Annotated in this window: 52 protein-coding genes and 1 pseudogene (2 of these 53 only partly in view); 25 read left to right on the top strand and 28 right to left on the bottom strand. The window is 55.9% G+C overall.

The features are described 5' to 3' along the window. The 8 genes from N909_RS0110150 to hgcB all read left to right on the top strand — a co-directional run. Positions 1-148: the 3' end of an efflux RND transporter periplasmic adaptor subunit gene (locus N909_RS0110150; RefSeq protein WP_036683074.1), read on the top strand. Its footprint begins 1,046 nt before the window's first position; 148 of the gene's 1,194 nt are visible here — the last part of the coding sequence; its start codon lies off the left edge, out of view; the stop codon is at positions 146-148. An 18-nt stretch (positions 149-166) separates the two neighbouring features. After that, a complete protein-coding gene (locus tag N909_RS0110145; RefSeq protein WP_029914621.1) occupies positions 167-3,256 on the top strand; it encodes an efflux RND transporter permease subunit in 3,090 nt (1,029 codons plus the stop codon). Continuing rightward, positions 3,253-4,845, top strand: coding sequence for a TolC family protein (locus N909_RS0110140; protein WP_036683072.1), 1,593 nt, complete (start codon positions 3,253-3,255; stop codon positions 4,843-4,845). The genes N909_RS0110145 and N909_RS0110140 overlap by 4 nt, the downstream gene beginning before the upstream one ends. A gap of 292 nt (positions 4,846-5,137) precedes the next feature. Then, positions 5,138-6,007, top strand: coding sequence for an aminotransferase class IV (locus tag N909_RS0110135; RefSeq protein ID WP_029914617.1), 870 nt, complete (start codon positions 5,138-5,140; stop codon positions 6,005-6,007). Positions 6,008-6,652: 645 nt separating this feature from the next. Continuing rightward, positions 6,653-9,001 (top strand): HAMP domain-containing methyl-accepting chemotaxis protein, encoded by a 2,349-nt coding sequence (locus N909_RS24590; protein WP_051689668.1) that lies wholly within the window; start codon positions 6,653-6,655, stop codon positions 8,999-9,001. A gap of 225 nt (positions 9,002-9,226) precedes the next feature. Beyond that, positions 9,227-12,385, top strand: a complete 3,159-nt coding sequence (locus N909_RS0110125) for a transporter substrate-binding domain-containing protein (RefSeq protein WP_029914614.1) — start codon at positions 9,227-9,229, stop codon at positions 12,383-12,385. A 212-nt stretch (positions 12,386-12,597) separates the two neighbouring features. Then, positions 12,598-13,689, top strand: a complete 1,092-nt coding sequence (gene hgcA, locus N909_RS0110120) for a mercury methylation corrinoid protein HgcA (protein ID WP_250697416.1) — start codon at positions 12,598-12,600, stop codon at positions 13,687-13,689. Beyond that, on the top strand, positions 13,616-13,993 hold the full coding sequence (gene hgcB, locus N909_RS0110115; RefSeq protein WP_084167667.1) for a mercury methylation ferredoxin HgcB: 378 nt from the start codon (positions 13,616-13,618) through the stop codon (positions 13,991-13,993). The genes hgcA and hgcB overlap by 74 nt, the downstream gene beginning before the upstream one ends. A 37-nt stretch (positions 13,994-14,030) precedes the next feature. Here hgcB and N909_RS0110110 read toward each other — a convergent pair whose 3' ends face one another. The 10 genes from N909_RS0110110 to N909_RS0110065 form a co-directional block, all read right to left on the bottom strand. Continuing rightward, entirely contained in the window at positions 14,031-14,291 is a 261-nt protein-coding gene (locus N909_RS0110110; protein WP_029914607.1) for a hypothetical protein, read from the bottom strand. A gap of 226 nt (positions 14,292-14,517) precedes the next feature. After that, the gene (locus N909_RS0110105) at positions 14,518-15,465 is read right to left on the bottom strand and encodes a ketopantoate reductase family protein (protein WP_029914605.1); all 948 of its coding nucleotides are present in this window, start codon (positions 15,463-15,465) and stop codon (positions 14,518-14,520) included. Between the two features lie 444 nt (positions 15,466-15,909). Then, on the bottom strand, positions 15,910-16,314 hold the full coding sequence (locus N909_RS0110100; protein WP_029914604.1) for a GlcG/HbpS family heme-binding protein: 405 nt from the start codon (positions 16,312-16,314) through the stop codon (positions 15,910-15,912). A 99-nt stretch (positions 16,315-16,413) separates the two neighbouring features. Then, positions 16,414-17,448: a Gfo/Idh/MocA family protein gene (locus N909_RS0110095; protein ID WP_029914602.1), complete on the bottom strand. Its 1,035-nt coding sequence runs from the start codon at positions 17,446-17,448 to the stop codon at positions 16,414-16,416. 91 nt (positions 17,449-17,539) lie between these two features. Further along, entirely contained in the window at positions 17,540-18,289 is a 750-nt protein-coding gene (locus tag N909_RS0110090) for an SDR family NAD(P)-dependent oxidoreductase (RefSeq protein WP_029914600.1), read from the bottom strand. A 27-nt stretch (positions 18,290-18,316) separates the two neighbouring features. Beyond that, positions 18,317-19,255 (bottom strand): 2-hydroxyacid dehydrogenase, encoded by a 939-nt coding sequence (locus tag N909_RS0110085; RefSeq protein WP_029914598.1) that lies wholly within the window; start codon positions 19,253-19,255, stop codon positions 18,317-18,319. A 243-nt stretch (positions 19,256-19,498) separates the two neighbouring features. Beyond that, positions 19,499-20,986, bottom strand: a complete 1,488-nt coding sequence (locus N909_RS0110080; protein WP_029914596.1) for a tripartite tricarboxylate transporter permease — start codon at positions 20,984-20,986, stop codon at positions 19,499-19,501. Between the two features lie 15 nt (positions 20,987-21,001). After that, positions 21,002-21,511: a tripartite tricarboxylate transporter TctB family protein gene (locus N909_RS0110075; protein ID WP_029914594.1), complete on the bottom strand. Its 510-nt coding sequence runs from the start codon at positions 21,509-21,511 to the stop codon at positions 21,002-21,004. A gap of 74 nt (positions 21,512-21,585) precedes the next feature. Continuing rightward, complete coding sequence (locus N909_RS0110070) at positions 21,586-22,569, bottom strand: tripartite tricarboxylate transporter substrate binding protein (RefSeq protein WP_084167666.1); 984 nt, start codon at positions 22,567-22,569, stop codon at positions 21,586-21,588. Between the two features lie 179 nt (positions 22,570-22,748). Then, positions 22,749-23,432, bottom strand: coding sequence for a GntR family transcriptional regulator (locus N909_RS0110065; RefSeq protein WP_051689667.1), 684 nt, complete (start codon positions 23,430-23,432; stop codon positions 22,749-22,751). A gap of 390 nt (positions 23,433-23,822) precedes the next feature. Between N909_RS0110065 and N909_RS0110060 the strand changes: the two genes are divergently transcribed. From N909_RS0110060 to N909_RS0110050, 3 genes are all read left to right on the top strand, one after another. After that, on the top strand, positions 23,823-24,224 hold the full coding sequence (locus N909_RS0110060) for a DUF302 domain-containing protein (RefSeq protein WP_029914588.1): 402 nt from the start codon (positions 23,823-23,825) through the stop codon (positions 24,222-24,224). 34 nt (positions 24,225-24,258) lie between these two features. Further along, positions 24,259-25,275 (top strand): arsenic resistance protein, encoded by a 1,017-nt coding sequence (locus tag N909_RS0110055; RefSeq protein WP_029914586.1) that lies wholly within the window; start codon positions 24,259-24,261, stop codon positions 25,273-25,275. A 337-nt stretch (positions 25,276-25,612) separates the two neighbouring features. Continuing rightward, positions 25,613-26,530: a DMT family transporter gene (locus N909_RS0110050; RefSeq protein ID WP_029914584.1), complete on the top strand. Its 918-nt coding sequence runs from the start codon at positions 25,613-25,615 to the stop codon at positions 26,528-26,530. Between the two features lie 83 nt (positions 26,531-26,613). Here N909_RS0110050 and N909_RS26575 read toward each other — a convergent pair. The 6 genes and pseudogenes from N909_RS26575 to N909_RS0110025 form a co-directional block, all read right to left on the bottom strand. Beyond that, positions 26,614-26,679: pseudogene (locus N909_RS26575) on the bottom strand (hypothetical protein); the annotation flags it as partial. Between the two features lie 89 nt (positions 26,680-26,768). Further along, entirely contained in the window at positions 26,769-28,214 is a 1,446-nt protein-coding gene (cysS, locus tag N909_RS0110045; protein WP_029914582.1) for a cysteine--tRNA ligase, read from the bottom strand. 112 nt (positions 28,215-28,326) lie between these two features. Beyond that, entirely contained in the window at positions 28,327-29,991 is a 1,665-nt protein-coding gene (locus tag N909_RS0110040; RefSeq protein WP_029914580.1) for a glutamine--tRNA ligase/YqeY domain fusion protein, read from the bottom strand. Positions 29,992-30,008: 17 nt separating this feature from the next. After that, positions 30,009-30,521: a 2-C-methyl-D-erythritol 2,4-cyclodiphosphate synthase gene (gene ispF / locus N909_RS0110035; RefSeq protein WP_051689880.1), complete on the bottom strand. Its 513-nt coding sequence runs from the start codon at positions 30,519-30,521 to the stop codon at positions 30,009-30,011. Continuing rightward, positions 30,521-31,234: a 2-C-methyl-D-erythritol 4-phosphate cytidylyltransferase gene (gene ispD, locus N909_RS0110030; RefSeq protein ID WP_029914577.1), complete on the bottom strand. Its 714-nt coding sequence runs from the start codon at positions 31,232-31,234 to the stop codon at positions 30,521-30,523. Before ispD ends, ispF begins: the two co-directional genes overlap by 1 nt. 97 nt (positions 31,235-31,331) lie before the next feature. After that, positions 31,332-31,811, bottom strand: a complete 480-nt coding sequence (locus N909_RS0110025; RefSeq protein ID WP_029914576.1) for a CarD family transcriptional regulator — start codon at positions 31,809-31,811, stop codon at positions 31,332-31,334. Between the two features lie 277 nt (positions 31,812-32,088). On the opposite strand from N909_RS0110025, the gene N909_RS0110020 reads away from it, so the two are divergent. Then, positions 32,089-33,015, top strand: coding sequence for a putative 2-dehydropantoate 2-reductase (locus tag N909_RS0110020; RefSeq protein WP_029914575.1), 927 nt, complete (start codon positions 32,089-32,091; stop codon positions 33,013-33,015). On the opposite strand, the gene znuB is transcribed toward N909_RS0110020, so the two are convergent. The 3 genes from znuB to N909_RS0110005 are packed head-to-tail and all read right to left on the bottom strand — an operon-like array spanning position 33,012 to position 35,070. Then, the gene (gene znuB / locus N909_RS0110015; RefSeq protein WP_029914574.1) at positions 33,012-33,818 is read right to left on the bottom strand and encodes a zinc ABC transporter permease subunit ZnuB; all 807 of its coding nucleotides are present in this window, start codon (positions 33,816-33,818) and stop codon (positions 33,012-33,014) included. The two genes, N909_RS0110020 and znuB, sit on opposite strands and share 4 nt — an antisense overlap. Continuing rightward, entirely contained in the window at positions 33,815-34,573 is a 759-nt protein-coding gene (gene znuC / locus N909_RS0110010) for a zinc ABC transporter ATP-binding protein ZnuC (RefSeq protein WP_051689666.1), read from the bottom strand. The genes znuB and znuC overlap by 4 nt, the downstream gene beginning before the upstream one ends. Beyond that, a complete protein-coding gene (locus N909_RS0110005; RefSeq protein WP_051689665.1) occupies positions 34,570-35,070 on the bottom strand; it encodes a Fur family transcriptional regulator in 501 nt (166 codons plus the stop codon). The genes znuC and N909_RS0110005 overlap by 4 nt, the downstream gene beginning before the upstream one ends. 89 nt (positions 35,071-35,159) lie before the next feature. On the opposite strand from N909_RS0110005, the gene N909_RS0110000 reads away from it, so the two are divergent. Continuing rightward, entirely contained in the window at positions 35,160-36,110 is a 951-nt protein-coding gene (locus N909_RS0110000; protein ID WP_029914567.1) for a zinc ABC transporter substrate-binding protein, read from the top strand. A 114-nt stretch (positions 36,111-36,224) separates the two neighbouring features. Here N909_RS0110000 and N909_RS0109995 read toward each other — a convergent pair whose 3' ends face one another. Continuing rightward, positions 36,225-38,312 (bottom strand): carboxy terminal-processing peptidase, encoded by a 2,088-nt coding sequence (locus tag N909_RS0109995; RefSeq protein WP_029914565.1) that lies wholly within the window; start codon positions 38,310-38,312, stop codon positions 36,225-36,227. A gap of 302 nt (positions 38,313-38,614) precedes the next feature. On the opposite strand from N909_RS0109995, the gene N909_RS0109985 reads away from it, so the two are divergent. Next, positions 38,615-38,986, top strand: a complete 372-nt coding sequence (locus tag N909_RS0109985) for a PilZ domain-containing protein (protein WP_036683065.1) — start codon at positions 38,615-38,617, stop codon at positions 38,984-38,986. A 14-nt stretch (positions 38,987-39,000) separates the two neighbouring features. Here the strand turns inward: N909_RS0109985 and N909_RS0109980 are convergent, their stop codons facing one another. Next, entirely contained in the window at positions 39,001-39,270 is a 270-nt protein-coding gene (locus tag N909_RS0109980; protein WP_029914561.1) for a hypothetical protein, read from the bottom strand. A 92-nt stretch (positions 39,271-39,362) separates the two neighbouring features. Here N909_RS0109980 and N909_RS0109975 point away from each other — a divergent pair, with 92 nt between their 5' ends. Next, positions 39,363-40,271: a DMT family transporter gene (locus N909_RS0109975; RefSeq protein WP_051689664.1), complete on the top strand. Its 909-nt coding sequence runs from the start codon at positions 39,363-39,365 to the stop codon at positions 40,269-40,271. A gap of 42 nt (positions 40,272-40,313) precedes the next feature. Here N909_RS0109975 and N909_RS0109970 read toward each other — a convergent pair whose 3' ends face one another. After that, entirely contained in the window at positions 40,314-41,078 is a 765-nt protein-coding gene (locus N909_RS0109970) for a pseudouridine synthase (RefSeq protein ID WP_245613593.1), read from the bottom strand. Positions 41,079-41,182: 104 nt separating this feature from the next. On the opposite strand from N909_RS0109970, the gene N909_RS0109965 reads away from it, so the two are divergent. From N909_RS0109965 to N909_RS0109920, 10 genes are all read left to right on the top strand, one after another. Continuing rightward, positions 41,183-42,133 carry an ABC transporter substrate-binding protein gene (locus tag N909_RS0109965; RefSeq protein ID WP_029914549.1) on the top strand — a complete coding sequence of 317 codons (951 nt, stop codon included), beginning with the start codon at positions 41,183-41,185 and terminating at the stop codon, positions 42,131-42,133. Between the two features lie 9 nt (positions 42,134-42,142). Continuing rightward, positions 42,143-43,030, top strand: coding sequence for an ABC transporter permease (locus N909_RS0109960; protein ID WP_029914548.1), 888 nt, complete (start codon positions 42,143-42,145; stop codon positions 43,028-43,030). Next, positions 43,027-43,821, top strand: a complete 795-nt coding sequence (locus tag N909_RS0109955) for an ABC transporter ATP-binding protein (RefSeq protein WP_029914547.1) — start codon at positions 43,027-43,029, stop codon at positions 43,819-43,821. The genes N909_RS0109960 and N909_RS0109955 overlap by 4 nt, the downstream gene beginning before the upstream one ends. A gap of 138 nt (positions 43,822-43,959) precedes the next feature. After that, a complete protein-coding gene (locus N909_RS0109950; RefSeq protein WP_029914546.1) occupies positions 43,960-44,820 on the top strand; it encodes a branched-chain amino acid ABC transporter permease in 861 nt (286 codons plus the stop codon). A gap of 5 nt (positions 44,821-44,825) precedes the next feature. Beyond that, positions 44,826-46,658, top strand: a complete 1,833-nt coding sequence (locus N909_RS0109945; RefSeq protein ID WP_029914545.1) for a thiamine pyrophosphate-dependent enzyme — start codon at positions 44,826-44,828, stop codon at positions 46,656-46,658. After that, a complete protein-coding gene (locus N909_RS0109940) occupies positions 46,655-47,155 on the top strand; it encodes a 2-oxoacid:acceptor oxidoreductase family protein (RefSeq protein WP_029914544.1) in 501 nt (166 codons plus the stop codon). The genes N909_RS0109945 and N909_RS0109940 overlap by 4 nt, the downstream gene beginning before the upstream one ends. Positions 47,156-47,234: 79 nt before the next feature. Then, positions 47,235-48,236 carry a branched-chain amino acid ABC transporter permease gene (locus N909_RS0109935; RefSeq protein WP_036683063.1) on the top strand — a complete coding sequence of 334 codons (1,002 nt, stop codon included), beginning with the start codon at positions 47,235-47,237 and terminating at the stop codon, positions 48,234-48,236. Continuing rightward, positions 48,220-48,984: an ABC transporter ATP-binding protein gene (locus N909_RS0109930; RefSeq protein ID WP_029914542.1), complete on the top strand. Its 765-nt coding sequence runs from the start codon at positions 48,220-48,222 to the stop codon at positions 48,982-48,984. The genes N909_RS0109935 and N909_RS0109930 overlap by 17 nt, the downstream gene beginning before the upstream one ends. Positions 48,985-49,100: 116 nt before the next feature. Further along, positions 49,101-51,188, top strand: coding sequence for an ATP-binding cassette domain-containing protein (locus tag N909_RS25295; protein ID WP_084167665.1), 2,088 nt, complete (start codon positions 49,101-49,103; stop codon positions 51,186-51,188). 310 nt (positions 51,189-51,498) lie between these two features. After that, complete coding sequence (locus N909_RS0109920; RefSeq protein ID WP_029914540.1) at positions 51,499-52,107, top strand: TetR/AcrR family transcriptional regulator; 609 nt, start codon at positions 51,499-51,501, stop codon at positions 52,105-52,107. Between the two features lie 54 nt (positions 52,108-52,161). Here N909_RS0109920 and N909_RS0109915 read toward each other — a convergent pair whose 3' ends face one another. The 6 genes from N909_RS0109915 to N909_RS0109890 all read right to left on the bottom strand — a co-directional run. Then, on the bottom strand, positions 52,162-52,887 hold the full coding sequence (locus N909_RS0109915) for a glutamine amidotransferase (protein ID WP_029914539.1): 726 nt from the start codon (positions 52,885-52,887) through the stop codon (positions 52,162-52,164). 325 nt (positions 52,888-53,212) lie between these two features. Continuing rightward, a complete protein-coding gene (locus N909_RS0109910; protein WP_029914538.1) occupies positions 53,213-54,082 on the bottom strand; it encodes an NAD(P)-dependent oxidoreductase in 870 nt (289 codons plus the stop codon). Between the two features lie 449 nt (positions 54,083-54,531). Further along, on the bottom strand, positions 54,532-55,830 hold the full coding sequence (locus N909_RS0109905) for a DEAD/DEAH box helicase (RefSeq protein ID WP_084167664.1): 1,299 nt from the start codon (positions 55,828-55,830) through the stop codon (positions 54,532-54,534). 382 nt (positions 55,831-56,212) lie between these two features. After that, the gene (locus N909_RS0109900) at positions 56,213-56,482 is read right to left on the bottom strand and encodes a hypothetical protein (RefSeq protein WP_029914536.1); all 270 of its coding nucleotides are present in this window, start codon (positions 56,480-56,482) and stop codon (positions 56,213-56,215) included. Positions 56,483-56,676: 194 nt separating this feature from the next. Beyond that, a complete protein-coding gene (locus tag N909_RS0109895) occupies positions 56,677-57,327 on the bottom strand; it encodes a 3-oxoacid CoA-transferase subunit B (protein WP_029914535.1) in 651 nt (216 codons plus the stop codon). Then, positions 57,320-57,671: the 3' portion of a CoA transferase subunit A gene (locus N909_RS0109890; protein WP_051689661.1), read on the bottom strand. The gene runs 347 nt beyond the window's last position; the window shows 352 of its 699 coding nt (coding positions 348-699); its start codon lies beyond the right edge, outside the window; the stop codon is at positions 57,320-57,322. The genes N909_RS0109895 and N909_RS0109890 overlap by 8 nt, the downstream gene beginning before the upstream one ends.

The raw sequence follows: 57,671 nt of genomic DNA, 5'->3' as shown, positions 1-57,671 counted from the left end.
CGAGGTCGGCATCCGCAACGCCGAACGGGTGGAACTGGTCGGTTCTTCTTTGCGTGGACGCGTCGTCACCCTCGGTCAGCAGTTGCTGGGCGACGGTTCGGCCATTACCATCCCGGCTGAGCAGAGCACTGCTCCGGCCAACCACTAAGATGAGCAGGGGGGATTCATGAACCTTCCCGGATTCAGCGTGTGCAGACCGGTGTTCACCACCATGGTCACCCTGATCATCGTCATTATCGGGGCCTTCTCCCTCAGCCGCCTGAAAACCGACCTGCTCCCGGATATCGAACTGCCGACGTTGACCATCCGCACCCAGTATGAAGGAGCCAGCCCCGAAGTCATGGAACGGCTGGTGACTCAGATCATCGAAGAGATCGTCGCCACCGTGCCCGGAGTCAAGGACATGACCTCCCAGTCGTCCGAAGGCAACAGCACGGTCCGGGTCAGCTTTGTCTGGGGTACGGATATCGATACCGCCGCCCTTGATGTCCAGTCGAAGCTTGAAGACGAAATCAACGAACTGCCGGACGACATTGTCCGCCCCCGGGTCAGCAAGTTCGATGTCGCCAGCTTTCCGGTGGTGATCATGGGCATTTCCAGCAATCTCGATCCGGTTGAGCTGACCCAGTTGATCGAGGATCAAATCCGCTATCGTTTTGCCCGCCTGCCCGGTGTCGCCCAGGTCGATCTGTGGGGAGAGTTTAAACGAGAAGTCCGGGTCGAGCTCGACCCCGATCGGGTCAAGGCCCTCAGCCTGCCCTTCGATCAGGTGTTGCAGGCCATTCGCGACGCCAACCTCGATCTGCCGGCCGGCAAAATCGAACAGGGCCGTTACGAAGTCTCCTTGCGGGCCGCGGCCGAGTTCACCTCCCTGGATCAGCTCCGCAATACGGTCATTTTCCGTCGCGACGGCGCTGCCGTTACTCTGGGACAGCTGGCCAGGGTCAGTGATACTTATGAAAAACTTCAGCGGATCGTCAGGGTGAATGGCCAGCGTGGCCTGCGGGTGGCCGTGCGCAAACAGGCTGACGCCAATACCGTGGAGGTCGCCAAGGCCATCCTTGGCGAGATCGATGCGGTCAACCGCGCTTTCCCGCAAATTCGCATTATCCCGGTCATCAATCAGGGTAATTTCATCGAACGCTCCATCGCCAATGTCGCCCAGTCGGTCATCTACGGCGGTGGTCTGGCAATCCTGGTCCTGCTCTTTTTCCTGCGCAACATTCGCTCGACTCTGGTCATCTCCCTGGCTATCCCGATTTCGGTTATTGCCACCTTTGCCCTGATTTATTTCGGCGGGTTCACCCTTAATCTGATGACCCTGGGCGGTCTGGCTCTCGGGGTGGGGATGATGGTCGACAGCTCGGTGGTGGTGCTGGAAAATATCTTCCGCCGCCAGCAGGAAAACCATGAAGACCCGGATTTTGCAGCGGTAGAAGGGGCGCGGGAAGTCGGCCCGGCCATCATTGCCAGCACCATCACCACCCTGGTAATTTTCCTCCCCCTGGTATTTGTGCGCGGCGTAGCCGGGGTCCTTTTTCAGGAGCTGTCCTACGTCATCATCTTTGCCTTGGTCTGTTCCCTGCTGGTTTCCCTGAGTTTGCTGCCGATGCTGGCGTCGCGCCTGCTCAAAACCGAAGCCCAGCTGGAAGCCAGACGTCCGCCCGGTATCATGCGCCTCATCGACTGGTCGGGCGAACTGCTCAAAGGACTGGATAACGGCTACCGCAACCTGCTCAAACGCATTTTACGCCAGCGCCTGGCGACCGTGCTCCTGGCCCTGTCTCTGCTCGGCGCCAGCCTGCTGCTGTTGCCCTTTATCGGCAGCGAATTTTTGCCACCAAGCGATGAGGGGGAAGTTCGGGTGACTGGGGAAATGGAAATCGGCACCACCCTGGAATTGTTGGACCGCCAGGCTCGAAAAATGGAGCAGCTGGTTTACGGCAGCGTCCCCGAGGCGATTTCCACGGTGATCAATGTCGGCTCCTCGGGCTGGCGGCCGAGCGACGCCGCCAAAACCGAAATCCGCATGTCCCTGGCCCCGGCCGGGCAAAGAACCCGTTCCAATAAGGACATCGCCGCGGATCTGCGGCAGCGCCTGAGCGGCAAAATTCCCGGCATGACCATCCGCACCAGGGCCCCCCAGGGGCAATTTCTCCTCGAACGGATCCTCGGCGGCGATTCGGGGTTGAGTGTCGAAGTGCGCGGTTTCGATCTGCAGGTGCTCGATTCCCTGGCCAACCAGGTCAGGCAGCGGCTCGCTGGCATCACTGGTATCTCTGACATCGAAAGCAGCCAGGTCGCCGGGATTCCTCAGCAGAACATCCAGATCGACCGTAACAAAATTGCCGATCTCGGCCTGAGCATTCGCGATGTCAGCGAAATCCTGGAGACCGCCATTGCCGGGAGCAAGGCTGGCGAGTTCCGAGCTGAAGGGAATTCCTACCGGATCTTTGTCCAGCTCAAGGACGCCGAAAAACGTTCTCTGGACGAAATCCTCGACCTGACCCTGACCACCCCGGACGGCAGCCAGGTGGCCCTGCGCAACATGGTCAGCAATCAGGCGGCGCGCGGTCCGGTGCAGATCGATCGCAAGGACCAGCAACGGCTGGTGACCGTCCAGGCCAACGTGACCGACCGCGATCTGGGTTCGGTGGCCGGCGACGTGCAAGCAGCCATCGATGAGATCCCCCGCCCGGTCGGTTACGATCTGCTGGTGACCGGTAATTACGAAGAACAGCAGAAAGCCTTCGACGAACTGATTCTGTCCCTGGTCCTGGCACTGCTCTTGGTCTACATGGTCCTGGCCTGCCAGTATGAGTCATTGCGCGACCCACTGGTGGTTATGGTCTCGGTGCCAGTTTCCGCCGTCGGGGTGCTGGCCATCCTGTTTGTGACCCAGACCACCCTGAACCTGCAATCCTTCATCGGCTGTATCATGTTGGGAGGAATCGTGGTCAACAACGCTATCCTGCTGGTCGACCAGGCCGGTCAGCTGGTGCGCTGGGGAATGCCGGTGGAGGACGCGGTCGCCGAGGCCGGACGACGCCGGCTGCGGCCGATCCTGATGACCACCCTGACCACCATCCTCGCCCTGATGCCGCTGGCCTTCGGGATCGGCGAAGGAGCGGATGCCCAGGCCCCACTGGCCCGGGTGGTGATCGGTGGCCTGAGCGGATCAACCCTAATCACCCTGGTGCTGATTCCCGTCGTCTATTCCCTCTTCCACCCTCAACCCAAAGAGCCGAAACCATGACAGTTAGATCATCGACAGCCCTGTTATGCGGCCTGGTCTGGTTGCTGTTCAGCTCCGGCTGCACCCCGGTTGACCGCTGGCCGCCTTTTACCAGCGAACCGGTCGCCGCACCGCCAGCAGCCCTGGACAGCCTCTCTGCCGTGTTGACTGAACCACCCTCTGCCCCAAAAACATCCCCCGAGCCGGCCAACCTGGCAACGCTGTCCGTGGAGCAGGCGGTATTGCTGGCCCTGCATAACAACACTGACCTGCAGGTACGCCGCTTTGGTCCGGTTATCAGCGGAACCTTCGCCCAGATCGAACGCGGCAGGTACGATCCGGAACTTTTTGCCAAATTCGAATACTATAAAGAAAAAGCCACTGAAACCTCCCGCTCCAGCGGCGAGCTGTACAATGTCGTGGGCGATGATACCATCTCGAGCGCCGGGCTGCGCCAGGAGTTGCCCACGGGAACGGTTGTTGAAGGAACGGTCAGCCATGAGCGGACCATTTCCAATCGCGAACCCGAACAGCAGACCGCCCGGCTGGAACTGAGCATCACCCAGTCCCTGCTGCGCGGCCGGGGACCTGCCGTCAACCTGGCGTCCATCCGCCAGGCGGAACTGGAGACCCGGATCAGCCTGGATGAACTACGCGGCTTCAGCGAAACCCTGCTGGCCGATACAGAAATCGCTTACTGGAATTATGTCCTCGCCCGGGAGGAGATCGCCATTTTCGAAGCGTCCCTGGCCGTGGCCAGACAGCAGCGGGAAGATATCGAGGCCCGTATCGAGGTCGGCACCTTGCCTAAAATTGAAGTTGCGGCCGCCCAAGCGGAAGAAGCCTTGCGCATTCAGGCGCTCCTCGATGCCCGCAGTCTGCTTGAAGAACGGCGGCTGCGCCTGCTGCGCCTGCTCACCCCTTCGCTTGAGAATGATCATGACCAGCCCATCGAAACCACCAGTAATCCACGCATCTCTGCCCAGCCGCTGACCGATCTGGACGACCGCCTGGCCCTGGCGCAACGGCTGCGCGCCGATCTCAATGAAGCGCGCCTGCGGCTGCAGCAAAATCGCCTGGAAACCCTGGTCACCCGTAACGGCCTGCTGCCGCGCCTGGATTTTTTCATCGCCCTGGGTAAAACAGGTTATGCGGAGAACTTTTCCGCCGCTTTTCGCGATCTTGACGGCAACACCTATGATTTGACCAGCGGCCTGCAGCTTAGCTATCTGCTCGGTAACCGTGCCGCCAAAGCCCGTAACCTGGCCGCCCAAAGCTCCCGGCAACAGGCTCTTGCCGCCGTGACCAATCTCAGCCAACTGGTGCAGTTGGATGTGCGTCTGGCCGCCAACGAAGTCGAACGCACCCGCCAACAAATCGCTGCCAGCCACACCACCCGGATTTTCCAGGAACAGACCCTGGCGGCCGAGCGGGAACGCTTTGAGGTCGGTATCAGCACTGCGCTGCTGGTAGCCCAGGCCCAGCGTGACCTGCTGCAGACCCAGATTGCCGAAATCGATGCGGTGGTCAGCTATCGCATTGCCCTGGTCAATCTGTATCTTGCCGAAGGGAGCCTGCTGGAGCGGCGCGGGGTTGTCGTCAGCGATTGACCGGGGAAGCAGTGACTGTCATGAATGGCGCTTATTTAAGAGTCGCTGGCAGCAAAACCGGGACTGTCCCCGCACGGGGGCTGTCCCAGGCCTTTGCGGTGTTAACCGTTACAGTTTCATGGCTCGCAAACTCTTGGGACAGCCCCCGATGACCCTGGGAACAGTCCCGAGTTTACTGCAAAGCTGCTTAAGCTCGCGCATTCCTGGCTGTCTCCAAAGTTTGCGTTCATGGTAAAATCTGGAGACAAAGAAGATGCTCTCCCTCACAACCTCCGGAAAGGATCGATAAAGCATGGGTTATGTATACCTCAACGGCGGATTTATCTGCAGCGATCAAGCCACGATTTCGGTGTTCGATCAGGGCTTTCTTTACGGTGACGGAATTTTCGAAAGCTTTCGCTCAGTTAACGGCCGCCTTTACCAGTTTGACCAGCATTACCGACGCTTGCTGCAGTCGGCTCGTGCCCTTAACTATCCTCTGACTTTCTCCCAGCAGGACCTAGAAGAGATTCTGCTCGAATTACAACGCTTGAACGAACTGACTCATGGCTACTTCCGCATCACCATCACCCGGGGCCGCGGCGAGATCGGCTTCCAGCACCATATGGACAGCAACCTGACCTGCCTGATTATGGCCCGCGAATTTTCCGGTTTCGGCGCTGAACACTATGAGCAGGGCATCCGGCTGCGGGTAGCCGCAACCCGGCGCAATGCCCCCGAGGCGATCAACCCGCAGATCAAGGCCATCAGCAACCTCAACAGCCTGCTCGGCAAGCTTGAGGCCAGGGCCGCCGGGGCTTTCGAAGTGATCATGCTCAACAATAAAAAACACATCTGTGAGGGTGCCTCGTCGAATATTTTTTGGAGCAAAGGACAGTGGGTCTTCACCCCCGACGTCTCGACCGGGCTGCTGGAAGGGGTCACCAGGGCCACTATCATGCGGCTCTGTGAACAGAAATTGAATCTGCGCGTGGTCACCGGTGAATTCAAACTGCAGGATCTCAAATTTGCCGATGAGGTTTTCATCACCTCGACCTCACTGGAAGTCATGCCGGTGGTCAAGGTCGATGATTTTACCATTAACCAGGGGACGGTCGGCCCCATTGCCAAAAGTTTGCGCAATGCCTTGCGCCAGGAGATGGCCGCGGCCAAGCAGAATTGAAAAGCAGAGCCCTGGCAAATTGAAAGCTGTCCTGGCAGGGAACCAGTTTCACACCGAATTTCAAGGACCCAGTTCACCTGATCAATGTGTTAGAAGATCGTCATTGATATTTATCCCAGTAAGGGATGCAATAATAATTGCACCTGCAAGATTTTTTTCCTTCGTGAATTTCTATTAGTATTATTAAACAATTGACTTTTCCCGTCGTCAAAAAGAAGCAACTTATCTTTCCTTTCCTCTTCCATCTCATCCCGGTTACCTATTCATTTTCCCATAAAAATCAGAGAATTACCAACAATGTTAGTTGGCATTAATTGTGCTTTATTTTGGAGAGTTGATCTCCACACGAACAGCGCCACAATCAGATAACGGCCCTGTCCGCCGAAAGCTGAAAAACTGTCTCTTCCTCTTGGCGGCAAGGCCTAAATGTGACTCGTTCCAGGTCAGGTGATGAAGCACTGATCAACTGGGCACACCCGGATTTACTCACGATTTACCGTCATAAAAAAGGACTTGTCCCCACGAATGTAGGGCGGTGGTTTGGCAACATTGGCAAAACAACGACCGCCAGGAAGCTTTTGCAACAGAAGTGATCTCTTGCGTTTGAATGAATCAAGCCTCTTAATTTGGAGAAAGGATCGACTGATGTTTAAAAATTTGAAGTTAGGAACAAAAATCGGCGGTGGCTTTGGAGTTCTGCTTATTCTCGCTATCGTCCTCGGGGCTCTGGCCGTTGTCAATATGGAGAAAGTCGAAACCAAGTCGGTCATGCTGCAGCAGGAATATGTTCCTGAGGTCGATATTGCCAATAAGATCGAGCGCAGCTCATTCAGAACCATGTATGCCATGCGCGGCTACGGATTCACCGCAGATGAAAGCCTGCTCGCCAGCGCCAAAGAAAACATGGCCATGCTGACCGAACGTCTTACCACAGCCAAGGCCCTCGGTGACCAGGCGCCTCACCTGAAGGCGTTACGTCCGGCGGTTGAAAAAGTTGAAACGGAATTTGCCTCTTACCGGCAACTGGTCGATCAAACCATCGCCGTGAACGCTAACATGGCTGAGAATCAGCAGAATCTCGATGCCGCAGCAGCTCAATACATGACCAACTGCGAAGAATATCTGACCGGGCAAACCCAAAAGATGACCGACCAAATCACGGCAGGGTCCTCTCCGGCAGACTTACTGGAACGCCTGAAAAAAATCACCATCGCCAATGACATTGTCAATGTCGGCAACGCAACCCGGCTGGCCGCATGGAAATCTCAGGCTAAACGGGACCCGCAGCTGATCAAGGACGCTAATGAAAATTTTGCCCTGATGAAGGCTAGGTTCGCAGAGCTGAGAAAGATAACCACCCATCAGGATGATATGAAGCGGATTGCCAATACCGAGCAGGCGGCCGCTGATTATCAAACAGCCATGAACAGTTACCTGGCCAACTGGATCAAAAACAATGAATTGGGCCAACAACGTAATGACCTCGGCGATGCGGTGGTCAAGGAAGCTCGCGCCGTTGCCGTCGCCGGGATGGAAGGAACCCAGAACATCGCCACTGTTGCCGTCGAGGCATTAAGCAGCGCCGGCCGTACCATGATCGGTGGACTGATCATGGCCACTTTGATCGGCCTGGCAGCTGCCACCCTGATCACCCGCAGTATCACCAAACCGTTGCATCGGGCCTTTACCGTGATCAGCCAGTACGGCAAGGGTGACACCAGGGATCAGAGCCTGCCGATGGGCGCCAAAATCAATTGCTCAAGCCTTGGCAACTGCAGCCAGCAGGACTGTCCCAGCTACGGCAAGGAAGTCCACTGCTGGGTCGACACCGGCTCCTTCGGCCCCAATCCGATCTGTGTCAAACTCACTAACGGCACCTACAACGACTGCCGCCAATGCAAAGCCTACCAGGCTCGCGACGAAATCACCGAGCTCGGCTCGGTTCTGGTCGGCATGGCCCAAAGCCTGCAGGGACGCAGCGAACTGGCTGAAGCCATTGCCCAGGGCGATCTGACTCATGAGGTCAAAATCGCCTCCTCTGCTGATCAGCTCGGCAACGCGTTGAAAGCAATGCTCGAAGGGCTGCGGGAGATGGTCGGCGGGATTCAGGTGGCTGGGGAACAGATTGCCTCCGGCTCCGGCCAAGTGTCTGATGCCAGTCAGGCCCTGTCGCAGGGGGCAACGGAGTCGGCCAGCTCCCTGGAAGAAGTAACGGCCTCGATGAATGAAATGGCCAATCAAGTCCGGACCAATGCCGAAAATGCCTCTACCGCCAACCGGCTGTCCAATGAATCCAAACAAGCTGCGGAAAAGGGTGACCGGCAGATGGCGGAAATGGTTGCGGCCATGGGGGAAATCAACCAGGCTGGGCAGAACATCAGCAAAATTATCAAAGTCATTGACGAAATCGCCTTCCAGACCAACCTGCTCGCCCTTAATGCCGCGGTCGAAGCCGCCCGGGCCGGCCAGCATGGGAAGGGGTTTGCGGTGGTAGCCGAAGAGGTGCGTAACCTTGCTGCGCGCAGTGCCAAAGCTGCCGAAGAGACCGCAGAATTGATCGAAGGGTCGGTGGTCTTGACCGACCGCGGCAACCAGATGGCTGAGCAGACCGCAGCAGCCCTGAAAGAGATCATGCAGGGGACCAACCAGGTGGCGGCCCTGCTTGAGGAAATCGCTGCGGCATCCAATGAGCAGGCCCAGGGCATCAGCCAGGTGACCACCGGGCTGACCCAGATCGACCAGGTGACCCAGCAGAATACCGCCAGCGCCGAAGAAAGCGCGGCCGCTGCTGAAGAGTTGTCCAGCCAGGCCATGCAGATGCGCGAAATGCTGAAAAGATTCATTCTGGATAAGAACAATCGGGGTGCCAACCAGGTCGAGTTTGTCAGCAAGAAGAACCGCCCGACCGGCGGCTGGGGCAACCACAACATCCAGCCGAGAATAGCAATGAAGCAGCAGATACCTCTGGAGGACAGCGAATTCGGTAAATACTGACCCCTCTCCCGCGCTGGTTTCCGCTCCCGGAAATCAGCGTGGATTATTCCGGTTATGGTAGCATCCGCTACCATAACCCGGGGTATGAATGCTTTAACGCGCGATCAGGCAGCTTTGACAGTTGAAATTTCGATTAACTTTTTTTAAAATTATTGCTACAATTCAGCCTCCCAAGACATGAACATCGCCTGAAAAAGAAGATCTGGTCTAACAACCGAGAGATTAATGAAGCCAAGACGCGCTTTTATTTTAACGGTCTTTTTCTGCTTATTCTGGGTCTCCGGCCTCTTTGCCCAAACTCAGCCAACCGACCGATCTCCTATCCTTTCCGCCGCCGAATTTGATTATCCCCCGTTCAGCCTGATCGATGAAAATAATCAACCTACCGGGTTCTCGGTCGAACTGCTCAAAGCGACGCTGCAGGCCATGGGCTATGAGGTGACCTTTACCACCGGCTCCTGGGCCAAGATCAAACAGCAGCTGATTGACAAGCAAATTCAAGTTCTCCCGCTGGTTGGGCGAACGCCGGAGCGGGAAAAATTGTTCGATTTCACCTTCCCCTACCTCCATATGCACGGCACCATCATCGCCCGGACCGACAATAAAGAGATCAACTCCCTTAGCGACCTCCGTGGCAAACAGGTCGCAGTGTTACGTGGTGACAGCGCGGAAGAATTTCTGCGCCACAGCAACCTGGGTGCGACTATCGTCCCGACCGACTCTTTTGCGACGGCATTGCTGGATTTGTCACAGGGACATTATGATGCGGTCGTCATCCAGAAACTGCTGGCTTTCCAGCTGCTTCAACAGTACAGCCTCAAAAACCTCCAGGCGGTCGGTCCCCCCCTTGAGCAATTCGTGCAATCCTTCTGCTTTGCCGTCCCCAAAGGTCAGCGGCAGCTGTTAAGCATACTCAACGAAGGCCTTTCCATTGTCATTGCCGACGGCACTTTTCAGAAGCTGCACGAAAAATGGTTCGCCCCGCTGGTCAGGCCCAAAAGCCGCATCATCGTCGGTGGCGACAAACAGTACCCGCCCTATGAGTACCTGGATGAAAACGGCCAGCCCGCCGGGTTCAACGTCGACCTGACCCGGGCGATCGCCAAACAGTTGAATCTCGATATCAGTATCGAACTTGACTCCTGGAACAACATTCGGCAGGGGCTCTCCAACGGCAACATCGATATTATTGAGGGAATGTTCTATTCTCCCGAACGGGATAAAGTGGTGGATTTTTCACCACCCCACTCCGTTGTTGGCCATGCCATCATCACCAGGAAAGGGGATCTGCCCTTTGCCAATCTCGGCCAACTGAGCGGAAAATCCATTCTGGTCATGGAGGGGGACATCCTCCACGACCTGGCCGTAAAAATGGGACTGGCCAAGGAATTGATCACCGTCTCTACCCAGGAAGAAGCCCTCCGTCGCCTTGCCGATGGGCAGGCAGACTGTGCTTTAGTCGCCCGAATCCCGGCATTTTATTGGATCAGAAAACACCACTGGGACAATCTGCTGGTCGGGCAGAAATCGATTCTTTCCCCCGAATACAGCTACGCCACCCTGCATGGCAACGGAGCTCTCCTCGCCGATTTCTCGGAAGGACTCCATATTCTCAAAGAAAACGGCCAATACCGGCAACTTTATTCCAAATGGTTTGCTCCCTACGACTCCTCCGAGAACAGTTTTAAAACGACCATCAGATACGTAATTTACGGTGTTACTCCAGTCTTTATCCTGCTGCTGGTGATCTCTCTCTGGAGCAGAACCCTGAAAAAACAGGTCAATCAAAAAACCGCTGAACTGCAGCGGGAAATCGCCGTTCGCAGACAGACCGAAGCAATCCTTCAGGCTGAAAAACAGAAATTTCATACTCTGTTTGAACATGTTGCCGACTATGCGCTGGTTCTGCAGCGGCAAGACGATGATTTGTTCATTGTCGATCTTAGCGAATCGGCCTGCCGCCACCATGGTTATGAACGCCACGAACTCATTGGCAAATCCATCAACCTGCTCGATGTCGACGGCGCGGACCTGATCTCGGAGGACGCCCCGATCCGTAATCTGAAACCCGGGGAAACACTCACTTTCGAAGTTTCCCACCGCTGTAAGGATGGCAAAATTTTCCCGGTCGAAGTCACCCTGCGTCCGCTGCAGCTCGATGAGCAGGAATTTATTCTCGCCATTGAGCGCGATATCACCCAGCGCAACAAGGCCCAGCAGGATAAAGAAAACCTGGAGAATCACCTTCGCCAGAAATACAAAATGGAAGCGGTTGGCGTTATGGCCGGCGGGATTGCCCATAATTTCAACAACAATCTGGCCATTATCCTTGGCAACCTGGAGCTGGCACAGAGAAAAAACTCAGCCGACGAAGAGGTCAAAACCTTTCTCCACAATGCCCAGATTGCGGTGCGCCGGTCCCGTGATCTGGTACGGCAGATCCTTGCCTACAGTCGCAAGGAATCGGAACAGATCGAGTCGGTCCAACCGAACATGGTTATCGAAGAAACAGTCAAATTGTTGAAAGCCACCCTTCCTTCGACCATCAACCTATGCTACCAAGTCGCTTCGAGCGCTGCCGTGGCCACCATCGAAGCCAATTCCACCAAACTTGAGGAAGCCCTGATCAATCTTTGCACCAACGCCGTTCATGCCATGGAGGAAAAAGGCGACCTGACCATCGCCCTGGCGACTGCCGACCTGCAGGAGCAAGACCTTCTGCCGCAATACTCCTGCCAGCCAGGGTCCTATATCAGCATCAAGATCACGGATACCGGCTGCGGCATAGCGCCGCAAGTCATTGACAGAATCTTTGACCCGTTCTTCACCACCAAGGACGTGGAACAGGGGACCGGTATGGGGCTGGCGACTGTCCAGGGATTTGTCAAAAAAAGCCGCGGTATGATCCGGTTACAGAGCACAGTGAACCAGGGGAGTTCTTTTGAGCTGCTGTTTCCGTTGACGACAGAACCCAACTCTTCCGTACAGCCAAAAACCGATAACCAGCAATTGCCAACCGGCTCGGGACATATCCTGCTCATCGATGATGAACAGATGCTGACAGAAATGATCAGCATGATGTTGACCGATGTGGGTTATCAGGTGACCACCGAAACCAGCAGCACAGCCGGGCTGAAGAGACTCAAGGAGACCCCGGAACAGTTTGATCTGCTGTTGACCGATCAAACCATGCCGGAATTGACCGGCACGGAACTCATTGCCAAAGCCAAGGCCATCAAACCGGATCTTCCGGTCATTCTCTGTTCCGGTTACAGCTCCAAAGTGTCGGAAGAGGACATCGAGCGCCTCGAAATTGATGCGTTCTGCCTGAAGCCGTTGGAAATGTCAGCATTACTCGCCACCATCAGCAGAGTTCTGCAATAATTCCTTTTCTCCCCGACTTCTACCAGCTGCGCTAACCAACACCTTGCCAGGCTGTTGAAAAACAACCTGCGCCAAAGATTCCAGACTGGACGGCCGCATTCGGAATCAGGCATATTGGCAATGAAAATATCTACCGTTAAGATTCTCACCAGGCAACACTGGTCATGAAGCATCATCCGGAGCCAACCGAGCTGGAACCAATGGAGTAAAAAATCTTGAAAACAACCGTTACCGACATCGACAAGCCCCCCTGCTGAGGCCCGGAGAACTCCGCCGGTGGCGGAGAAATCAATGACCAGGTCCCCGGCTTCACATCCTGGCTGACCACAACAGTCGGCAAAGTCCCCCGGATCTCATCCCAACTCAGCTGGCGGGATCGCCTCGGCTGCTGGAAAGCCCGTTGGGGGATCGGGCGGGATTCCTACATTGTCCCGCCGGGCTTATACGCCGTTGGAAACCCCGACACTTTGGCTCCCGTCGTGGTTACCGCAAACTATAAAATGAGTTACGACCTGGTGCGCAGCACCCTCAGGGGCAGGAATGTCTGGATCCTGGTTCTGGAAACTTACGGGATCAATGTCTGGTGTGCAGCGGGCAAGGGCTCCTTCGGAACCAGGGAACTGATCGGGCGCATTCAGTCCACCGCCCTCAAGGAACTGATCGATAATCGATCTATCATCCTGCCGATCCTGGGCGCGCCGGGCATCGCTGCCCACGAGGTCACCAGGGCAACCGGTTTTAGAATTCGCTATGCGGCCATTGATATTGCCGACCTTCCCGAATACCTGGATAACGGTCTGGTCACAACTCCGGAGATGAGAAAACTGATCTTCTCCCTGCGCCAGCGACTGGTGCTGATCCCGGTCGAGCTGATTCACTCGCTGCAATTCTCGCTGCCTGCAAGCGTGGTGACATTCCTGGTCGGATGGTGGTTCAGGGGGGCCAGCTTCGGCCTGGCTGCTGCTGCGGCACTTTGCGGAGCGGTCCTGACCGGAACGGTTCTGCTCCCCATCCTCCTGCCCTGGCTGCCTGGGCCAAGTTTCGCTTTTAAGGGGATGCTCCTCGGTTTGCTCGGCAGCGCCTGCTGGGCCTGGGCCATGTGGCCGGGGTTCAGCCCGGCGGCGATTGCGGCAGCGGTTCTCGTCCTGACCAGCATCAGCTCCTTTTACGCCATGAATTTCACCGGCAGCACCCCCTTTACCTCGCGCTCCGGGGTGCGCAAAGAGATGAATATCGCCCTGCCCGTCATGCTCGCCGCTCTGCTTTGCGCGGCCCTACTCTGCGGCTGGGCACTTTTTTCATAACTGGAACAGGACATCCGCCATGGATAATTTCAGATATATCAAGAATGTGGCCACCCTGAGCCTGGATGCCGAGCACTGTATTGGCTGCGGCCGCTGTGTTGAAGTCTGCCCCCATGCCGTCCTGGTCCTGGAATCCGGCCGGGCAAGAATTGTCGATCTGGATGCCTGCATGGAATGCGGTGCCTGCGCCCGCAACTGCCCGGTCGCCGTGCTCAGCGTCGATTCCGGGGTCGGCTGCGCCTCCGGGCTGTTGTCTGAGTGGCTGGAAGAAAAATTCTCCCTGCGGATCAAAGGGGGGTGCTGAACAGCGCCGGCAGGCTTTCCCGTCACTGTTATCCCCATCACTGCGCTTGTTGCTCGATCGCCTGTTCCGACCGTTGAATCCCTTTTTCCGTGAGATCCTTGCCGAAATTGATGGAATCGATCAGCCAAAAACTGATATAGAGCAGCGCAACTAGGACCAAGGCCAGCAGCAGGCTGCGGAGAACCTTGCGTGGTTTCCAGAGGGTCATGAGCAGCAAGATGCCGCCCACGACATAACAAAAGAGAGGATATTGTTGGTAAAAACTGTTGGCCCAATCAATAAACAGCTGAAAATCCATGAGCTTGGCTCCTTGCAGAGGCTCTCTGCATCAGATACTGTCCCGAATGGCGCTAGTTTAAGAGTCGCTGGCAGCAAAACCGGGACTGTCCCCGCACGGGGGCTGTCCCAGGTCTTTGCGGTGTTAACCGCGACAGTTTCATGGCTCGCAAACTCTTGGGACAGCCCCCGATGACCCTGGGGACAGTCCCGAGTTTACTGCAAAGTTGCTTAAACTAGCAGCCATTTCATACGTCCCCCTGTTTATTGATCGATTGGCGAAGCAACGCCAGCACCAGGCTCGTATAAGGTGCGTCCTGCCCCGTGGCGCGGCAACGTTCGACCACTGCTCCACAGATCGCGTCGAGTTCCAGCGGCCGCCCCATCTCCAGATCGACCAGCATGGAGGTCTTGATGGCCGCAAAAGTGCGGATCAGCTCGAACATTTCATCGATATCAGCCTGCCCCAGGGATACCCCGGCAGCATTGGCGGCCCGGGCCGCTTCCTGCATCAGTCCGTAAACAATGGACCCAAACTCAGCGTGCCGGGTCAGGGTTTGGGTATCCAGCCGGGTCAGTGCGGAAAGCGGATTGACCCCGTTGTTGATGAGCAGTTTGCGCCACAGCTCATAACGGATATCGGTTGTTACCCTGGTTGGAATTCCCGCCTCATTGAACGTCCTGCCCAACAACTCAAGAGGAGAAGCGGGCTCTGTCGCTCCCTGCGGCCAATGACCGATGATCAGCTGGGCCGGGCCGCGGGCCTGGATCTTCCCCGGGGCAATAACATGGCCGCCAATACGCACGGCCAGACCGCCGATCACCCGCCGGGCTGGCAAACTGCCGGCCAGCAACTCTTCGTTATCCACCCCATTCTGCAGGGAAATCACCGGACAATTGCCGGCTTTCAACCAGGAGCCGGCCTGTTGTAGCAGCGCGGCAGTGCCGTTGGCTTTAATTGTCAACAGAATCGCGTCAAAATCAGCGGCGCAGTAGTTCTGTTCCAGTTCTGCCCAGGATACCGCGCAGATCGGTTCTTCGAAGCAAAAATCTTCATGGTCAATATTCAGCCCGGTTGCCTGCAGCGCCTGCAGATGTTCGCCGCGCGCTACCAGCACCACCTCATGTCCGGCACGAATCAACCGTGCGCCATAATAGGCACCGATTCCTCCGGCACCCCAAATCAGAAATTTCATTGTGCCCCCAACAGGTTGTTGGAAATACTCACTCTGAGACATTGTCAAGCAGGGTCTGGAAAAAGGGATTTTTCCAACCTCACAAAATTAATCCCTTAAAAAAACATCGATTTCACAATGCAAGCCAGCGATGATCCCTATAGTCGGCAGAATTGTCGTGATATCTACATTTGACGGCAAAGAGCGGGCTTCAGTAGCAATCTAACAGAGGCGAACACACAGACCAATGGCAATTATGGCAAATCGTAAACCTGAATCTCTCCCCTGAATGAGCTTTTACCTGTCGAGACAGGGATAAGAACGCTAGGGACGGGGTTTATCGATGAGATAACGGAAGACTGAATCGTTGTTGTTCCGTCCTGCTCTGAGAAGAACAGAGCGGAACAACAGGGAGACAGTTTTGTTTTCAGATAGATACAGAGGTGGGCCCTTACGGCCGCAGCGTTAAGCCTGCAGCAATTCAGCGGCAGCCCTGGCAACTACGGCATCCTCCTCGGCTTTAAGGCCACTGACACCGATACCACCGAGCACTTTCCCGGCGGGATCTTTTAATACAATGCCCCCGGGAAGGGCTGTCATCTTGGGATCACAAAAGTAACTGATTGAAAGGTTTTCATTTTGCAATCGCGCCAGAAAAGCATCGGTATCGACCCCCATACGCGCAGCGGTGTATGCTTTGGCCTGGGAAATATCAACACTGCGGGCATGGCCTCCTTCTACACGATTAAAAGCCATCAACAACCCAGCCGAATCACATACTGACACGCATATCGGCCGGTCAAATTCACGGGCCGCTGTTTCAAGTACTTTAATGATCATGGCCTGAGCCATTGGCAGATTGAGTTCCATGTCAGATCTCACTTTCTGAGAAATGGGGAGTCAGGTAACATTGGAAGAACAGCGGCGCTGAAAAAGGAGAAACAGGGGCAGCACCGGACAGTTCTGGACCTAGTCAAGATAGATGGTCTTGCCAGCCGACAATAATCCAGCCTCATAGACTTTCATTAATTCCAGAGAAAACTCAAGCGTTCCCTTTTCGGGTTGAATCTTCTCCAAAATACAATCACAGAAATACTTCATTTCAAAATACATTCCCTGAGTGAATAAGGCCTTGTTTTCCAGTGTCGCCATACAATTTGAGGGTTCCCAGACAATGGCTCCATGACCGTCACCTGGCGGAGCGTAATTCGTCGTTTCCTTGTAACTGAAAGGGATGCCCCGGTGTAGCGTGATTCTTGAATTTTCTATATCAAGCTGCCAACTTTCACCGTACACGGCATACCGTTCAAGCCTTGGCTGAGGGCCAGAAGACATGTGAAAATTTCCCATCACACCGCTGGCAAAATGCAAAGCAACGATGCCCCGACCCGCGTCGTTACAGAGAGTGGTCACTCCGGCAACTTTTCCACCCAGAGCCATCATAAATGAAAGCGGGTGAATTCCGTTATTAAGCCAATTAGACACATCTGGAGCGGCAAGCGCCTTTTTCCCATCCAGCGGAACTGTCATCGGGTAAACAGACAGCATGGACTGCAATTCCCCGAATTTATCAGAATTGACAATTTCAGTCGCTTTTTGCGCTGCTGGAGAAAAGACCTTTTTATATCCAACCACCACAACCTGGTCGGTGCGATGGGCGAGCATGGCTTCGACATCATGAGCCCGCATTGCAATGGGTTTTTCAACCCAGACGTGTTTTCCGCGGTCCAATGCTTCGATGACAAACCGGGGATGAAGCTGCGCACTGACGCTGATAAAAACCGCATCAATCTCTTCATGATCATACATCTCTACAGGGCTTTGATAATGCGTACAGCCATATTGCTCGGCTGTAACCCTGCCGATATCAAGGTTGCGATTACACACAGCTGTCACCTGCACCGGCAGGTAATTCATTGCCGGAAGAATATTTCTGTAGCTGTGGGAACCGATCCCAATAATGCCGACCTTGATTTTATTTTTGAACTCACGCTGATAGCTCATCGCTCTAATCTTTCGGTATTATTCTGCTCTGCGTTGATCCCGGCAGGAAGGGTCTCTTGAGTGACCGAAAGCCAAGGCACAGAGCAGAGATTTATTTAAAACAGCGGCCCGAATCAATCACCAGGCTTTGCCCGGTGATGCTGTCGGTCTTGGCAAACATAACAACCGCTGCGGCCACATCATCCCTGTCTACAGTCTTTTTTAGAGCAGATGAGTCTTTTGAGCGGTTAAAATGTTCTTCGGTCAGTTTACCGGTCATGCGGGTGCCCGCCATCAATCCAGGGGCGACATCATTGACCAGAATATCCGGAGCCAGAGCAACAGCAAGACAGCGGGATAAATGCTGCAGACCTGCCTTTGACACCGAATAGGCGATCGAACTCGAAGCCGGAAGATTCCCGCCGACAGACGACACCGTGACAATCCGACCGCCACCCCGCTTTTGCAAATAGGGCACCGCAGCCCTAACTGCGAGATATGGTGCCGTCAGGTTAAAATCAATGATGTGGCTCCATTTATCAGCATCAAGGGCGTCAAGATCCCGAAACGGAATTGACTCATTATAAGCTGCGTCAAGAACCAGGATATCAATCCCCCCAAAAGCGTCCTCAGCTGCTTTCAGCATCACATCAATTCCTTGCTGATTGCCGATATCCGCCTGCACTGCGATAGCATCACAGCCTGCTGCAGCCAGTTCCTGCTGCTGCGCCTCAGCCTTGTCCACCGATGTGCCATAAACCATGCACAGCTTGACACCTTCTCTGGCCAAACTCCGGCAGATATCCCAGCCGAGACCACCGGTCGCCCCGGTCACAACCGCAACTTTTCCGCTAATATCCATCTGAACATTCCTTCGAAAGGTTTTTCATCAAAAAGCAGGCGTCTTGACTTTCCCTGTCGCGAAAAATGTCGTTAAGTTTTCGAAAACAAGGTCTTCCATTTTCTCCCGTGTTTCCGCTGTTCCACTGGCCATATGGGGAGTCAGGACAACATTATCAAGGGCCCAGAGCTCTTGAGGCGTTTCTGGCTCATCATTAAAAACATCCAGTCCTGCTCCGCCAATATCACCATTTATCAGTGCATTCACCAATGCATCCTGATCAATGACAGTCCCCCGCGAAATATTAATCAGGAATCCCTTCGGCCCCAACGCATTGATAACCTCTGCGGATATCATGTGATGGGTCGCCGGACCGCCGGACACGGTGACAATGAGAAAATCAGCCCATCGAGCCAGTTCGACCACTGATGCTTCAAACCCATAAGGAACATCCGCTAAAAATTGGCGGTCAGTATAATGTATTGTCAGATTAAACCCGGCGGCCCGGCTGGCAACGGCACGTCCAATCTGGCCCAAGCCGACAATCCCAAGTTTTTTTCCTGAAACGCTGGCAGTCATGGGATATTTTTTCTCCAGCCACAAGCCTTTACGGACATAACGATCGGCGGCGCTGACCTGACGAGAGACATCAAGCAACAAAGCAAGGCCAAGATCAGCGACGCAATCAGTCAATACTCCTGGAGTTCCGCCCACTTGAATCCCTTTGGTTCGAGCAGCATCAAAATCAATTTTTTCAAGCCCGACCCCACGCGAGGAGATAACTTTAAGATTTGGAAGCATCTTCATCAGCTCAACAGAAACCCCCACCGGAGCACATGTCGCAACTCCCTGAATTTTATCACCATGCTCAGAAAGATACTTTTCAATACAATCCTGCTCCCACTGCCGATGAACATAAAATTCGTTTTCAAGCTCTGCATCCAATTTTGGGGATAATTTGGCAGTTTGCAATATGTGAAACTTCATTTCAGTTCTCTCCTTCATATCATCAAATAATTTAGGTCTCGTTCGTCCATAAACAACTCTTTAGAAGATAGTGCGCTCTTGTTGCTCTGATCCCTTCGACGGACCACATTCGCCACCGCCCAAGCGCTGGTTCTTTTTTGGGGCCGCCTTAAATACCTTTTCATTTCTGATCCGAATTCTGCCGCCCTGTATCCGTACGACCCAGAAGCAGACAGACTTTTCAACTCGTCGCCCGAACGGAACCTAATATTGACATTGATTAAATTTTTTATATTCCTTGTAAGCAGTAACGATAACGACAATAACAGTGATCAGCAGGATGACACCGGATATCGGTTCGGTGAAAAACGGAGTCATTTCGCCCCTACTTTTCATAAGTCCCCGCCGCAGATTAACTTCAACAATCGGCCCAAGAATAAAGCCAAGCAGTAATGGCGTATTCGGCAAAGATAGTTTTTTCATCAAAAAACCGATACCGCCGAAAGCGAGCATGGTCCCGACATCGAATAAACGATTGTTCAATCCGTAAGAGCCAACCACACAAAGCGTTATAATCACTGGCAAAAGCACATGTTTGGGAACAGAAAGAACCCGAACAAAGAAGCGCATGCCCCAGAACATTGTGGCGATCATAAAAATATTTGAAATAACCAGTGCCGTAAAAATGCCATAGACCAGGACACCGTCAGATTCAAATAAAAGCGGCCCCGGGGTTATGCCGTGAATCATAAATCCAGCCAGCAAAATAGCGGTGGTATTGTCCCCAGGAATACCGAGGGTCATAAGCGGGACCAACGCCCCGCCCGTCGAGGCATTGTTTGAAGCCTCACTGGCAACGATTCCATCCATTATCCCGGTTCCGAATTTTTCCGGATATTTGGAGCGCTTTTTCGCTGCGCCGTAGGCCATGATATTGCAGACAGCCCCACCGAGACCTGGCAATATACCGATACCAGTACCAATAACTGAGGAACGGATACAGTTGGTAATTTGACTGCGAAATTCTTTCATCGAAAACCCGAACCCTTTGATGTCATACTTCGGCATATCGATGTTTTTTAAAACCGTTCGGTCCTCGGCTTCTTCAAGAACTTGAGAAACAGCGAAAAGTCCGATCAGTGCCGGCAATAGACTAATCCCTTCATCCAGAGCGGAAAAACCGAAAGTAAATCGCGGAAATGCCGTGATCGGAGCCATACCGATAAAAGAAATGGTTAGCCCGAGAAGAGCAGCAATCAGCCCCAAGATAAGTGATCCGCTAGAAAGGCCAGCGACCAGAGTTAAGGAAAAAACTGCAATAGCGAAATATTCATAAGGCCCGAATTGCAATGCCACCTGAGCCAGAAGCGGCGAAATAAAAATCAGCACCAGAAGACTGAACATGCCCCCGATAAAGGAGTAGACAATCCCTATTCCCAAAGCTTTTCCGGCCTGCCCCTGTGCAGCCATAGGGGCACCATCAAAGGTCGTTGCAATTGATGCAGGCGTTCCCGGAATTTTAAGCAGGATTGCAGACATTAACCCGCCTGAAGTCCCACCGATATAGAGACCGAGCAATAGGGAAAGACCCTCAACCGGGGTCATCCCAAAGGTGATCGGCAGAAACAGGGCAACCCCCATCGTTACGGTCAATCCAGGGATCGAGCCCATGATGATGCCGGCAACAGTCCCCCCCAGGATAAAGATCAATGTCTTAACGGTAAAAACTGAAAGAATTCCAGTGAGCAGCATTTGTTATTTTCCTTTTCAGCTCAAAATTCCAGCCGGAATCATTACTTTAAAAACATGGACGAACAGCATATAGACCAAGATTGGAGTAATGAGTGAAATCACTACAAACAGCAGGTACTGGCGTTTTGCTCCTTTCGCCAGAACCAATATCTGGAAAAAGATGTAAACAGCCGATGTGATAATAAATCCGAGCCTGCTCATCAAACCGACATAAGCACACATAAGAAATGCGGACAGAAGAACCGCCGGCAAACCGCCGAAGGTTGTTTCTGTCGGTTCCTGACTTTCCTCTTTAACAATAGGGTCTGTCGGAGCACAGCGAAAACTACCAACTATTAGAAGAATTCCAAGAATTGCAAAAAGAACCGCGGCTACGCGCGGTAAAAACGAAGCACCGACCCGCGTTGCAATAAATTCCTGGATATTGAAGCTGGCTGTATAGAGCAGAACGGCTAAAAGAATCGTGCCGATACCCGTCCAGAAATTGGTATCAGTCGCAACATTTTTCATACGTGTCATCAGCATGAGAAGCCTCTCTAACAATAAAAACCCGGGACTTTCAACTCGTAAAAGCCCCGGTCGATACGGATGGAACCTATTTATTTTTTGCTACTTCCGGCGCGGAACAGATCCTGAAATTTCGAGAAGTAAGCAAACTGTTTTTGAGCGTAATCGGTCGCTTCTTTCGGTCCCATGTATGTCGGGGTGACAAAAATCTTCTTAGCATCAGCTTGATACTTTGGATTTTCGACCACCCGCTTCATGGCTGCAGAAAAGGTATCGACTACATCGGCAGGGGTGCCCTTTGGCATACCATAGAAGAAGAACTTATTAAAAACTAATGGCAGTCCTTGCTCTTTTGCAGTTGGGACATCCGGGAACAGTGGATTACGCTCTTCAGAGAGAAGGCCGAGGCAGGTGAAATCGCCCGACTTGAAGTAATCGTAGGTCAGGCCGTATTGAGTGTTAATGACATCAATCTTATGACCTTTGAGAGCAACCGTTTTCGCTGCGTTACCACCGACATCAACTTTATTGAACTCAATACCAGCAGTATCCTCAAAAGCGACCCCGATCAAATGGGGATAACCGCCTGTTTGAATACCAAATTCGACTTCGTAGGGATTCTTTTTGGCATAATCGATTAATTCGTTCAGCGTTTTATAGGGCAGTCCAGGGTGAGTTGCCAGAACCGTGGTATTATCAATGACCCCGATACCGACCATTTCAAAAGCTTCGATACCCCAGTCCGTCAACCCGGCCAGCTTCGGAATCATCGCCTCACCGTGAAAAAACAGTGCCGTATAGCCATCCGGATCGGATTCCATAACCCTCTTCATGCCAAGGGTTCCACCGCCGCCTTTGACATTGACGATAACCAGCGATTGCCCCAACTCTTTCTCCAGATACTTAGCAAACAACCTGGCATTGAGATCTGTGTCGCCACCTGCACCCACCGGAACAATAACTTGAATTGGCTTACTCGGATAACCTGCTGCAAACGCAGAAGCAGCAAACAATGTCAGTAACATCAAAAGGATCAAGCACCGGATTGCCAACAGATTTAATCTCTTTTGCTTCATCTTGTCCTCCACATCGAGTTAGATAATATCTCACGACCGTTTAGATCGCGGGCTGAGTTTCGAACGTAATTGTTATAATGACAGATAAATGGAATGACTGGAATTACTGTTATAACACTTTATCCAAACCTAATCTACCTCTTTTTACCTCACCATATTTATGTTTATATTTCTATGAGTTAAATGTCTCTGAGGATGGCTTGAAGAGATTCGTCGACATGTTTACGCATCGCAATTTCAGCATGACTCTGGTCCCCGACTTTAATTTCATCAATCAGTAGTTCATGCCAATACCTGGGCCCGATCATGGCATTGACCCTCGTGTGAGCGACAGCTTTATACAACAAGTAAAAAAGGTTGGTCCGGCGAAGAGCGTTCTGCAAAGAAGTGTACCCGGTAAACTCTGTCATCCTATAGTGAAACTGATAATGAAGCTTACTGATATCCACATGGGTCTCTTTGGCAAATTTTACATTGTCCAATTGTTTTGCGATAAGCCGTAATGCCTGTTCCTGCTCTTGAGTCATAGTTTGAGAAAGGATCCTTGCAACCTGGCATTCGATGGCCTCTCGAAGCATATACATCTCTTCGATTTTTCTTCTGGTCGGTACGGTGACAAACGATCCCCATTGAGGCTTGGATTCCACCAAGCCGTCTTCCTCAAGACGGTTAAGAGCCTCGATCACGGGGATGACACTTACCCCTGTCACGTCAGCCATTTTCCTTCTAGAAAGCTTCAGACCGGGTTCAAATTCACCATTCAGGATTTTTTGGGAAATGATATCGTAGGCTTTTTGACCTGCGGTCTTAAATCCATTTTCTTCGGCCTGATCAGAAAAAAAGGATTTTGTTTTCTCTTCCATCTATACTCTCCGTTCCGGGTTAGGTGCACAGACAGCACAGCATAAAATGCCAGCTGGTTCTGTTAACTTGCCGATCAATAACTCTATTTTCCATTTCATAATTGCCGAGCTACTCTCCATAATAAGATATGCTAATTTTTGTGTATATCAAAAAATGACATACCTAAAATAACTGATATAACATTTGTACTTGTTCAGCGTAACCCCACCCGACAAACATCATTGTGAAGTGACAGAAAAATAAACCACCAATACATTCAGCAATAAATATATTGATTTTTCTGAATATTACAGGTAGTGTGCATATGCTCAAAATAAAATCCCACGTGCTCTGCTTTTTTGTCAGAACAGCAACCCGCGACCTTCATCTATCTTTAAGAGGGAAACAGCATGCAACTTTACACCAATCGGACCATTAAACCGCTGCCCCAATTTGTTGCCGACCTTGAACAGCGGGCACAACAGCATGATTTCATCATCCATAACAAGGGGGCTATGGACATGGCCCGCTCATTTGCCCTGCACAATGTCCCGGTCAGGGAGGATTTCGACATCCACATGCTGCAGTTCTGCAAACCGGCTAAAGCAGCCCAGGTGATGAGCGCTAACCCGGAACGTGCCGCATTAATGCCCAAATTCGTGATCGCTTTCAGTCAGGATAACCATACCCAGGTGCGCTTTCTTCATTATGACGCACAGACCGTGGCTCAGCTGCTGGGGGATGACCGCTTCAGCGCCATCATTGCCGGAGCCTCTGCCGAGATCATCGCGACCATTGAAGAAAGTCTGTAACAGGTGACCCAGGTCCCCAAGAAGGAGTGAAACTATGCTGAGATCTTTAATGTTTTTACAGAGAAACCTGGTCTATGCGATTCCACTGGCGATGCTTCTCGGCCTGGTTGGCGGAGGCTTTGTCTTTGACGCCAGGCCGTTGAAGATGCTGATCATTCCCATTACCTTTGTGATGATCTATCCGATGATGACCACCCTCAATATCCGGTCGGTTTTTTCCGGCAGGGACTCGCGCCTGCAACTGACCACCCAACTGATCAATTTCGTCCTGGTGCCGGTGCTGGTCTTTTTCCTCGGAAAACTGTTCCTGAACGGACCCGAAACCAAATTCGGCCTCTGGGCGGTCGGGCTGTTCCTGATCGGCGTGCTGCCGGCTTCGGGGATGACGATTTCCTGGACCGGCTTTGCCAACGGCAATAAGGAGGCGGCCACCAAGATGCTGGTCTTCGGGCTATTGATCGGTGCGGCGGCCGCGCCGGTCTACACCAAGGTTTTCATGGGTACCACTGTGGATGTGGACATGCTGCACATGTTCCAGCAGATCTGCATCTTTGTCTTCGCTCCGCTGCTGGCCGGGCTGGCAACCCAGACCTACCTGATCAAGAAACATGGCAGAATGGCCTGGCTGGAGGTCTACAAGCCTAAATTTCCACCGTTCTCAGCACTTGGCGTCGTGCTGATCGCCTTTGTCGCCATGTCTCTCAAAGCCAAAAACATCATTGCCAACCCGCAGGATCTGCTCACTATCGTTATCCCGCTGGTGATTTTCTACCTGCTGTCCTATACCCTGCTGTCGATCATCGGCAAGCTGTTTTTCAGCCGCGAAGATGCCATCGCCATGGTCTTCGGGGTGGTCATGCGCGACCTGTCCATTGCTCTGGCCATTGCCATGACCGCCTTCGGCAAGGAAGGGTCAACCATCGCCCTGCTCATCGCGCTAGCCTATATTTTCCAGATCCAGTCCGCGGCCTGGTACATCAAACTGGTACCCTGGATTTTCGGCCCCCACCAGCAGCCGGCCACGACATTGGAAGAGTCGCAAAGCGCCTGAGGCCAGAGGACGACCAGGGGCACTTTATTTAAGAATGCCCTTGGTCGAAATCGGGGTGGGCTTTTTCACTTGGCACTTTGGGAAATTTGTTTTGCCCCACTGATTTTTCTGCTATCGTAAAGCGGTACGTTGTCGTCATTCGTACCTACTTCGTTGAGGATTTCCATGCTCTATCGAACTCCCCCACCCGTTCCTTCCCAGTCCTGATTCAAGGAAGGAATTCATCGGCAAACATTCTTTTCAATTCGCAGCGGCGATTTGAAACAGAGTCGTTCTATGCCCTATACCTTCCTTACTGATCGTCATCTCACTGCACATCATCGGGAAGGAAAAATCCATGTTGTCTCGTTCTTCGTTTCAGAGTTCCGCCGCCGGTATCTTTGCCGTTGCCTTGTCCGCCATGCTCTGGGGAACAGTCGGGGTTGCCACCCAAACCATTTATCGGCAATCTGACCTGTCGGCGGTATCCGTCGGCTTTTACCGCTTGGCCTGCGGTTTTCCGTTTGTTGCGGCACTGTGCTGGAAAATTGTCGGCAAGGACTGCCGACTGCCCGTCCGACACTATCTACAGATGGGTCTGGTCGGCATCCTGCTGGCCCTTTATCAGGTGTTCTTTTTCGCCGCCATCAGCCAAATCGGTGTGGCGGTTGCGACGCTGATCACTCTCTGCACCGCGCCGGTCCTGGTGGCGGTTATTTCCGTTGTCGTTTTGCGGGAACGATTGACCGGTGCAACCCTGCTCTCCCTGAGTGCAGCAGTCGTCGGCATCGTCCTGCTGGTGGGCCGCCCCGGCAATGTCCCGATCCAGGGCAGTCTGCCACTCGGCGTGGTCCTGTCCCTGGGCTCAGCCACCGGCTATGCGATCGTCACCATCAGCGGCCGGCATATTGCCCGTTCCTGCCATGCGCTCCTGTCGACCACCGTCGCCTTCGGCAGCGGGGCCTTGTTGCTGCTCCCCTTTGCCGCGGCCAATCTGGCAGCGGTCACTTACACGACCAGGATCTGGGAAGTCATCTGCTACATCGGCCTGGTGCCGACCGCCGTGGCCTACCTGCTGTTTTTCACCGGCATGCGCAGCATCAGGGCGGCCAGTGCTTCGATCCTGACCCTGCTCGAACCATTGACGGCGACAATTTTGTCCTGGTTTATGTTTGGCGAACGGCTGGCTCCGACCGGAATACTCGGCGGGCTGTTCCTGCTCGCCGCCATGGTCATCCTGTATTATGGTGAAAAGCACCTGTTGCAGAACGGTTAAATAAAGCAGAATGTTCAAACCCGGAGTGCCTCGTTCGTTGAGCGCTCCGGGTTGCTCCTCAGCAGAGGATTTTTCACTTCTGATCAATCCGGCAGCAGGATGGCAAATTTGTCGCCGCCGACCCTAGCCAGAAAATCGTCTTTGCGCGAACAGCTTCGGCAGGTCTAAATAAGAATGCCCCGCCAAAAACAACTGACGAGGCACTACGGTTCCTATTCGATATTCAGAACATTTACGCTCATTTCAACTTCCAGCTCGTCCCCTCCCGGGTGTCGAGAAGAATGATGCCCCTGGCATCGAGCTCATCGCGGATCTCATCGCCGCGGGCGAAATTTTTCTCCTGCCGCGCGGTCAGCCGTTCCTGAATGAGCTGTTCGATTTCTTCCTGACTGATCTCGAGACGACTCAACCCGGCCATGCGGACCTTTTCGAGCCAGACGGCAGGAACGGAACGGAACAGGCCCAGAACCTCGCCCAGGCGCAGGATGGTCGCCTGCAGGTCGCGGACCTGGGCGACCAGATCGGCTTTCTTGGCAAACTTCTTGGTCGCAATCAGGCGGTTCATGGTCCGCACCCCTTCAAACAAGTGGGCGATGGCCAGGGCGGTATTGAAATCGTCATCCATGGCGGCCCGGAATTTCTCTTCCAGTTGCGCCCCTTCCGCGCTCGCTTCAGACCCTGCGGGGATAGCGGCCAACTGGGTTTCAGCCAGTTCCAGAGCTTCGTAAAAACGGCTCAGCCCGCTTTGTGCTTCGAGCAGGTTCTGGTCGGAAAAATCGATGGGCGAACGGTAGTGGGCCGTCAAAATGAAGAACCGCACCACTTCCGGATCATAGCTCTGAAGAATATCGCGGATGGTAAAAAAGTTCCCCAGCGACTTGCTCATCTTCTCCTGGTTGACGTTGACAAAACCGTTATGAATCCAATATTTGGCAAAGGGCTTGCCGCTCGCTCCTTCACTCTGGGCGATCTCGTTTTCATGGTGGGGAAAAATCAGGTCGCGGCCACCGCCGTGAATATCGAAAGTATCCCCAAGCAGGGAGGAACTCATGGCCGAACATTCGATGTGCCAACCCGGCCGTCCCGGACCCCAGGGTGACTCCCAACTCGGTTCGCCCGGCTTGGCAGCTTTCCAGAGAGCAAAGTCCATGGGGTTGCGCTTCTGCTCCCCCGGAGCAATGCGGGCGCCGGCCTGCATTTCTTCCATGTTGCGTTTGGAGAGCTTCAGGTAGCTGGGGAATTTGTCGACGCTGTAATAAACGTCCCCGCCGGAGGCGTAGGCCAGCCCCTTGTCGATCAGCTTCTCGCAGATCCCGATAATTTCCGCAATGTATTCGGTCGCCCGCGGCTCATGGGTCGGGCGCAGCAACCCCAGGGCGTCCATGTCCTGGTCAAAAGCGGTAATAAACTCTTCCGCCAGATCCTTGCTGGAGATATGGCGTTCGTTGGCGCGATTGATGATCTTGTCGTCAACATCGGTATAGTTACGCACATAGGTGGTCTCAAAACCGGCGAACTGCAGATATCGATAAATAACATCAAAGACAATATTGGCCCGGGCGTGGCCGATATGGCAGTAATCGTATACGGTGACACCACAGACATACATTCCGACCTTGCCGGGAACCAGCGGACGAAACTCTTCTTTTTGGGCGGTCATGGTGTTGTAAACACGTAAACTCATAAAACTCTCCCTCGCTCAGCTCAAATCAGGCCTTCGTAAACGAGCAATTCTTTTCATCAGCAGATTGGTACGGCTTCCCTAACGGGCTTCAAACCGTACCTCATGGCAACGGCTACTTGAGCTTGGCCCAGGCATCCCGCAGGGTCACGGTGCGGTTGAAGACCGGCTGCCCGGCCTGCGACTCACGACTGTCGACACAGAAATAACCGACCCGTTCAAACTGAAAGGTTTCCCCTGCGGCAGCGGCTAGCAGGCCCGGCTCGGCATAGGCCCGGATGATCTGCAATGACTGCGGATTGAGGGCGCTCAGGTAATTTTCCGCCTTGTCCGGGTTCTCCTGACTGAACAGCCGGTCATAGAGCCGAACCTCGACTTCCTCGGCATGCCGGGCCGAGACCCAGTGGATAATCCCTTTGACTTTCCGCCCGTCAGCCGGCGCTTCCCCCAGCGTATCGAGATCGGCGCTGCAGCGCAACTCAATGACCTGGCCCTGCTCATCCTTGATGACTTCGTCACAGCGGATGATATAAGCGTTGCGCAAGCGCACCTCACGACCGGGGCCGAGGCGGAAAAACTTTTTCGGCGGATCTTCCATGAAATCATCCCGCTCGATATACAGCTCGTTGGTAAACGGCACCACTCGATTGCCCAGCTCCGGTTGTTGCGGATGGTTGGGAGACTGAATGTCTTCCACTTGATCAGCCGGGTAATTGGTAATGGTGACTTTCAGCGGGTCGAGCACCGCCATGCGCCGGTAAGCGGTCTCATTGAGCTGTTCGCGGACGCAGTCTTCCAGCACTGACAGGTCGATCCAGCTGGCTCCCTTGCCAACCCCGATCCGCTCGCAAAAATTGCGCACCGCGGCGGCCGGATAGCCGCGCCGACGCATCCCCACCAGGGTCGGCATGCGCGGATCATCCCAGCCGGAGACATAATTTTCCCTGACCAGCTGCAGCAGTTTGCGCTTGCTCATGACCGTGTAGCTGAGGTTGAGACGGGCAAATTCGATCTGTTGCGGAGCAAAAATGTCCAGGGTTTTGATGAACCACTCATAAAGGGGCCGGTGATCTTCAAACTCCAGGGTACAGATGGAATGGGTCACCCCTTCGATGGAATCCCCCTGACCATGGGCGAAATCGTACATCGGATAGATGCACCACTTATCGCCGGTGCGGTGATGATGAGCGTGCAGAATCCGGTACATGGCCGGATCGCGCAGGTTCATGTTGGGCGCAGCCATATCGATTTTGGCGCGCAGCACATGGCTACCGTCCGGAAACTCGCCGTTCTTCATCTTTTCGAACAGGTCCAGGTTCTCTTCGATACTGCGCTCCCGGTACGGACTGTCTTTCCCGGGCTCGGTCAAGGTGCCACGGTTGGCGCGCATCTCTTCGGCGCTCTGGCTGTCGACATAGGCCTGGCCGGCCTTGATCAGCTGAACCGCCCAGGCATAAAGCTGGTCGAAATAATCCGATGCGAAATGCAGGTGCTCACCCCAATCGAAACCGAGCCAGCGCACATCGTCCTTGATCGCCTCGACATATTCGTCGTCTTCCTTGACCGGATTGGTGTCATCGAAGCGCAAATGGCAGCGCCCCTTGAATTCCTCGGCCAGCCCGAAATTGATACAGATACTCTTGGCATGACCGATGTGCAGGTAACCGTTCGGCTCCGGGGGAAAACGCGTCACCACCTGCTGCCGCTTGCCACTCTCCAGGTCTTCAGTGATGATGGTACGGATAAAGTTCGAGCTGACAGGCAACTCCGATGTGCTCATAGCGAGATCCTCAATTCCTATGCAATAATGGCCGCACTCTTTGCGACCTGACCTTTGTTGTTGTGCTGCAGCAATACCACGCAGTGTGCTGCGATCCCTTCGCCGCGGCCGCAAAAACCGAGCTTTTCAGTGGTCGTGGCTTTAACATTGATGCGACTTGTTGCCGCCCGGCAATCTTCGGCTATGGTGGCGACCATCGCCGGGATGTACTCGGCCAGTTTCGGCCGCTGGCAAATGACCGTGGCATCAAGGTTGCCGATAACGTAACCGAGCTCCGCCATCTGGCCAACAACATTGCGCAGCAGCTTGCGGCTGTCGATGCCCGCAAAGGCGGCATCGTTATCCGGGAAATGCCGCCCCAGATCGCCCCGGCCGAGGGCACCGAGAATGGCATCGCAGATAGCGTGCAGCAGGACATCGGCATCTGAATGACCGAGCAGGCCGAATTCAAAGGCGATCTCGACCCCGCCGATAATCAGCGGTCGATCCTTGACCAGGCGATGAACGTCGTAACCATGGCCGATGCGCATCATGCCGATTTCTCCTCCATACTGTCAAGCAAAGCTGTTGCAATAACAAGATCTTCCGGGGTTGTCACCTTGATATTGCGGTAATCCCCCGCCACAATCCGCACCGGCCGCCCCAGGCGCTCCAACAGGGAAGCGTCATCGGTCGCGCGAAAACCGGCCCGATCCGCCTCGGCAAAAGCCTGCTCCAGCAGCGGATACAAAAATCCCTGTGGGGTTTGGGCCTGCCATAGGAATTTACGCTCCGGCGAGGCGACAATCAGTTCCTCGGCCACTCGCTTGATGGTGTCCTTGACCGGCACCGCCAGGATGCAGGCACCTACCTCCCGGATGACCTCCAGCAAAGCGGGCAGCTGAGCAGGATTGAACAAGGGTCGCGCCCCGTCATGGATCAGAATCGGCCGCTGAGCTTCAGTATAACCATCCTCGCGCAGAGCCACCAGGCCGTTGCGGACAGAATCCTGCCGCTCTGCCCCGCCCTGCACCAGGCGCCGGACTTTTCGCAGACCGAACCGTTCAATGATCTGCTCTTGACAAAAAGTAAAATCTTCTGCTGGAACGATAGGATAGATCGACTCGACCAACGGGTGGGAGTCAAACAGGGACAGGGTGTGGGCGAGCAGCGGTTTACCGTGCAGCTCCAGATACTGCTTGCTGATCGAGGCCCCCATTCGGCGACCCAGCCCCGCCGCCGGAACAAGGACAGCTGCTTTCATCGGCAACCTTTTCGGGTTGGATAATTGTTTTAAGCCCTGAAACAGAACGGACCAGGCGTATCACGCCCGGTCCGTTTCTCACACATATTCGAGCAGTTCAGTGAAAGATATTTTCCAACCGCTGAACGACCTGATCCTCTTTGGCACCCTCAGCCAAGGCGACCTCAGTCACCAGCAGCTTGCGGGCCTGCTCAAGAACTTTCTTTTCGCCATAGGAAAGTTCCTTTTCCGAGCTGATCTGATAAAGATCGCGCAGCACTTCGGCGACTTCCAGCAGATCACCGGTTTTCAGTTTGTCGTTATACTCGCGCTGGCGCCGGCTCCAGGAAGCGATTTTGCCATTTTCACCCGGCTCCGCTAGCGCATCGAATACCCCGGTGATCAATTTCTGGTCGATCAACCGCCGCAGACCGACGTTACCGGCATTGCCGACCGGGACCATGATTTTCATGTCCGTGTCGACAATCCTCAGGATATAGAATTTCTGACTGTGTCCTGAATACTCCCGGATCTCGATATCCTCGATCACTCCAACCCCCTGGGTTGGATAAACTGCCATATCACCAACTTTAAACAAAACAAAACTCCTTTTGCTAGACCTACTGATACTATCACAAAAGGCATTCCCCGTCAATTCCGGACACCAGGGATAACGTCTTGATTCATATGGGAAAATGGTTTTTTATGGAGGGGCTTGACAGGGCTGTGCTAGGATTTCCCGCAAAAGCGGCGCTTTTCCAGGCCCCGCGGCAACCGGAAACAGCCATCCACAACCAGTTCCCCCCTTGCTAAGCACCACGGGACAGGACAACGGAAGAGATGGCCCTCTCACCATCAGGAATAAGGAATTCGATATGCGTATCGGTGTTATCGGCTCAGGCGCCCTGGGCCTCTATTACGGTTCCATGCTGCAGCGTAACGGCGGAGATATTCACTTTCTGCTGCGCCGCGACTATGACGCCATCCGCGCCAATGGCCTGCAGGTTTATTCGCCCAACGGCAATTTTCACCTGCCACAGCTGAACGCCTATCGCCAGGCGGCCGATATCGGCCCGGTCGACCTGGTCATCGTCGGCCTCAAGACCGGCGCCAATGATCAGCTGGTGGAGCTGGTCACCCCCCTGGTCGGACCCCGGACCGCGATCCTCACCCTGCAGAACGGGCTCGGCAACGAAGAGCTGCTCGCCGCAGCGTTCGGAGCAGAACGCATTCTTGGTGGGGTAGCTTACCTGGGGACCAATCGTGGCGAACCGGGTGTGCTGCATCATATTGACGCAGGAAAAATCGACCTTGGTGAGTTTGATCGGGATATTTCCGCGCGCTGCCGCAACTTAGCCGCCATGTTCAATGCTGCCGGTATCCCCTGCCGGGCCGTTGAGGACCTGCGCCGCATCCGCTGGGAAAAACTGGGTTGGAACATCCCCTTTAACGGTCTTGCCGCGCTTCACCGTTGCAACACCGCCCAACTGATGGCCCACTCGCCAAGCAAAGAGCTAGCCCGACAAATCATGCTCGAAGTTGCCGCCGGAGCCAATGCCCAGCCGCTTAAAAGCCGGATCGATGCGCAGGAATTCAGTCAAAAGCTGATTGCCTTCACCGAAAAAATGAACCCTTACCGGCCCAGCATGCTGGTCGACCGGGAGCAGGGCCGACCCATGGAGCTGGAGGCGATCTTCGCCACTCCGCTACGCCAGGCGAAAGCCGCCGGAGTTGAAATGCCGCGCATTGAGATGCTCTACCAGCTGCTTGATTTTTGCGCAAAAAAAGCCGGGCCGAACTAACCGCCACCGCCTGGCAACCAACGCCGCGGCACCAGCAGGCCAAGCATAAACAGCAAACAGGCCGCCACCACAATGCTCGGTCCGGTCGGGGTATCCCATTGAAAGGAGCCATAGAGGCCGCAGCCGACCGCCAGACAACCGATCAGGCTGGCCAGCACCGCCATGGCTTCCGGCCCAGCGGAAAAGCGGCGCGCGGTGGCCGCCGGTATAATCAGCAGAGAAGTCACCAGCAGCAGACCGACGACCTTCATCATCACCGCCACGGTCAGGGCGATCAGAGCCAGAAACAGCCAGTTTATCCGGTCCACGGCAATCCCTTCCACCCGGGCCAGATCTTCATGAATGGTGATGGCCAGCAGCGGCTTCCAGAGCCAGAGCAGGCCGAGCAGGGCAAGTCCTCCGACACCGAAAATCCAGGCCAGATCAGCCGGGCCGATGGCGAGGATGTCGCCGAACAGATAAGCCATCAGATCGACTCTGACATTCTCCATAAAAGCCAGGACCACCAGCCCCAGGGAGAGTGCACCGTGGGCAAAAATCCCCAGCAGGGTATCGCCGGCCAGATGGCGCTGCCGACGGCTGTAAAATAGCAGTACGGCCAGCAGCTGACAGACAACGATAATGCCGACCGTCGGATTGAGGTGGAAAAGAAAGCCCAGGGCAACACCGAGCAAAGCGGAATGGGCCAGGGTCTCCCCGAAATAAGCCAATCTGCGCCAGACCACAAAAGAGCCGAACGGCCCCGCAATCAGGGCAACACCGAGCCCACCAAGCAAGGCGCGCAGAAAAAAGTCTTCACTCATATTTTCAGATTCCTGTCACAATGGGCACAGTGGTCATGCTGATGATTGCGGTCGTGGACATAGACGGCCAGATGATTGACCGCCAGCGGGCCAAACAGTTCGGCATAAGCCGGATGCCCGGTGACCGCTTCCGGGGTTCCGCTGCAGCAGATATGCCGGTTCAGGCAGAGCACTCGATCCGTGGCCGCCATCACCAGGTGCAGATCGTGGGACACCATCAGCACAGCACAGCCACGCTGATCGCGGATATTGGCGATCAGCTGGTAGAGTTCGACCTGTCCATGGACGTCGACCCCCTGTACCGGTTCATCCAGCACCAGCAGGTCGGGCTCACGCACCAGGGCCCGGGCGAGCAGAACACGCTGCAGCTCCCCGCCGGACAGGGTCTGCATAGGGGAATCATAGACCTGTTCGGCGCCGACCTCACAAAGCAGACGGTGAGCCCGCTTGCGGTCATTATGGCAGGCGGTGGCCAGGAACCGCTTGACGGTCAATGGAAAGGTCGGGTCAAGCTGCAACCGCTGCGGCATATAGCCGATGGTAACCCCCGCCCGCCGGTAAACCGTTCCCTGCTGCGGCTGCAACAAGCCCAGGGCAACCCGCAACAGGGTGGTCTTGCCGGCGCCGTTGGGACCGATCACCGTTAAAACTTCCCCGGCCTGCAGCTGCAGATCGATATTTTCCAGCAACAGTCGCCCGCCGCTGGCATAGTTGACTGCGGCCAAACTGAGCAATGGCTGATTCTGATCAATCATTGTTTTTCCCTGCTTTCCTTACAGCGCGGGCACAGACCCATGATCTCCACGGTATGCTGGCGCACCACAAACCCCGAATCCGCGGCGCATTGATTGATGGCAGCGGTGATCGCCGCAGCGTCAAGTTCAGCATATGCCTTACAGGACTCGCAGATCAGAAATTGTCCTTCATGGGGCTGGTGGGGATGGATACAGCCGACGTAGGCATTGAGGGACGCGATGCGATGAACCAGGCCCAGCTCCAGCAGAAAATCGAGGGCCCGGTACACCGTTGGCGGCGCGGCGCGACCGTCCCGCTGCAGTTGTTCAAGAACCTCATAGGCCCCGATCGGCCGGTGCTGCTGCCAGACCAGTTCGAAAACCCGCCTGCGCAATGTGGTAAAGCGTTGCCCGCTGTTCTGACAGACCTGTTCGGCATTACGCATGGCCACGGCCATACAGCTTTGATGATCATGGTCGTCACTGATGAAATGCAGGTGATGACTTGGTGTTGCCATAAAAAGAAAACTCCGGCTTGCTTTTCTAAATGTTATATTATAACATTTCAAATCATTCTTTATCCTAACTTAATCCTCGGAGAAACACAATGAAGAGATTCCTTTTCCCCCTCTTACTGATCTGCCTGTTCGGTTCGTCGGTCAGTGCCACCGAACAGCCTGCACCACAGGTGGTGGTCAGCATCAAACCCCTCTATTCCCTGGTGGCCGGGCTGATGGAAGGGGTCGGTCAACCGCAATTGCTGATCAATGGTGGCGGCTCGCCCCACGGCTATTCCCTACGCCCTTCCGAAGCCGTTGCCCTGGCTGATGCCCAGCTGATCGTCTGGGTCGGCCCGGGACTGGAGGGTTTTCTCGAAAAAGCCCTGGCCACCCTGAGCCCGACCGCCGTGCAGTTGGAATTGAGCCAACGCCTGCAACCTTACCTGCTCCCGGCCCGCAGTGGCGGAACCTGGGAAAAACATGAGCATCACGACGAAGGGGAGCATGCAGAGCAACACCATGACCACGCCGAAGCAGATCTGGACCATTTCGACCCGCACATCTGGCTCAGCCCGGCCATGGCCGAAAAGATTGTTGCGCTCTGCAAAGACGCCCTGATTGCTGTCGATCCAGCCCATCAGGACAATTACCGGGCCAACGCGGCCCGGGTCACCGAACGGCTCAGGACCCTGGACCGCGAGCTGCGTCAGCAACTGGCCCCGGTCAAGGACACCCCCTATATTGTCTTTCACGCTGCCTATCAGTATTTTGAAGCCACTTACGGTCTCAATGCGGTCGGCTCGGTGACAATTTCGCCGGACCACAAACCGGGCGTCAAACGCATCCTGGCCATCCGTGATAAGATCAAAAGCCTCCATGCCCGTTGTGTGTTCAGCGAGCCCCAGTTCCAATCAAACCTGGTCAAGACCATCATTGAAGGAACCGACACCCGCACCGGCGTTCTCGATCCCCTGGGGGCGGATCTGCCGGCGAACCAGGACACCTATTTTGTCCTGCTGCACCGCCTGGCGGATAATCTTTATCAAGGTCTGCATTAACCAGCGGCAAAAACGCAACGCGGCCGTTTCCACAGAAACGGCCGCGACATTATTCAGGCACTTCTCATCTTTCCCATGCCCGAGCACACCAGGGGCTGCCGGGTCAACAATCCTTCAGCTGGCAAAACCCTGCATATCGTCAAGCAGGTGAATCCCTTCTTTGACATAAGGGTCGTCGGCAATCTGCTTGTCCAGATCCTCCTGCGGAACATCTTCTTCAGGTTCACTCATCATCCCGAAATGCGGTCCGTTCTTTTCTTCCTGCCGCAATTCGCGGCGTTCGGTGAGCAGATCTTTCAACAACAGGGACTGGCGGGTGTGCTCGCGGCGCTTCTTGGCGCTGACCGTTTCACTGATAATCTCCTGAAAGTCCTTGCTGTTCTCAATGCGGGCATGACTCTGCTGGCGTAACAGATCGAGGTGGTCGACCGGTGGAACCCAGAGGCTGTACTTGACCGGTGCGATATGATCCCATGGCAAGGCGTTATCCAGATATTTTTCACCACTCTCAAGGCCGTCCAGCCGTGAAGGCAGAACCACATCTGGGGTGACACCTTTTTCCTGGGTCGATTCCCCGCTGATCCGGTAGAACTTCTGGATGGTGACTTTGATCGCCCCTAACGGCATATATTTGTCCATGCCACGCAGGTTGACAAACCGATCGAGATCAAGCAACGCCTGAACCGTCCCCTTGCCGTGGGTATGCTCATCGCCGACGATCAGGGCCCGGTCATAATCCTGCAGTGCCCCGGCCAGGATTTCCGAGGCCGACGCACTGAAGCGGTTGACCAGGACAATCATCGGCCCGGAATATGCGACTGAACGATCATCATCGCTCATCACCCGGATATCCCCCTGCCCGTCACGAATCTGCACCACCGGACCGGTTGGAATGAACAGGCCGGTGACACTGACGGCATCGGAAAGAGACCCGCCGCCGTTGTTGCGCAGATCAAGGATCAGACTGGTGATATGTTCTGTATTGAGCTTGTCCAGTTCCTCGCGCAAGTCATCGGTCACGTTGCGATCGGTTTTACCGCTGTAATCCCGGTAAAAAGATGGAATCTTGACATAACCGACCTTACCCTTGCCGTCCGGGTCGCTGATCGTTGTCCCCTTGACAAAGGTTTCCTCGATTTCGACCACATCGCGGATTATCGGGATGGTCAACTGCCTGCCGTCCGGCTTTTTCACCGTCAGCCGTACCTCGGTCCCCTTTTTCCCCCGAATCAGGGCCACGGCATCACGAATCCGGGTATCGGTAATATCCACCGGTTCTTCGGCCCCTTCGGCAACTTTGAGGATGATGTCGTCGGCTTCCAGCTGCCCCTGCTTGGCGGCGGCGCTACCGGGAATCACCCGCACCACCTTGATGTAACCGTCCTCTTCGCGCAGGGTCGCACCGATCCCTTCCAGGGACCCGCTCATCTGGATATCGAAATCCTCCTTGGAGGTCGGCGGCATATAACTGGTATGCGGATCGTAGGCCCGGGCGATAGCGTTGAGGTAGCGATCATAATGATCCTGCAGCGACTCTTCCAACATTCGTTCAAGCAGATTCCGGGTGGTTTTGCCGACCTTTTCCCGAGCCTTTTCCAACAGCTCCCGGTCGGTTTTCTCATCCACCGGCAACAGCGCGCCGCTGTCGTCGGTGCCGATATCATCTTCCCGCAGACTGATGTAACGATTGAGAATCTGAAACTTGAGGACTTTCCGCCAGCGATTTCGCAATTCTGTCAAATCAGCGGCAAAGTCCAGTTTTTTGGGATCACTCTCAATACTTTCTTTGACTTTCGGATCAATCTTCTGCTTCAGCAACTCATCAAGCATAGCGGAGACCTGGTTAATCCGCTGATTGAGAAGTTCACGCCCTTTGATGGGTAACTCAAGGCGGCCGCGGCGGATCGCATCATCGATCTGATCCCGGTATTCGGTCAACTCCGCGACATCCTTTTGCAGCAGGAAGCGCTTTTGAAAATCGAGCTGTTTCAGATAGAGATCGAAGGCCGCTTCGGATAAGGCGTCATCCATCGGCTTCTGACTGTAATGTTTACTGCTAAGCTGCTGCTGCAGCATGTGCCCCAGCAACCGGGCCCGGTTACTATCGAAGGGATCGACCTCTTTGCTCCAGGCATTTAGCGGCAACGCTACGAGCAAAAGAGCAATCAGGACCCTGCGGAAATATTTCATGGAATTAAACATAAAAAAGCCTCAACCCTTTGCTAAGTTTCGGTCCGGAACGGCAAATTCAGACCAGTTTAAGGGATACTAAGACAATGTACCCTTGTCAACTGGCCAATCGCAAGCAGGAATTCCTTATTTTACTGGTTCCCGGCTTCACTTCCACCCCTTCAGCAGAGAAAAAAACCAAAATCCTGTTAGAATGAGAAAGAACCTGCAGGTCTGCAAGAACTGACATGAATCCGCTTTGGCTGCGACAACCGTAACAAGACCGGCATGAGATTAGCGGCCGACAGGGAACTATCCTGCCAAAGGAGATCACGATGTCTGAACAGAGAAATTATCGACGGATCGGATTTCGAACCGAAGCACATATTGATGTCGGCGCAAACAGCTACCCCTGTGAACTGGTGGACCTGGCTCTTCAGGGAGCATTGTTCAAATCAGCACAGACGATCCCGCTGCCGGTGGAAGCCCGGGCGACACTGAATATCTTTTTGCCCGACTCCGCAATCAGGATGACCTTTGAGGCCGAGTTGATTCATCAACGGGGCGATTATTACGGTTTTCTGTTCGTTTCGGAAGACGCCGACAGCATGGCCCACCTGCGCCGCCTGCTGGAGCTGAATTTTGGAGATGCCGAGCAGGCTGAACAGGAATTTTCCCACTGGCTTAAGCAGGAGCCGAAAGCCTGATCCACCCGAGCCGTTCAGAGGGGAATACGCTTTTTCTTACAGTAGCTGCGCAGCACCATTTCGGCCTGATTCATCCGTGACAGACGCATATTCTTGGCCTTCACCTGCTGAACGTCCTCCAAGGGGACCTGAGTCTGGCGGATTTCTCGCTGGACCAGTTGCAAATTGTTCAGAATCACTTTCAGATCGGCGGGAGTATATTTTTTCAGAACCGGCGGTGAGAGGCTGAAAAACCCACCGGCGATATCCTCTGCCATCTTCTTGGGGCTGCCGGAAATTGCCATTGATTTCCTCCTGGAAAGTTTTTCGTTTCATGCGCAAAGCAAGCCGCCGCTATTCCCTTGCTTTCCCATTCGGCCTGTGAGATCAATTCTCCATGAACGATTCGGAACATCTCAAAGGCCTGCTGCTGACATTTACCGCCGTGCTGATTCTCAGCCCGGATGCACTCCTGGTGCGGCTGATTCAGGCCGATATCTGGACCCTGCTGTTCTGGCGCTGCCTGCTGACGTCCACCATGCTGTCGCTCTTTCTGCTGCTGCGCTACCGTCGGCGGTTTATCCCCACGGTCAAAGCCATCGGCCGGACCGGCCTGCTCTCCAGCCTGACCATTACCATCGGTTCACTACTCTTCGTCAACGCTCTGAAACAGACCACCGCCGCCAATACCCTGATCATCCTGGCCGCGACTCCGGTGATCAGCAGCCTGTTGAGCGGCCTGTTTCTGAAAGAAAAAATACCCTTGCGCACCAAAATTGCCATCACGATCTGTTTTGGCGGCATTCTATTGATTTTCTCCGGTAGCCTGCACCACGGGCTGCTGCTCGGTGACCTGCTGGCCCTCGGGGCAACCACCATGTGGGGCAGCAACATCGTCATTATCCGTAGCGGCAAAAACGTCAACATGATTCCGGCCAATGCCCTCGGCAATCTCTGCGTCGTGCCGATCGCCTGGTTCCTGGGCGCCCAGCCCCTCGCCGTCAGTCCAGCGGATGCAGGCTTTCTGGCGCTGCTCGGGTGCCTGGTCCTGCCGATCTCCTTCGGCCTGATCACCCTTGGCCCCCGCCACCTGCAGGCTCCCGAAGTCAGCCTAATTCTGCTCACCGAAACCGTGGTCGGCCCAGTCTGGGTCTGGCTAGCACTCAATGAGATTCCGCATATCAGAACCGTGGTTGCGGGGCTGCTGATTGTCGGCACCCTGCTGGTTCACACCCTGCTCTCACTGCGGCAGCTCTCTGCCCGAAACCGTATCAGCCGTTTCCCAGATCCTCAAGCCCAGCCCTGACAGGTTGGTGAAAAAGCCCATCCATGGCTCGACAGGCTGTTTTCAACAACCTGCTGCTCCTTCCGGCGTGGCCCGTTCTGCCAGCAGGCCGTGGCTCAACCCGGCCAACACCAGGGTCTGCTGAAAATCTGCGGGCAAAGATGCCTTGATGGTCAGACGATCGCCGCTGTACGGATGATTACAGACCAGCTCCAGCGCATGCAGGAGCAGCCGCTCGGCCGCGAAATGATCACGAAACAGGCGATTATGGCGACCCTCGCCGTAGCGGGTATCGCCGATGAGCGGATGAAAGATATGTTTGAAATGACGCCTGATCTGATGCCGCCGGCCAGTCTGTGGAAAGGCCTCCAACAGGGCATAGCGGCTCTGCGGATAGCGGCCGACCGCAAAAGGAACTTCGTTACGGGCCAGAGTCCGGTATAGGGTCACGGCCGGGCGCGGTGTTTCAGGCGCGCTCTGGCGACCCCACTCCGGTCCGTCGACCAGCGGATAATCGATTTCGCCTTGCTCTTCCGGCCACCCCCTGACCACGGCCAGGTAGCGTTTTTTGACCAACTGGCCGGCAAAATCCCGGGCCAGGCGGCCGGCCATCTCACCGGACAGGGCGAACAGCAAGACCCCGGAAGTCGGCTTGTCCAGGCGATGGACCGGATAGACCCGCTGGCCAAGCTGATTGCGCAGCAGCTGCACGGCGAAACGGGTTTCCCGGCGGTCGATTGAACTGCGGTGAACCAGCAGTCCAGTCGGCTTGTTAATGGCGACCAGGTGCTCGTCCCGGTACAGAATTTCCAGTAGCTCTTTCCCCAAAGGTCATTCCTGTCGGCAGTGTAAAGCAAATCTTGACCCGCCTCGGCAGCAGACGTTAGATTAAGCGCCTCAGCAGCATTTTCATAGCACAAAGGAGCTGGTTCATGAAAAGAATCTCGGCGTTCCTGTTCTATTTCGTTGTCAGCCTGTTGGCCTCTGGCGGAGCACTGGCGGCGGACTATACGGTATCGTTCAACCAGATAGTGGAGCATCCCGCCCTCGACGCACTGCGCCAGGGTGTTAAAGACGAATTGGCCACGCAAGGTTTGTCAGTCGTTTACAACGATCATATCGCCCAAGGCAATATCGCCACTGCTAACCTGATCGCCAAACAGATCCTCGGCGAGCAGCCGGATGTCGTGGTCGGCATCGCCACGCCGACGGCTCAAGCCTGTGCCCAGGCGATCCGGTCCATCCCCATCGTCTTTGCCGCGGTGACCGACCCGGTCGGGGCCGGGCTGGTCAAGAGCCTGGGCAAGCCCGGCGGCAATGTCACCGGGACCACGGACATGAGCCCCATCGACCGGCAGCTTGAGCTGATTCAGCAATTCCTGCCCGAGCTGCACAGCCTCGGGGTTATCTATAATTCCGGGGAGGCGAACTCCCTGACCCTGGTGCGGGTGCTCAAAGAGCAGGCCGCAAAAAAGGGGATCAGCGTCGAAGAAGCCACGGTCAGCAATTCAGCCGGGGTCTTTCAGGCGGCCAAAAGCCTGATCGGCCGAGTCCAGGCGGTCTATATCCCCACCGACAACACCGTGGTCTCAGCTTTTGAAGCCATCACCCAGATCGGCTATCAGGCTAAATTACCGATTTTTGCAGCGGATACCGACTCGGTCGGACGGGGTGCCGTGGCCGCCCTGGCCGTTGACTACTACCGGATGGGTCGACAGACCGGCGAGATGGTCAGCCGCATACTGCAAGGCGCCCGCCCCGCCGACATGCCGGTGGAGACCCTGCGCGAATTTCAGATCTATCTCAATCCCGGTTCTGCTGCCAAAATGGGTCTGAAGATCCCCCCGACCCTGTTGCAGAAGGCTGACAAAATTATTCAATAGACGACGCTGATGACCTATTTCGCTTTCATGGGAGCCCTTGAACAGGGGTTTGCCTACGGGTTCCTGGTACTCGGTGTCTATCTGACCTTCCGGGTTCTCGATTTCCCGGATTTGACCGTCGACGGCAGCCTGCCCCTGGGCGCTGCGGTTTCGGCCGTGGCCATCAGTGCCGGCTGCAACCCGTTTTTATCCCTGCTGTTCGCTTTGGCGGCGGGCTTTGTGGCCGGGATGGTCACCGGCGTGCTGAACACCAAGTTCGGTATTCTTCATCTGCTCGCCTCCATCCTGACCATGATCGCCCTGTATTCCGTGAACTTGCGGATCATGGGCCGTCCCAACATGACCCTGCTCGGCAAACCCACCATCCTCGATCCGCTGACCAGCGCTGGAATCGGCATGTTCAATGCCGCCCCCCTGCTGTTCGGGCTCATGTCCGGTGTGGCCCTGCTGGTGCTGCTCTGGCTGCTGCACACCGCTTTCGGGCTGGCCATGCAGGCGACCGGTGCCAACCCGCAAATGATCACCAGCCAGGGAGTCAATACCGACCGCATCATCATCCTGACCGTCGGCCTTTCCAACGGCCTGGCCGCAGTCAGCGGCGCACTGCTCTGTCAAAGTCAGGGTGCCGCGGATGTCAATATGGGGGTCGGCACCATTGTTGCCGGGCTGGCTTCGGTCATTGTCGGCGAGACCCTGTTCGGCCGCCGCACCATCAGCCGTGCCCTGTTTGCAGCCCTGCTCGGCTCTCTGGCCTACCGGCTGGCCATCGCCCTGGCCCTCAGCCTCAAGCTCGGGCGGTTTTCCTTTACCCCGAGTGACCTCAACCTGTTGACCGCCCTGCTGGTCGTGTTTGCCCTGACCCTGCCCGGGCTGCGCAGAAAGGTGCTGCGGCGATGATCGAGATTACCGCGCTGGACAAAATATTCCATCGCCACAGCGTCAATGAAGTCAAGGCCCTGAGCGCTCTCAACCTGAGCATCAAAGAGGGGGACTTCATCACCGTGATCGGTTCCAACGGTGCCGGCAAAAGCACCCTGCTCAATTGCCTGGCCGGCAGCCAGAGCATTGACAGCGGCCGGATCAGCATTGCCGGTCAGGACGTCACCCGCTGGCCCGAACATCGCCGGGCCCTGCTGATCAGCCGGGTCTTTCAGGATCCCCTGCTCGGCACCTGCGGCCCGCTGGCCATTGAGCAGAACCTGGCCCTGGCCAACCGCCGCGGCGGCACTCACGGACTCGGCAAAGGGGTTCGCCAGAGTGACCGCGCCCTGTTCCGCAGCCAACTGGCCCAACTCGGCCTGGGTCTCGAAGATCGCCTCAAAGATCGCGTCGGCTTGCTCTCCGGCGGCCAGCGTCAAGCCCTGACCCTGCTCATGGCGACCCTGGTCAAACCGCAAGTGTTGCTGCTCGACGAACACACCGCGGCCCTGGATCCGAAAACCGCCCAGCAGGTGCTGGAACTCACCCGCCGGCTGATCGACGAACAGCAGATCACCGCTCTGATGGTGACTCACAACATGCGCCAGGCCCTCCAACTCGGCAACCGCCTGATCATGCTGCATGGCGGCCGGATCATTCTGGATATCAGCGGCCCCGCCAAACAGGCGATGCAGGTGGAAGATCTGCTCGAACAATTTTACCGGGTTCGTGGCGAAGATTTTGTCTCCGACCGCATGCTGTTGATCTGACCGTTCGCTCCCGCCCGACCAGGACGCCCGGAGGCAATGATTTTCAGGACTTGACCTGCGTTCGTTGGTGACCTAATCTGACGCCTTTGAACTGTTTTGCTTTCGGTGGGGATGCCCCGCCCGCAGCGGAGCCGCCACTTGACCGATTTTCTGCAATTCATCTTCTCCGGACTGACGAATGGCGCCATTTACGCCCTGATTGCCCTGGGGTTCTGCGTGGTCAACAACACCATGGGGATTCTCAATTTTATTCAGGTCGATTTTGTCACCCTGGGCGGCATGCTGATGTTTTCGGCCCTGTTCGGCATCGGCCTGCCGGTGATTCCCGGGTTGCTGCTGGCGGTGGCCGGAGTGGCCCTGATTGCCATGCTGATCGAGCGCTTCGGGCTTCGTCCGGCGCGCTCCGAAAATCACATGGTGCTGGTTTTTCTGACCGTCGGCCTGTCGATCATCCTGCGCGGGGTGATCAAGCTGGTCTGGGGGAAAAACCGCATGGCCCTGCCGCCCCTCACCCCGGATGTGCCGGTGGAAATTTTCGGTGCCAGCGTACTGCCGCAGGCGCTCTGGATTCTGCTGCTGACGGTCATCGCCATCGCCCTGCTGACCTGGTTCTTTTACCGCACCCCGCTGGGCCTGTCGATGCGAGCCGTAGCCTCCAATCCGAAGGCGGCGGCCATTGTCGGTATCCCCGCCGGGCGGGTCCGCCTGACCAGCTATGCCATTGCCGGAGCCCTCGGTGGCCTGGCCGGGGTGCTGGTCACCCCGATCACCACCCTGAGTTACGATGTCGGCGTCCTGCTCGGTCTCAAAGGCTTTGCCGCAGCGATTCTCGGCGGTTTCGGATCGTTTCCCGGGGCCGTGCTCGGCGGGCTCGGCCTGGGCCTGCTCGAATCCCTGTCGTCAGGTTATTTTTCAAGCGCCTATAAAGACGTGGTTGCTTTTGTTGTCCTGGTCCTGGTGTTGTTTGTCAAACCGACCGGGTTGCTCGGTAAGGAATAATTTTTATGGATGAAGAGAAACAGATCGAACTGTTAATGGGGAATGAAGCCATCGGTCTCGGCCTGATCGAGGCCGGCTGCCAGGTTGCCGCCGCCTACCCGGGCACGCCTTCGACGGAAATCCTCCAGGCGGTCATCGACCGGCAGCAACAGGCCGTTGAACCGCTTCATATCGAATGGTCGGTCAACGAGAAAATTGCCTTTGAAGTCGCCCTTGCGGCCAGCTACACCGGTAAGCGTTCAGTCGCGATGATGAAGCAGGTCGGCCTCAATGTGGCCGCCGACCCGTTCATGCGCACTGCCTACCTGGGGGTCAAGGGGGGAATGCTCACCGTGGTCGCAGACGACCCTGGCCCGCACAGCTCCCAGAACGAGCAGGACACCCGACTGTTCTGCCTGCAGGGGCGGGTGCCGGTCATCGATCCGGCCAGTCCGGCCGAAGCCAAGCAGTTGATCAGCGCGGCCTTCGAGCTGTCGGAAAAGTATGAGATGAATATCGTCCTGCGCCCGACTACGCGGATCTGCCACTCGCGCCAGAACGTTGCCCTGGGCCAACCGCGGGAACTCCGTCGCCACGCTGATTTTAAAAAAGATCCGGCCCGCTGGGCGGCAACCCCGGCCTTTTTACCGGCTCTGCACCGTAAGCTTAATGACAATCTGGCCAAAATCGCCTGTGAACCGGACTGGCAGCCCCGTTTGACCGCCGGCGACGGCAGCTATGGCCGCACCGCACTGGTCGCGGGCGGGATCGCTTACGCCCACCTGGTCGACCTGTTGGAAGAGCTGGGCCTGACCGGGCGGCTTGACCTGTACCAGGTGGTCATGCCCTACCCTCTCAACCCGGACTTTAAAGCCCGGCTGGAAGCCGACTATGAACGCATCCTGATCCTTGAGGAAACCTACCCGGTGATCGAACTGCAGCTCGACCATCCGGGCGCCGCCGGGAAACAGACCGGAGCGGTGCCGCGCGAAGGCGAACTCAGCCCCGATGTCATCTATACGGCCCTGGCCGCGTTCCTGGAATTGCCGCCCCCGGCGGAGCAGCCCCTGGAACGGCGCGGGCAGAGACCCTCGCTGTGCCCCGGCTGCCCGCACCGGGCGGCCTTTTACAGTATCAAAAAATGTTTCCCAAAAGGCATCTTTCCGTCCGATATCGGTTGCTACACCCTGGGCATGAACCTCGGTGCGGTCAACACTGTCCACTGCATGGGGGCCTGCATCAGCCAAGGAGCGGGGTTTTTCCAGTCCTACCGCCAGGACACCGCCGATTTTCCGACCATTGTCGTCAGTATCGGCGATTCGACCTTCTTCCATTCCGGGATTCCGGCCCTGATCAACGCGGTCATTCAACAAACCCGCATGATCGTTGTCATTCTGGATAATGCCACCACGGCCATGACCGGCGGACAACCGGTTCCGCATATGGGTATCGCGGCCGGAGGGCGGCCGACCCGGGCCATCGCCATCGAACCGCTGGTCAAGGCGAGCGGCGTCGACTTCATCGAATGCTGCGACCCTTACGATAACGACCGTTTCGAGCAGCTCCTCAACCAGGCGGACGCTTATATCCGCAGCCCGGAAGGGGGCGTCGCCGTTATCATCTCGCGCCATGGCTGCCTTATGGACCCGGCTGTGCGCAAGGGCCAGGAGACGGCAACCATCCGCATCCTCGAGAGCTGCATCGGCTGCGGCAAATGCGTCGGCGCCTTTGAATGCCCGGCGTTGTCGCTGGATACGGAGCGGAAACTGGCCCTGGTCGATCAGGATCGCTGCGTCGGTTGCGGCTGCTGTATTCCGGTCTGCCCGGTCAACGCCATTATCAAGGAGGGCAAATCATGAAACAGCAGATCATCGTCAGCGGTATTGGCGGTCAGGGGGTCCTGTTTCTGACCCGGGTGATCGCCCAGGTCGCCGTCGACCGCGGGCTGCCGGTACTGACCGCGGAGACCCACGGCATGGCCCAGCGCGGCGGCACGGTGCTCTCGACCATCAAGGTCGGCAACTTCGCCAGCCCGCTGATCCGCACCGGGCAGGGCGACCTCGGGCTGCTGCTCTGGGACGACAACCTGGCGGTGCACCGGACCCTGCTGAAAAGCACCGGCACCATCCTCCTGAACTCCGAGCAAACCGGGGAAGGAATCCGCCTTGACGCCGCCAAACTGGCCCGTGAGCTCGGCAATGCGGTGCTCTTGAACCTGATCCTGCTCGGCCGGGCGGTCCGGGAGCAGGCAATCTTCTGCAGCGCGGAAGAATGCGCAGCGGCCATCCGCAAACTGGCCCCGCAACGCTTTGTCGAGCAGAACCTGCAGGCATTTCAGAAGGGGCTGACCAGCTGAGCAGTTCCGGCAGCCCCCTTTGACAAGCCGCTGCAAAAAGATTGCAGCGTTGGCACAACCAACCAGACCAGGAACAACCATGACCGGCAAACAGAAATTTTTCTATTTCCTCTACCTGCACCGAACCGGGCTGACCGTTATCGGCCTGGCCCTGGCACTGGTGCTGTTTCCGCTGGTTGAAGACAATCCCTATACTCTGGGCCTGACCAATCTCATCGCCATCAACGCCATTGTCGTGCTCGGCCTGAACCTGTTCATCGGTTATGCCGGGCAGATCTCCCTCGGCCATGCCGCTTTTTTCGGCCTCGGCGCCTACGGTTCGGCGATTGCCACGGTCACCCTCGGGGTGCCGCCCTGGCCGGCCATGCTGCTGGTCGCGGGGCTGGTAGCCCTGGTCGCTCTGGTGGTCGGGATTCCGGCGCTACGCCTTTCAGGTCACTATCTGGCCATGGCCACCCTCGGCCTGAACTTCGTTTTCCATATTATCCTCCTCCAGTGGGACGGGGTGACCGGCGGGCCGAGCGGCTTCTACGGCATCCCCTATCTAGCTATCGGGTCCTTTGCCTTCGATGACGAGGTCCGCCTCCACTATTTGATCTGGACCGTCGCCATGGTCTGTCTACTGCTCTGCCTCAATCTGGTGCGCAGCGGAGTCGGCCGGGGCATGGCAGCCCTGGCCGGGGATGAGACGGCAGCCGCGGCACTGGGGGTCGACACCCGCGCCACCAAGGTCAAGGTATTCGTCCTCTCTGCGGTACTGGCCTCGCTGGCCGGCAGCCTCTATGCCCACACCTATGCGTTTATCAGCCCGGATTCCTTTGATATTTTTGCGGCCACCGATTTTGCCATCATGGTCGTCGTTGGCGGCATGGGTTCGATCTGGGGGTCGCTGTTCGGTGCCGCAGTCATGACCATGCTGCCTGAATGGATGGATCTGTTCGATAACTACAAGGATCTGGTCCACGGGGGCATCCTGGTTCTGGTGCTGATGTTCCTGCCTCAGGGGCTGGTCACCGGCATCATCGATATGGTCAAGGTCAGACTGACATTGCGGAGGCACAAACATGCTCAAGCTGAATAATGTCAGCAAGTCCTTCGGCGGCCTGCCCGCGTTGAGCGAGGTCTCCTTCGAGATCCGCACCGGCCAGCTCACGGCCCTGATCGGCCCCAACGGCGCCGGGAAAAGCACCCTGATCAACTGCATTACCGGGGTGCTTGCCCCGACCAACGGTTCGCTGCGCTTTCGCGATCTCGAACTGGCAGGGATGCCACCCCATGCCATCAGCCGGGCCGGGATCGGCCGGACTTTCCAGAACCTGAAAATCTTTCCCCGGCTGAGCGTGCTCGATAATGTCCTCGCCGGGTTGACCTGTGAGGCCGGCCATTCCATGCTCATGGCCATGTTGCGCCTGCCCTATTTAAGGCACCGGGAACGCCGCCTCAAACTGCGGACGCTGGAAGCGCTGGATCGTTTTCAACTGGCTGACAAGGCCAACTGGCCGGCCGGGGTGCTGGCTTACGGCGACAAGAAACGTCTGGAGCTGGCGCGGGCCACGGTCGGCAATCCCCACCTGCTGCTGCTGGATGAGCCGGTCGCCGGCCTGAATGCCCAGGAAACCGCGGCCGTCGGCGAACAGTTACGCCTGCTGCGCGGCAAAGGGCATACCATGCTGCTGGTGGAACATGATATGGACTTGGTCATGGAGATCGCCGACCAGGTCGTGGTGCTTGACAGCGGTCGCTGTATCGCCACGGGTACGCCGGACCAGGTCCGGCGCAACCCGCTGGTTCTGGAAGCCTATCTGGGCCGGCTGGAAGCAACCGCTTAACCTGCAGCTGCCTGTTCAAATCGGGCCGGACCTTTGCCAGCCCTAAATGAAGCGCTGATCATCGGCCCGCCCTGCTTGACGGGGCATGCCCGCAAACCGAACGAGAACCGACAACCATGCTGAAAATATCCGATCTTACCGCTCATTACGGTGCCGCCCAGGCGCTCTTCGGGGTCGACCTTGAAGTTGCGAGGGGCGAAACCATCGCCCTGGTCGGTGCCAACGGAGCCGGCAAGAGCACCTTGCTCAAATGCCTGATGGGACTGGTCAAGCCGACCCGGGGGAGCATCACCTTGAACGGCAAAGACGTGACCGGCAGCAGCCCGGCCAAGATGGTCCGCATGGGTCTGGCCCTGTCACCGGAAGGGCGGGAGGTTTTCGGCCATCTCGATGTGCTGGAAAACCTGCGCCTTGGAGCGATCCCCCTGAAACTATCCAAAAGCGTGGCCGCCGAGCGCATCGCCGAAGTCTTTCAGCGCTTTCCCAAATTGGCCGAACGGCAAAAGCAAGCGGCCGGGACTCTCTCCGGCGGCGAACAGCAAATGCTCGCCATGGGCCGGGCGCTGATGGCCAAACCGGACCTGCTCCTGCTGGATGAACCGAGTCTGGGTCTGGCGCCGCTGATTACCGACGAAATATTCGCCATCGTGCGCCAACTGGCACGGGCCGGCACCACCATCCTGCTGGTGGAGCAGAATGCGGCCCGAGCCCTGTCCGCCTCTGACCGGGCCTATCTGCTGGCCAACGGTAAAATTGTCGAGCAGGGGCAGAGTGCGCACCTGCTCAATGATCCGATCCTCCGTTCGACCTTCCTGGGTGCAGCCAGCGCAGCCAACCCCGCTGCCAGCCGCCTGGGTGCTGCCGGACTGACCAATATCCGTTTGGAGAAACCCGATATGCTCAAGCAGAATTTCATGCCCGCTTTTTCCTCTGTCGACGAACTTAAAGAACATCAGCTCAAAGGGCTGCAATGGACGGTACGCCATGCTTACGAAGGCTCTGCCGTCTATCGACAGAAACTGGAGGCCGCCGGGGTTAGTCCGGAATCGGTGCAGTCCCTGGACGACCTGCGCCGGCTGCCGTTTACCTGTGCCGATGATCTGCGTGACGGCTATCCGTTTCCGTTGCGCGCCGTGCCTTACGAGCAGATCGTTCGCATCCATGCCTCGTCCGGAACCACCGGCAAACGCAAGGTCCTCTGCTATACCCAGAAGGATTTGGACGACTGGACCGATTTCTTTGCCCGCTGCTATCAGATGGCCGGGGTCACCCCCCTGGACCGGGTTCAGGTCGCCGTCGGTTACGGCGTCTGGACCGCGGGGATGGGATTTCAGCTCGGCTGTGAAAAGATTGGCGCCCTGGCCGTTCCCATCGGCCCGGGGAACATCGATATGCAGATTCAGTTTTTGCTCGATTTCCAGTCGACGGTGTTCTGCTCAACCGCATCCATGGCCCTGCTCATGGCCGAAGAGATTCACAAGCGCGGCATTGCCGACAAAATCGCGATCAAAAAAATCATCTACGGTTCGGAACGCTCCAGCCGCTCCATGCGCAAAAAGATTTCCGAATTGTTCGGCGGCGCCGAGCTGTTCGACATTACCGGGCTCACCGAGCTGTACGGCCCGGGCACCGGCATCGAATGCAGCGAGCATGACTGCATCCACTACTGGGGGGATTATTACCTGCTGGAAGTCCTTGACCCGGAGACGCTGCAGCCGGTCCCGGACGGGGAGTGGGGGGAGATGGTCGTCACCACCCTGTGTAAAGAGGCGGTGCCGCTGATCCGCTACCGGACCCATGACATCACCCGGATTATCCCCGGCAACTGCAGTTGCGGCAGTATCCTCCCGCGTCATTCACGCATCAAAGGGCGTAGCGACGACACCATCAAGTTCCGCGGGGTTAATATCTATCCGAGCAGTGTCGACACCATCCTTTCGACGGTGCCCGGGATCGGTTCGGAATACCAGATTCATTTGACCCGGGATGAAGCGGGACGCGATCACATGCGCCTACTCGTGGAACGCGGGGAAGGGGTCGCAGAGCAACGTTCGCCGGAGTTGATGCATGAAATCGGTCACCAGATCAAGAAACAGCTGCTGGTGTCCGCGGATATCGAACTGACCGGCTACGGCCAGCTGCCGCGCTCGGAAAAAAAGAGTCGGCGCGTTTTTGATAACAGAATTCAAGATGAAATCGTTTAACGCCAGAACCGGGACGTTTGCGGGACTTAACCCGGAATTCCTGGCGCTGGTTTAATATACCCTCATCCCTTGGTGGACTCGGCAGACAACCTCTCAACCGCCTGCTGAGTCCGCCATGTCCCACCCTTTCAAACCGCCGACCACCTTGCTCAATTGACAATCCTTCCGGCTATTTTGGACCAAATTTTGCAAAGAAAGAATGTTCTACTCGGGTTTTGTTGGCATTTTCCGCAAAAACAGTGGGTTTTACGGAACCGGGCCACCTCTACAGCGCCGGGAAGTCTTTCATTTTGAGAAACGGTATATGAAAATGAGTCAAAAAATAAAAAAAAGAAACATCAACCCGACCAGAAAGATGGACCTGGTCCTGCGCACGGCGAGAAAACTTTTTCTGGAAAAAGGCTTTCATGCCGTTTCGATCCCGGATATCGTCAAAGCCTCCGGGGTCAGCGTTGGAGCCATTTACCTGCATTTCGGCAATAAGGAAAAACTGGCCACCGCCGTTTACCAGCAGGCTTCAAAAGAATTTCTCGACCGGCTCTTTCAAAAATTCGATGAACGGCCGCTGCAGACCTGCTGCGCCCGCGAGATTCTGGCCGACATTGCCGAACTGATTTTCGAGATCACCGAAGATGACCCGGAAATGATGGAGTATCTGCTGTCCATTCGCCAGGGCTATTATCCGGGAGCGTTGTCCTTTTACAATACGGCGGTGTTTCATCGCCTGGAAAAGATCATCGACAACGGCATTGCTTCGGGAGAGTTGCGCCCCGGCAATCATTCCCTCTGTGCTGCCGCCTACTGCGGAGTTATTCTCCAGGCGGTGGAACTGCGCCTGAATGGCCAGCTGGAACAGCCCCTGTGTGAAATGGCTGAGCAGATTTTCGAGAACGCCTGGGCCAGCATCAAGGCGGCCTGAGTCCGCTGCTTTCAGTAGCCGCGGTACATATCCCGCGGCTTCAAAACAACCAAATCAGCCCGCCAGCCGCTCTGCTGCATAGCGGGTAAAGTGGCGAAACAGTTCGGCCGCCGCCGGGGTCTCTCTGACCGCCGCCAAAAGCGTCTCGACCGACTGTCCGGCTGCGCTCAGCTGGGTAGCCTGCTCCTCAATATAGGCACCCATGATCGCCCCCGTATACTCCGGATGAAACTGCACCCCCCAGGCACAGGGGCCAACCCGAAAAGCATGGTGGGGTTCAAAATCGTTTTCCGCCAGCGCAATCGCTTGTGGCGGCAACTGCAACACCGTCTGCGAATGGGTGGTATGAGCCCAGAATTCACGCGGTAGCGCACTGAACAATGGATCCTCGGCGGCTTCCTTCCGGCAGCGAATCAGAGTGGTACCGATCTCCTTACCCCGGGGATGATAGCCGACCTCGCCGCCAAGAGCACTGCCAAGGAGTTGGTGACCATAACAGATCCCGAAAAAAGGGACCTGCCGAGCAACCAGCCCGGCAATCCAATCTTCCAGCCTAACACTCCATTCCAGTTTATCGGTCACCATGGCATGAGATCCGGTCACCGTAACCCCGGCACAGTCCTCGGCAGCCGGCAAGGCCGCCATATCTTCGACATCAATGATGGCAATGGGCAAGGTCGTCGGTCCCAAAGCGGTTCTGGTCCATTGATCAAAATCACCAAATCGTTGCAGCGTCGAGGAAAAAGTCGTCCCGGCTTTGACAATATATAGTTTTTTCATGCGGTTACTCGTTCACAAGTTACAGGTGGAAAGATTGGAAAAATGTCCCGGAAAATGGCCTTTGCGCAGGTCCTGTCCGCAACGGTTATTGCGCTTGGCACTGCACGGCCGACCGGCAAAGAGAACATTACACCAGCAACAGGTTGTTGCAAAAGCCCATCCCGGGACTTTTTCAAGCAGATTGGAAAAAAGTTCTTTTCCCCAGCCCACAAAATCAAAAAGTTAGCAAATCGTCATTGTGTATGAACACCCGGCCATGGGCTCAGCAGGCTGTTTGTTCAACAACCTGCCAGACCGGGCTTCACCGGAGAGGATTGCCAGTCGCTTACTTTTCCCCGTGGATGGTTTTATACACCGCAACAATATCCTCGTCTGCAAAACCGGCCTGCCGGGCCCGCTTGAAGGATTCGTTGGCGGTTGCCGCGGTTGCCAGGGGCTGACTGAGTTCATCCCCCAAGGCAACCGCCAGGCGCATATCTTTCTGCATATGCTTGAGGGGAAAATTGGTACTGTAATCTTCTTTCAGCAGCATCGCCCCCTTCCCTTTGAACATTGGGTTAGCCAGGGCACCAGCATCCAACACCTCAAGAATTTTGTTGCCGTCAAGGCCACTTTTCTGACCCAGCGCCATCCCTTCACAGAAAGCGGTCAGCATCCCCCCCATGATCATATTGACTACGAGTTTCATCTTGGCGCCTTGCCCCACCTCGCCCAGGTACGGGGCCATTTTCCCCATCACCTCGAAGGCCGGCATGGCTTCATCATAGAGACTGCGGTCGCCGGCCGCGAGGATAATCAGGGTGCCGTCCTCGGCCGGTTTTTTAGTTCCGGACACCGGCGCTTCAAGAAAACGTCCCCCGGCTGCAGCAACCGCCCGGGCGATTTTTGCGGAGGTTTCCGCGTCGACAGTAGACATGTCCACATAACCGCGACTGTCACCGATTCCGCCAATCACTCCCTGCTCGCCAAAACAGATCTCCGCAGCGGCCGTCGGGTCGGAAACCATAGCGAAGGTAATATCACAGGCGGTTGCCACCGCCCGCGGACAGTCGGCCTGAGTTGCCCCCAGGGCCACCAGTTCCGCACATTTAGTCGCGTTTCTATTCCACACCGTTACCTCATGACCGGCCTTGACCAAGTTTTCGGCCATGGCCCGGCCCATGATTCCAAGTCCCAAGAAACCGTAGTTTGCCATTTTCATTACTCCGTTAGTTTGATAGTTCCAGCTCTGCAGCAGCAACCGGCAGCCTTTTCAGCCTGCTTGATCGAAGCACGGCAAAGCTCGTAGCAAGACAGATATAAAGAATTTACCAAAAGGCTACGGCTGGGTCACGTTTGTATTGTTAACGCCGGGTGCCAGCGGCCAATTCAGTTATGCTGCTGCTATTGCCCGTGATCTAACTGAATCAGACTGAGGTTGAATTCACCAGAAAATGATGAGTACGTGCCGGGGGATGAGCTGGCAAGCGGCGGAGAGGCCGGACCAACCGGAAAAAGACCAACGCTGAGAGGGTGGTAAAACGGCAGCATTGCCGTAAGCAGGGAAGCAAGCCCGGACCGCAGGAAAACCAGCGGGCCGGGCGAAGAAATCAGGAAAATAAGGGGCACGACAGGCGACCAAGCACGTGCAGTGCCACCAGAGGATCAGACAGACCGTGCCGAAGAGCTGCGCCCGGCAGCCGTCCGCTCGGAATTCCTGCCCCCAGCGAAGCTTCTCCTGCCGCTTCTCTGTCTGGAGCCGGGGATTTTCCGCTCGGACCTGGCCTTGCGCGGCGCGGTTCTCTGGTCTTCGCAGGCGACATGGTTGGCCGTCAGCTCATACCCTTTGGCAACCATTTTTGGCAGCTTGCCACCCAACAAGGCCTCAATATCGCGCTGCAACTTGATTTCGTCAGCGCTGACCAGAGAAATGGCCATGCCGCTGCGGCCGGCGCGACCGGTTCTGCCGATCCGGTGCACATAATCTTCCGGCACGTTGGGGAGCTCGTAATTCACCACGCAGGCAAGCTGGTCGATATCCAGCCCGCGCGCAGCAATATCCGTGGCCACCAGCACCCTGACCTGAGCGTTTTTAAACTCCGCCAACGCTTTGGTCCTGGCACCCTGGCTTTTATTGCCATGAATGGCCGTGGCCTTGATGCCGTCTTTTTCCAATTGGCTGGTAAGCCGGTTGGCGCCGTGTTTAGTCCGGGTGAAAACCAACACCTGTGGCCAGCTTTCCGCACCGATCAGGTTCGAGAGCAGTTCTCTTTTGCGGCTTTTATCTACCTGATAAACCGCCTGCTGCACATGCTCTGCGGTGGTATTACGCCGGGCAACCTCGATCAACCGCGGGCTAACCAGAAAGCTGTCCGCAAGCTGCTTGATCTTGCTGGAGAAGGTCGCTGAAAACAGCAGGTTCTGGCGCTGCTTCGGCAGCAAGGCAAGAATTTTGCGGATATCATTGATAAAACCCATATCCAGCATGCGATCCGCCTCATCCAGCACCAGGATCTCGACCTGGGATAGATCCAGGGTTTTCTGGCCGACATGATCAAGCAGACGCCCAGGAGTGGCCACCAGGATGTCGACCCCTTTGCGCAAGGTCGCAATCTGCGGCCGAAGCGGCACTCCACCAAAAATGGTGGTACTGCGGAGCGGCAGGTATTTGCCATAGCAGTGAATACTGTCACCGACCTGAGCGGCCAGTTCCCGGGTCGGGGTCAACACCAGCGCCCGCACCGGCCGCCGTCCCCCTGCCTGAGCACTGCCATGCAACCGCTGCAAGAGCGGCAAGGTAAAACCGGCCGTCTTGCCGGTGCCGGTCTGCGCCCCGGCCAGGACATCAAGGCCGGACAGCACCACAGGAATAGCCTGGGCCTGGATGGGGGTCGGTTCGCTGTAACCTTGTTCAGTCACAGCACGAAGAAGTTCGGCCGACAGGCCGAGTTGATGAAACGTCATAAAATTTATTGTTACTCCGGATGGATTGCCAGCCACCCTGCTGTCATTGACAGTGGGACGATCTCAGGCTGAAACAACATAATTGGTGTCAGGGAAATGTCGAAAAGAAATGACCGAGAACACGTAAAACAACGCCGATCGAAGGGCGCACGGGTGATGAAGGAATTGTGCGGGTTGGGGGTGAGACAAAAACCCGAAAATAAAAAAAGCAGCCCAAGTGGGTCTGCGTATAAACGGATCTATTCAGTGCCAATCAGGCAAATGAATTGTTTAAAACCTACACAAACTTTCTTAATCATGGAACAATAACAGAGAAACTCCTGGAAAGCAAAGATTTTCTCTTTTTTTTAAGCAGGTTAGGAATCCGTCCCCGCAAAACGGCTCAGCGCGGCCGGCGGCGCGGCATTCCGTGCTGGTCACTGCGGGCTAATTCCTGGCGCACCGCTGTGCTGCTCTGCTCATAAATCAGTTCCCGGCCCATGATGGAACCGGCATAAGCCAGGCCGTTTCGGGTCGGTTCCAATTTGCACTTGCTGCTATGCGGCCCGTCCCCGATCAGAATCCAGATCGCCTCGGCCGTTTTGCTGGTGACCGTGACTTCAATAACCTGCCCGGATTCAGTTTTCACTTTAATTCTGTCACTTTGGTTCATAACGGACTCCGCAGGTGAGTGGTCATGATGAAGCAGCTGAGATATCGTCGCATTAAATCGGCCGGGACACAATCTCAATCTGCACACGACGCCCTTGCTCGGCATCCCGATCGGTGACTTCCGTGAGGTATCGACACGGAAGCTCCGATCGGAATGCCGGCGGAATCGGGTTAGGCGTGTCCGAAGCTGCAGCCTCAGCCGGTGCCCCCTTCAGCCACCAACAGCTCCGCCTCGGTGGACTGCTGAATATCGGCCAGGGACGAACCGGGCATGATCTCGGTGAGCAGCAAGCCCTGTTCAGTGACTTCGAAAACCGCCTTTTCGGTGATGATCATATCGACACACTTCATCCCGGTCAGCGGCAAGGTACATTTCCGCATGATCTTAGGGGTTCCTTTGGCGGTATGTTGCATGGCGACAATGACTTTCTTGGCGCCAGCCACCAGGTCCATGGCCCCACCCATGCCCGGAACCATTTTCCCGGGCACGACGTGGCTGGCGATGTTGCCCTCCTGGTCGACCTGTAATGCGCCGAGCACGGTCACATCAACATGGCCACCACGGATAATGGCGAAGGAGGTCGCGCTGTCGAAAAAGCTCGCCCCCGGCAGGATATGTACAAACTGATTGCCGGCGTTGATCACATCGCTGTCTTCCACACCGGGCAGGCAGAGCGGCCCCATACCGAGAATACCGTTTTCGGCATGCAGGGTGATCTGGACCCCGTCCGGCACATGGTTGGACACCAAGGTTGGCAAACCGATCCCCAGGTTGACGACATCGCCATCTTCGAGTTCTTGAGCCGCCCGCCGGGCGATCAAATCCTTATCACTTAACTCAGCCATGGACGACCTCCTCGAGTTTGTCCTCCGCAATCCGGTACTGTTCAGCCGCCAGCACCACCGCATCAACAAAAACTCCCGGAGTCAAGATCTGTTCCGGGCTCAATTCCCCAACCTCGACAATCTTATCGGCTTCGACAATGACATAGTCAGCCGCCATGGCCATGACCATGCTGAAGTTTTTCGAGGTGCCACGATAGAACACGTTGCCAGCCCGGTCGCAGACCGTGCCCTTGATAATGGCCACATCGGCATGCAGGGGCAGTTCCAGCAGGTAGTCTTTGCCGTTAACGGTCAACTTCTGCTTGCCTAACTCCACTTCTGTGCCGATCCCGGTCGGGGTCAAC

Origin of the sequence: Pelobacter seleniigenes DSM 18267 (assembly GCF_000711225.1) — a bacterium.
In the GTDB taxonomy this organism is placed as follows: domain Bacteria; phylum Desulfobacterota; class Desulfuromonadia; order Desulfuromonadales; family Geopsychrobacteraceae; genus Seleniibacterium; species Seleniibacterium seleniigenes.
The sequence above is the reverse complement of the archived record's forward strand: the minus strand, read 5'-3'. Positions and strand labels throughout refer to the sequence as shown.

Bases quoted from the DNA above. Each gene is read 5' to 3' on its own strand.
- N909_RS0110145 (WP_029914621.1), top strand. From the start codon at position 167: ATGAACCTTCCCGGATTCAGCGTGTGCAGACCGGTGTTCACCACCATG.
- N909_RS0110140 (WP_036683072.1), top strand. From the start codon at position 3,253: ATGACAGTTAGATCATCGACAGCCCTGTTATGCGGCCTGGTCTGGTTG.
- N909_RS0110135 (WP_029914617.1), top strand. From the start codon at position 5,138: ATGGGTTATGTATACCTCAACGGCGGATTTATCTGCAGCGATCAAGCC.
- N909_RS24590 (WP_051689668.1), top strand. From the start codon at position 6,653: ATGTTTAAAAATTTGAAGTTAGGAACAAAAATCGGCGGTGGCTTTGGA.
- N909_RS0110125 (WP_029914614.1), top strand. From the start codon at position 9,227: ATGAAGCCAAGACGCGCTTTTATTTTAACGGTCTTTTTCTGCTTATTC.
- N909_RS0110110 (WP_029914607.1), bottom strand. From the start codon at position 14,291: ATGGATTTTCAGCTGTTTATTGATTGGGCCAACAGTTTTTACCAACAA.
- N909_RS0110105 (WP_029914605.1), bottom strand. From the start codon at position 15,465: ATGAAATTTCTGATTTGGGGTGCCGGAGGAATCGGTGCCTATTATGGC.
- N909_RS0110100 (WP_029914604.1), bottom strand. From the start codon at position 16,314: ATGGAACTCAATCTGCCAATGGCTCAGGCCATGATCATTAAAGTACTT.
- N909_RS0110095 (WP_029914602.1), bottom strand. From the start codon at position 17,448: ATGAGCTATCAGCGTGAGTTCAAAAATAAAATCAAGGTCGGCATTATT.
- N909_RS0110090 (WP_029914600.1), bottom strand. From the start codon at position 18,289: ATGGATATTAGCGGAAAAGTTGCGGTTGTGACCGGGGCGACCGGTGGT.
- N909_RS0110085 (WP_029914598.1), bottom strand. From the start codon at position 19,255: ATGAAGTTTCACATATTGCAAACTGCCAAATTATCCCCAAAATTGGAT.
- N909_RS0110080 (WP_029914596.1), bottom strand. From the start codon at position 20,986: ATGCTGCTCACTGGAATTCTTTCAGTTTTTACCGTTAAGACATTGATC.
- N909_RS0110075 (WP_029914594.1), bottom strand. From the start codon at position 21,511: ATGCTGATGACACGTATGAAAAATGTTGCGACTGATACCAATTTCTGG.
- N909_RS0110070 (WP_084167666.1), bottom strand. From the start codon at position 22,569: ATGAAGCAAAAGAGATTAAATCTGTTGGCAATCCGGTGCTTGATCCTT.
- N909_RS0110065 (WP_051689667.1), bottom strand. From the start codon at position 23,432: ATGGAAGAGAAAACAAAATCCTTTTTTTCTGATCAGGCCGAAGAAAAT.
- N909_RS0110060 (WP_029914588.1), top strand. From the start codon at position 23,823: ATGCAACTTTACACCAATCGGACCATTAAACCGCTGCCCCAATTTGTT.
- N909_RS0110055 (WP_029914586.1), top strand. From the start codon at position 24,259: ATGCTGAGATCTTTAATGTTTTTACAGAGAAACCTGGTCTATGCGATT.
- N909_RS0110050 (WP_029914584.1), top strand. From the start codon at position 25,613: ATGTTGTCTCGTTCTTCGTTTCAGAGTTCCGCCGCCGGTATCTTTGCC.
- cysS (WP_029914582.1), bottom strand. From the start codon at position 28,214: ATGAGTTTACGTGTTTACAACACCATGACCGCCCAAAAAGAAGAGTTT.
- N909_RS0110040 (WP_029914580.1), bottom strand. From the start codon at position 29,991: ATGAGCACATCGGAGTTGCCTGTCAGCTCGAACTTTATCCGTACCATC.
- ispF (WP_051689880.1), bottom strand. From the start codon at position 30,521: ATGCGCATCGGCCATGGTTACGACGTTCATCGCCTGGTCAAGGATCGA.
- ispD (WP_029914577.1), bottom strand. From the start codon at position 31,234: ATGAAAGCAGCTGTCCTTGTTCCGGCGGCGGGGCTGGGTCGCCGAATG.
- N909_RS0110020 (WP_029914575.1), top strand. From the start codon at position 32,089: ATGCGTATCGGTGTTATCGGCTCAGGCGCCCTGGGCCTCTATTACGGT.
- znuB (WP_029914574.1), bottom strand. From the start codon at position 33,818: ATGAGTGAAGACTTTTTTCTGCGCGCCTTGCTTGGTGGGCTCGGTGTT.
- znuC (WP_051689666.1), bottom strand. From the start codon at position 34,573: ATGATTGATCAGAATCAGCCATTGCTCAGTTTGGCCGCAGTCAACTAT.
- N909_RS0110005 (WP_051689665.1), bottom strand. From the start codon at position 35,070: ATGGCAACACCAAGTCATCACCTGCATTTCATCAGTGACGACCATGAT.
- N909_RS0110000 (WP_029914567.1), top strand. From the start codon at position 35,160: ATGAAGAGATTCCTTTTCCCCCTCTTACTGATCTGCCTGTTCGGTTCG.
- N909_RS0109995 (WP_029914565.1), bottom strand. From the start codon at position 38,312: ATGTTTAATTCCATGAAATATTTCCGCAGGGTCCTGATTGCTCTTTTG.
- N909_RS0109985 (WP_036683065.1), top strand. From the start codon at position 38,615: ATGTCTGAACAGAGAAATTATCGACGGATCGGATTTCGAACCGAAGCA.
- N909_RS0109980 (WP_029914561.1), bottom strand. From the start codon at position 39,270: ATGGCAATTTCCGGCAGCCCCAAGAAGATGGCAGAGGATATCGCCGGT.
- N909_RS0109975 (WP_051689664.1), top strand. From the start codon at position 39,363: ATGAACGATTCGGAACATCTCAAAGGCCTGCTGCTGACATTTACCGCC.
- N909_RS0109965 (WP_029914549.1), top strand. From the start codon at position 41,183: ATGAAAAGAATCTCGGCGTTCCTGTTCTATTTCGTTGTCAGCCTGTTG.
- N909_RS0109960 (WP_029914548.1), top strand. From the start codon at position 42,143: ATGACCTATTTCGCTTTCATGGGAGCCCTTGAACAGGGGTTTGCCTAC.
- N909_RS0109955 (WP_029914547.1), top strand. From the start codon at position 43,027: ATGATCGAGATTACCGCGCTGGACAAAATATTCCATCGCCACAGCGTC.
- N909_RS0109945 (WP_029914545.1), top strand. From the start codon at position 44,826: ATGGATGAAGAGAAACAGATCGAACTGTTAATGGGGAATGAAGCCATC.
- N909_RS0109940 (WP_029914544.1), top strand. From the start codon at position 46,655: ATGAAACAGCAGATCATCGTCAGCGGTATTGGCGGTCAGGGGGTCCTG.
- N909_RS0109935 (WP_036683063.1), top strand. From the start codon at position 47,235: ATGACCGGCAAACAGAAATTTTTCTATTTCCTCTACCTGCACCGAACC.
- N909_RS0109930 (WP_029914542.1), top strand. From the start codon at position 48,220: ATGCTCAAGCTGAATAATGTCAGCAAGTCCTTCGGCGGCCTGCCCGCG.
- N909_RS25295 (WP_084167665.1), top strand. From the start codon at position 49,101: ATGCTGAAAATATCCGATCTTACCGCTCATTACGGTGCCGCCCAGGCG.
- N909_RS0109920 (WP_029914540.1), top strand. From the start codon at position 51,499: ATGAGTCAAAAAATAAAAAAAAGAAACATCAACCCGACCAGAAAGATG.
- N909_RS0109915 (WP_029914539.1), bottom strand. From the start codon at position 52,887: ATGAAAAAACTATATATTGTCAAAGCCGGGACGACTTTTTCCTCGACG.
- N909_RS0109910 (WP_029914538.1), bottom strand. From the start codon at position 54,082: ATGGCAAACTACGGTTTCTTGGGACTTGGAATCATGGGCCGGGCCATG.
- N909_RS0109905 (WP_084167664.1), bottom strand. From the start codon at position 55,830: ATGACGTTTCATCAACTCGGCCTGTCGGCCGAACTTCTTCGTGCTGTG.
- N909_RS0109900 (WP_029914536.1), bottom strand. From the start codon at position 56,482: ATGAACCAAAGTGACAGAATTAAAGTGAAAACTGAATCCGGGCAGGTT.
- N909_RS0109895 (WP_029914535.1), bottom strand. From the start codon at position 57,327: ATGGCTGAGTTAAGTGATAAGGATTTGATCGCCCGGCGGGCGGCTCAA.